The following is a 56297-nucleotide window of genomic DNA, read 5'->3' as shown; positions in this document are numbered from 1 at the left end:
CGGTTCGAACGACGACAGCGGAGCCTCGGGTTCGGCCGAGGCGGCGTCCGCGTCCGCGCAGGGGGGCGGCATCACGGTGTTCGCCGCGGCGTCGCTGAAGGGCACGTTCACGGAACTCGGCCAGATGTACGAGACCGCGAACCCCGGATCCCACGTGGAGTTCAGCTTCGCCGGATCCTCCGACCTCGCCGCTCAACTCGACCAGGGCGCCTCGGCCGACGTATTCGCGTCCGCCGACACCACCAACATGACGAAGGTGGTCGACGCCGGACTCGTCGAGGGCAGTCCCGTCGACTTCGCCGCCAACACGCTGACCATCGTGACGGCACCCGGAAACCCCAAGGGCATCACGTCCTTCACGGATCTGAACCGTGAGGGGACGCTGGTGGTCACGTGTGCCCCGCAGGTTCCGTGCGGTTCCGCTACGCAGAAGGTCGAGACCGCGTCGGGTGTCGACCTCACCCCGGTCAGCGAGGAGTCGTCGGTCACCGACGTGCTGAACAAGGTGACGGCCGGCCAGGCCGACGCCGGACTGGTGTACGTCACGGACGCGGCGAGCGCGGGTGAGAAGGTGACGGCCGTGGCGTTCCCCGAGGCCGCGCAGGCTGTGAACAACTATCCCATTGCGACGCTGTCCGCTTCGAAAACACCGGACGCGGCGCAGGGCTTCGTCGACCTCGTCACGGGACCCGACGGCCAGGCAGTGCTGGCGAAGGCAGGGTTCGCCCAGCCGTGATCCGGCCGACGCGCGTCAGAGTCCCGTCCGGGCTTCCGGGCTGGATCTTCGTTCCGGCGGCACTGGGCGGACTGTTCGTCGTCCTGCCACTGTTCGCGATGCTCGCGAGCGTCGACTGGTCGCGGTTCTTCCAGCTGGTCACGTCCGAATCCTCGCTCGCAGCGCTGGAACTGAGCCTGCGGACCGCAGCCCTGAGCACCGTGCTGTGCGTCCTGCTGGGTGTCCCGATGGCGGCCGTGCTGTCGCGCAGCAGTTTTCGCGGACTGCACGTGCTGCGGTCGCTGGTTCTCCTGCCGCTCGTGCTTCCACCGGTGGTCGGGGGTATCGCCCTGCTGTACACGTTCGGCCGGAAGGGCCTCATCGGGCAGCACCTCGAGGTCGCGGGCATCCACATCGCCTTCACCACCACGGCCGTGGTGCTCGCGCAGACGTTCGTCGCGCTGCCGTTCCTCGTGGTGAGCCTCGAGGGTTCGCTCCGCACCGCAGGCAGCCGGTACGAGCACGCCGCCGCGACGCTCGGTGCGAGCCCCACCACCGTCTTCCGGCGGGTGACGCTGCCGCTGGTGCTGCCCGGGCTGGTGTCCGGGGCCGTGTTGTCGTTCGCGCGGGCGCTCGGCGAGTTCGGGGCGACACTGACGTTCGCGGGCAGCCTGCAGGGCGTCACGAGAACCCTGCCGCTCGAGATCTACCTGCAGCGGGAGACCGATGCCGATGCGGCCGTGGCGTTGTCGCTGGTGCTCGTCGTGGTCGCGGTGCTCATCGTGGTGGGCTCGCGGGGCTGGGCGTCGAGGGCTGCCGTATGACCGGCCTGAGCGTCGAGGCGCGGGTGGATGCGCGTGGCGTCGACGTGGGGTTCGACCTCGGCGAGGGCGAGGTGCTGGCGGTGCTCGGGCCGAACGGTGCCGGCAAGTCGACGGCACTCTCGGTGGTCGCCGGCCTGGTTCGCCCAGACTTCGGACGCGTCGAACTGAACGGTCGCGTGCTCACCGACACCGCCCGGGGCGTCGCCGTGCCCCCACACCGGCGCGGCATCGCGCTGCTCGCACAGCAGGCGCTGTTGTTCCCGCATCTGACGGTGGCCGCCAACGTGGCATTCGCCCCGCGCAGTGCCGGCCGGGGACGTCGGGAGGCGCGGGCGATCGCCGAGAAATGGCTGGACGCAGTGGATGCGACGCAGTTTGCCGACCGCCGTCCGCACGAGCTGTCCGGGGGGCAGGCTCAGCGGGTCGCGGTGGCGCGGGCCCTCGCGGCCGAACCCCAGGCCCTCCTGCTCGACGAACCCATGTCAGCCCTCGACGTGGCCGCGGCGCCCGCCCTGCGCGTCCTGCTCCGACGGGTGCTGCGGGAGGGCGACCGGACCGCCGTCGTGGTCACCCACGACATCCTCGACGCGCTGGCGCTGGCCGACCGGGTGATCGTCGTCGAGGGCGGTCAGGTGGTCGAATTCGGTTCGGTGCGAGACGTGCTGACCCGCCCCCGGAGTGCGTTCGCCGCGCGGATCGCCGGGCTCAACCTCGTTCCCGTGTTCGGGGCGCAGGACGGCTTCGAGACCGAGACCGGTGTTCGGCTGCACGGTCTGCCCGACGCCGATTTCGTGCCGGGTGCGCCGGCGGTCGCGGTGTTCGCTCCCCACTCGGTGGCCGTCCACCGGCGCTCTCCGGAAGGCAGTCCGCGCAACGTCTTCCGGGTGTCCATCTCGGAGATCGAGGTGCGTGGGCCGACGGTCCGGGTGCGCGCCGCCGAAGCCGGAGGCAGGTTCGAACTCAGCGCCGACGTGACGGCGGCGTCCGTCGCGGAACTCGATCTGGTTCCGGGGCTGGACGTGTTCTTCGTCGTCAAGGCCACCGAGGTCGCCCTCCATGCCGTGCGTACTTGTTAACCACGGGCGGTTGACAAGTACTCACGGGTGCAGGGACGCGTGCATCAGGTAGACGTTGTAGCTGTCCCACTCCGAGATCGTGAAATACAGATCCTTGTCCGTCGACCACGGATGCATGAAGCCGCCGTACGCCATCGGGTAGTCGGCCGTGTCGACGAGCGTCGCGCCGTCCGACCACACACCCTGCGGGCTCGACGACTGCCGCAGGATGATCGAGCCGCCGACGGGCTCGAGGTAGCTCATCAGCCAGGTGCCCGCGGTCGCGTCGTAGCGGACGGACAGTTCGCTGGCCACCTCACCGACGATGGGGGTCGCGAGGTGCTGGGACACGGGGGTCCACGTGCCGTCCGACCAGTACTGGTACGACGTGGTGTTGAGGACCTGATCGACCGGCACCCGGGCCAGGCCGATGGTGCCGATCCGCCCGTTGGGGGTGCCGAACATGTACACGTAGTCGCCCTGCGGCACCATCGCGGACACCTGGAAGCGGGCGCCGAAGATGTTGTCCCACTTGGCGTGCTGGTCCTTGGTCCAGGTCTGCCCGTTGTCGTCGGAGTACGCGATGCCGCCGTAGTTCGTGTACCACATGCCGGGGACCATGCTCCAGCGCTTCACCGACATGTAGCTCAGGTACTGACGGTCACCGATCGCGAACCCCGACGTGGGGATGGTGGTGGTCTCGAAGTTGTTGATGTGCCTGCTGTCGATGATCTCGGCGGCATGGCACCGGCTGTCCTGGACCATGCTGTCGATGGTCATGCCGTCGGACAGGTCGGTGTCGGTGCTGTGGCCGAGAACGTTACTCCGCCAGTCCTCGCCGAACGCGCCGGGCGGAGCCCAGTCCTTGCCGAACGTGTCGCCGAACGCGACCGCGACCTCACCGGGTTTCGTCTCCCAGGTGATGCCGAGGTCGGTGCCGTCGACCTGCCAGCGCTTGTCCGTGCGGTTCTCCGAACCGCGGCCCGTCAGCTGCGACACCAACCGGACGTCGCCGACCTCCGGCTTCGCCACGGGTGCGGTGAGGGAACCACGTTCGGCGGGGTTGATCTCGACGGGAGGCGCCGGCTGCGGTTCGGGTCCGGGGCCGCCGGGAACCGGGATGGGAATGGTCTCGGGACGCGGATCGATCGAGATCTTCGGGATGGTCAGCGCACTCGAGCCCGACGACCCCGCAGAACCCGACGACCCCGCGGAACCGGAAGAGCCTGCAGAACCCGAGGACCCGGGCTCGGTCTCCGGTTCGTCGACCGGATCGGTGAGGTCGGGGCACGGGTCCGCACACGGGTCGGCGGGAAGGTCCTGGGCGACACGCGTCTGGTCGGCGGTCGGTCCGGGGACCGGCACCGGCACGAAGTCGGGGTACGGAATCGGGATGCTCACGGTCGGGGGAAGGGGCGGCAGCAGTGGGCCGCCGCCCGGACTCGGAGGCTCCTTTGCCGGGTTGAACCCGGTCTCGCCGCAGGCATTCACCGGCAGCCACGGAGTGGTCTCGGCCGCGGCGGGGGCGGCGGTGAAGCCGATCGTCGCGGCCACGACGGCCGCGACGCACAGCGGCACTCCGGCCACAGACCATGACTTCTCGACCACGGGACCCCTCCAGATCGGTGGTCGGAGTAACGGTGGACCGACCTGCACGTTCGGGTTGAAGATAACACCCGGCGACGGCATCCTCGGCGCACGAGCCCGGCCCGTCCGGTCACAGTGCGGTCTCACTGTCGCACAGGTGAATTTCATCGGGCGTAGGTGGAACCGGTACTACCGGACCATTGACGTCGGTGCCGAAGCCGGGCACAGTGGGTTGGGATTTCAAACTAACCGAGTGTTCGACGAGGAGAACGCATCATGACCGATCTGACCCGGGAGGCGGCGAGCGCCTTCGTCGCCGCTGCCGGCCTTGAACTCGACGAGGTGTCGGGGACGAAGGTCGTCGGCCACATCGACCTGTCCGCCGACCACCACACACCGTGGGGAGTCGTGCACGGCGGCGTCTACACGACGGCGGTCGAATCGGCCGCGAGCATCGGTGCGAGCACTGCCGTCGCCGACCGTGGTGAGTTCGCGGTGGGTGTGCACAACGGAACCGACTTCCTGCGGGCCCGCACCGAGGGACGGGTCGACGTGGTCGCGGTGCCCATCCAGCAGGGTCGGGTGCAGCAGTTGTGGTCGGTGGTGATCACCGCGACCGACACCGGCAAGGAGGTGGCCCGCGGTCAGGTGCGGCTGCAGAACGTGCCGATGCCGGGGTCGAAATAGCTCGGTTGTCAGGCGGGTTCGCGTCGGGAGTTGAACAGGACGTCGAGCAGTCCGAGTCCGTAGACCGCACCACCCGCCAGCACCAGCCCGAGTGACCGGCCGTCGGGGGCGATCACGAGGGAGGCTGCGGCGATCGACGCGATGAACGCCACGTTGAACACCGTGTCCTGCAGGGCGAACACCTGTCCGCGGCGGTCGTCCTCGATCTCGATCTGCATTGCCGCGTCACCGGTGAGTTTGATGGACTGCCCGGCGAATCCGAGGAGGAGCGCACCGCACAGCAGCGACGCCTGCGTGAGCGTCGCGACAAGCGTGCACTGCACGACGAGGGCGAGGATCAGGCCGCCGACGATGGTGCGGGACCGTCCGACGCGCGGAATCAGGAACGGCGTCGAGATCGCCGCCAGCAGCATGCCCGCGGCGGTGGCGCCGACGGCGACGCCGAAACCGGCCAGACCGCCGGGCAGGGCGCTGACGGTGGCGGTGTCCCGGAGCACCAGGACCATGATCAGCGTGTTGACACCGAAAACGATCCGGTGCGTGCCTATTCCGATCATCGCCGTCGTGACGCCCGGTGACTGCCACACGGCGACCGCCCCGTTGCGCAGTCCGGCCGCGACGGCGCGGACCGCCCCGTATTCGGGTTTCTCGTCGGCGTGCGGGCCGAGCAGCCGATGGTGGAAGCGCGACGCCGCGAACGCGGCCACCGCGGAACCGCAGGCGGCTGTCGCGACGGCGATTCCCGAGCCGCGGTCGCCGGCGCCCACGAGGGAGATGATGGCGACGGACGTCGCGGCTCCGAGTGCGGCGACGACGGAGCCGGCGGTGGCGAGCACCGAATTGGTGGCCACGAGCCAGGACCGGTGCACCACTCGCGGCAGCGCCGCCGAGACTCCCGCGAGAACGAACCGGCTCACGCCGATGGCGGCGAGGGCGAGGAGGAGCAGCGCGGACTCACCGGTCCCGGTCTCCAGCAACACGGCGGTCAGCAGAATCAGCAGTCCGCGCAGAACATTCGCCCACAGCAGCACGGCGCGGCGGTCCCAGCGGTCGAGGAGCGCGCCCGCGTACGGTCCGATCACCGAGTACGGGAGCAGCAGTACCGCGAAACCGGCGGCGATCGTGACGGGATCCGTTGCGCGCTCCGGGTTGAACAGAATCGCGCCGCCGAGTGCCGTCTGGAACATGCCGTCGCCCAGCTGACTGGCGAATCGCACCGTCGCGAGGCGGGCCAGCCCGGGCGACCGCCGGAGGGTGTACGCCGTTCTGCGCCACGCCTCGCGCCGGTTGCCGAGCTGTTTCGCCATTCACAGGACCCTATCCGGCGGCCGCGACCGACCTGTCCTGCCACCACCGGACGGTCTCCTCGGCGGCACGGTCCAGCGGGGTCGGGGTCAGCCCGAGCCGGGCCTCGCTCTCGGACGAGTCCATCACGAACGGCTCCTCGAACTGGTACAGCATTTCGGCCAGCTCGCGGCTCCCCTGGTGCACGAGCCCGCCGCCGCGGATCACCCAGCCGGGCAGGGTGCTCACCTTCGGGGCGGGAACCCCGGCGGCCTTCGCGTAGGCCTCGACCATCTGCCGCTGGGTGACGGCCGGGACCGTCGGTGCGTGCAGCACCGAGTTCCACAGCGCGGGGTCGTGGGCGGCGACGATCATCGCGGCCGCGAAGTCGGGAACGTACGTGAACGAGTGGGGCAGGTCGGCGGAACCGAGGACGCGCATCGTCTTGCCCGCGAGGACGACGGGCACCATGCGCTCGCCGGCGTGCGCGTTCAGCACCTGCGGTCCGAAGAAGTCGGACGCGACGACGCTCACGGTGGGGGTCGAGGACTCGGCGCGGGCCTTCAGCAACCGGGTCCGGATGCCGCGTTTGCCGGAGTCGGCCGACCGCGGCGTGTGCTCGGTCATCGGCTGGTGCGACGTGTCGTAGGAGTAGAGGCTCTCGGGGAACACTACGACGGCGCCGACGCGGCCTGCGGCCTCGAGCACGGTCTGCTCGGCGGCGGGGAGTTCGCGCTCCCACGCGTCCGCGCTGTAGGCGGCGTGGATGCAGTGGTAGACGGCGACTGCTCCGTCGAATGCCTCACGCAGTGCGTCGGCGTCGGAGACGTCGACCTTCCGCCGCTCGATCAGGGGATGGTCCGGGCCGCTGCCCGACCGCGTGAGGACCCGCACCTGGCGCCCTTGCTCGGCGAGCTGCAGGGCGACGGTCCAGCCGACGGGTCCTGCTCCGGTGACGATCTCGATGTTCGACATGTCCGCTCCTGCTGTGTGAGTCGATTTCGACGATTCGAGAGCACTGCTCTCTGTCTGATTCGAGAATGCTCCCCCTCGACCTCATTGTCAAGAGCACTGCTCTCCTTTGTTGACACCGCTCTCTGAAATTGCCACCCTGGACCCCATGCCAGGAACACCACGGGAGCGCGCCCGCGAACAGACGTTGCAGGACATCACGAGGATCGGACGCGAACAGCTGGCCGCGGTCGGCGCCGCGGCCCTGTCGCTGCGGGCCGTCGCGCGGGACCTCGGCGTCGTGTCCTCCGCCGTCTACCGGTACGTCAAGAGCCGCGACGAACTGCTGACGCTGCTCGTCGTCGACGGATACAACGAACTCGGCGACGCCGCGGAGGCAGCCGTCGCGTCCGCCGCCGAACCGCGGGAACAGTTCCTGGCACTCGGCCGGGCGGTGCGCGAGTGGGCGCTGCGTGAGCCCGCCCGCTACGGATTGCTGTTCGGCAGCCCGGTTCCCGGCTACCAGGCGCCCGGCGAGCAGACCACGACTCCGGGGACGCGGGTGATCTACGCACTCGTCGGGATCTTCGACAATGCGTTCCGGGTGGGCAGGCTCGAGGCGGCCGCGGCGGCGCCCATCGACGACGAGCTCGCGGCAGACCTCGACCGCATCCGCGCCGAACTCGGACTCACCACCCCCGACCCTCTGCTCGCCCGCGGCGTGCTGGTCTGGTCGGCGCTGTTCGGGGCGGTCAACTTCGAGGTGTTCGGGCAGTACGGAGCCGACACGTTCACCACACCGGGGGCACTGTTCGAGCACCACCTCGCGGTTCTGGCCGAGACGGCGGGGCTGCCCGCGGCGTAAAGCGGCGAACCGGACGCACGTCGCGTCCTCCGTCACATCGCGTCCGCCGCGGTGGGATGATGTTCAGGTGGCGCACGCAGAAGAACCCGAAGATCGAACGGCGTCGACGGAACCGGTGGTCCGGCCCGGCAGCCTGTTGGTCTCGTCCACAGATCTCGTCGAACCCGCATTCCGTCGCACCGTGATCTATGTGATCGAGCACAACGACGCCGGCAGCCTCGGCGTGGTCATCAACCGTCCCAGCGAAACCGCGGTGCACGACGTGCTGCCACAGTGGGCGCCGCTCGCCGCGCGCCCCTCCGCGCTGTACGTCGGCGGCCCCGTCAAACGGGACGCCGCACTGTGCCTGGCGACGCTGCGCACCGGTGCGCAGGCCGACGGTGTCGCGGGTCTGCGCCGGGTCCACGGCCGCGTGGTGATGGTGGATCTCGACTCCGACCCCGAGGTCATCGCCCCGCTGGTGGAGGGTGTCCGGATCTTCGCCGGCTACTCCGGCTGGACGTACGGCCAGCTCGACTCCGAACTCCAGCGCGACGACTGGATCGTGATCTCGGCGCTCGCGTCGGACGTGGTCGCTCCCGCCCGGGTCGACGTGTGGGCGCAGGTGCTGCGCCGGCAGCCGCTCCCCCTCGCCCTGCTCGCCACTCACCCGATCGACGTCGAGCGCAACTAGCCGACACACCCCGCGCACGTCCCTGGACTGTCGGGGACGGGTGGTATCAACAGAGGTGGGGAACGAAGTGAGGAGGACAGCACACGTGATCGACACCTGTCACGGAACACTGATCGTGCACGCGCTCTACGGAGCAGAGTGCACGGACGAGTCGTGCGTCGAGTTGTCCGAGGTCCGGCACGCACTGATCATCGACTGCGACGAATTCGGCGACTGCGTGTGCTCGGCGGAGTTCGCCGAGCAGCTGCGTCACGCATCCTGAGAATCCACCTCGAGCGTCACCCCGACCTCCGACAGGCGTCGGCGCAGCTTCGGAAGATGGCTGCCCGGCCAGTACAGCTGCGCACAGTCCCGGCACCGGCTGAACTCGTGTTCGTTGCCCGCGACGCCCGGTGGTGCCTCGGCGAGCGCCTCGGCACGGGGAACGGGCGCGAGAAGTCCGTTGCACCGCGCGCACCGCGTGAACGGTGAGATTCGCGACCGAAGGTCGAAGCGGTCCAGCACTTCCCGCAACTGCCTGCGGGGGTTCGTTTCGTGCAGGAACGCACCGTGGGTGAGCGCCGACCTCTTGAGTAGGCCGGTGTCCCGGGTCAGGACGATGCGATGCTCGGACAGGGAGATGTCCACCAGTTCCGGGTCGGCGAAGTCGTTGCGGTAGCGGGTGTCGAATCCCAGCAGGCGGAGGTAGCGGGCGAGTCGGCCGAGATGCACGTCGAGCACGAACGTCGGGTCCCGCAGCGGTCGGGGACGCAGTTTCGTGACTCCGGTCAGCTCGAGTCGCTCGAACATCGGGTACACGGCGACCCGTTCGCCGCCGCGCAGCAGGTGCGCGAAATCGACCGACACTTCGTCGACGAGGATCAGATCCACCTCGGTGTGCGGGACGCCCAGCGCCTCGATCCGGTCCTTCACCGACGGGGTGCCGTCGAATTCGTGCTCGAACGTGTGCTTGCGCCGTACCGGCGGCAGAAAGTCGTTCAGCTCCTCGTAGAAGCGGAACTCGCAGTGACGAAGCGGCCCGGGCATCGGCATTTCACATCCCTCATGCCACAGTACTGGCCGACTCCTCGCGGCTGCGCCTCGAATACTTCTGGATCAGCGGGAAGAGCACGAACGTCGCGGCGAACACGACGGAATGCAGCCGCCAGTGCTTCAGTCCCTTCAGCGCCTCCTGCGGCGACAGCCGCGCGCCGTACAGCAGGAACAGGACGCCGATCGCGATCCGGGTGGCCCACTCGAGCACGGTCTGACCGGTCCCCGACACGGGAAAACACTCCCCAGGATCGCCACGGCGACGATGCCGAGGACGAACCCGTCGAGGTGGAACCGGCTGCGAAATTTCACTGCATCAAGGGTAGAACGGCGTGGTCACGACCCTTCGTGCGGACGCTCAGCACCGCGAGGACGCCGCACAGGACGGCGCCGATGATCGCGAGTTCGATGATGGCGACGTGCATGCCCTGGACGGTGATGGCGATGCCCGCGCAGATGGACGGCACGGCGAGGCCGACGTAGCCGACGGTGAAGAACGCGGCGAGCGTCCCGCCCTGGGCGTCGGGGGCGTGCTCCGCGGCGGCGGCACCCACCGCGCGCATCGCTCCGGCGAACGAGAGTCCGTGCCCCACACCGACGATGACGGTCACGACGCACAGCAGGGCGAGGGACGGCACGAAGTCGACGACGAGCAACCCGATCATGCCTGCACCGACGGCACCGATGCCCAGGGTTCGGCAGAGCACGGTTCCGAGCCGGTTGGCCACGAGTTGCGCTGTCACCGAGCAGATCATGACCAGTGCGGCGGCACCGCCGGCGACCACGAGGTTGTCCACGCCGAGCAGGCCGATGATCCACGTCGGGACCACCGACTGGAACAGGCCCACGGCGCCCCACGCCAGGGCGACACCGAGGGAGGACAGCCAGAACACCTGGCGGATGGGTGCGGGGACGTGCGGGACCTGGAACAACTGGGTGGGGTGGGACTGCCCGCCGGTGGGTGCGGGGAGCAGCAGCACCATGATCAGCGCGGGCAGCAGCGCCAGCGCGAACAGCACGTACGGCAGGACCAGGGCGTGCGGGAGATACTGCGCGACGGCCCCGCCGAACAGCGGGCCCAGCGACGCACCGAGCGCGGTGGTGAGGGTGGCGGCGAGACCTGCGCGGCGGAGGTTCCGGGCCGGTTCGTGCTCGATGAGGGCGGCGGACCCGGCGGCCGAACACGCACCGACGGCGATGCCCTGGGCGATTCGGCCGAAGAACAGCCAGATGGTCGAGTCGGCGAACGCGAGGACCACGGCGCCCAGCAGGCTGAAGGAGATGGCGGCCAGCAACACGAAACGGCGTCCGAGTGCGTCGGACAGCGGGCCGAAGAACAGCAGCGAGGGAAGCAGTCCGGCGACGTAGACGGCGAATATCAGCGTCTGGACCAGCGGAGTGAATCCGAACTCGTGGCGGTAGAGCGAGTACAGCGCCGTGGGGATGTTGGCGCCGAGAAGCAGCACGACGAGGAGGTAGTTCAGGCCATGGAAGTGGCGGCTGGTGCGGGCGGTGGAGGTCGGGACGGTGTCGGCATGAGCGGTTGACGTGGACGTGTGGGGTCGCCTCCTCGGGCTGTCCGAATACATGGGACGTCCTACGTAGTTTAGGCGGGCCGGTCGTGAGTCGCGAGCCGGCGAGGTGTGAGGATGAGTACATGACAGTGGTTCGGCGCGAATCCGCGTATCAGCAGTCCCTGGACTGGATGCGTGGCCGGATCGCCCAGGGCGACTGGACGGTGGGCGAGCGCATCCCGACGGAACCCGAGCTGATGACGCTGCTCGGGGTCGGGCGCAACACCGTGCGCGAGGCCATCAAGACCCTGACGTCGACGGGCATCCTCGAGATCCGGCGCGGGTCCGGGACGTTCGTGCGGGCCCGCACCGACATCGGCGGGCTGCTCGGGCGGCAGGTCGCGGTCGCCGAGATGCTGAACGTCTTCGAGGTCCGGCGGGCGCTCGAGACGGAGGCCGTCCGGCTCGCGTGCGGTCGCCGCACCGACGACGACCTGCGGTCCCTGTCCGCGCTACTGGACGAGCGGCAGCGAACGACGGATCAGCCGTCCCGATTCGCGGACGCCGACCTCGCGTTCCACCTCGGGGTCGTGGAGGCCGCGCACAATCCGGTGCTGTCCGACCTGTTCGCCGGGATCCTCGAACCCACCCGCGCCACCTACGACTTCACCGAAGGCGTCCACCCCCCGTCGCTGACCACCGACGACCATCGCGCCGTCATCGACGCGATCGCCGCCCGCGACGAGGACGCCGCGGTCCGGGCCGCCCTCGGCTACCTCGACCGCGTGCTCGACGCGGTGCACCAGGCCTCCCGCCCGTGAGTGGTTAGCGAGTCCCTGCACTCCCGGGCCACTCACGGGTGGCGGAGCCGCCTGTCGGCGAACGTGTTGAGCGCACCGGCCAGCTCTTCGGCCCGTGCGCTGGTGACGGTCAGCCGGTCGCCGCACGCGGTCGTGACGATCACGGCGGGACCGGTCCTCGTCACGACGCCGTAGTTCCGTCGGCCCTTCACCTTGAGTCCCCAGCCGCCGAAGTCGTCGAACGGCTTGATCACGTCGACGCGGGCGCCCTCGATCTCGTCGATGCCGTACTGCAGGGCGGTCATGCCCATGTTCACCACCCGGATGCCGGACGGATCGACGATCACCCGAAAGCGGAGCAGGCTCACGATCAGCAGCCCGACGGGAAAGAACACCGCGAGCGGCCACCACCCGTCGACGAGCAGGCAGACGGCGACAGCGGGCGCGACACCGAGCAGCAGGAGCAGCACCAGCGAGCCGACGGTGCCGAAACCGACCGTGTCCGCGACCGTCGCCGGGTCGTCGGCGCGCGGCAACCGGGGGTCGGGAGGACTGGTGGCGGACACCCGGGGCCGGTAGTCGCGCAGCAGGGCGGCGCCGAGCAGGCCGACAATCGCGCCGATCACGACACCGACGCCGAGCGACCACAACGGAAGTTCGGTACTCGAGACGTCGGTGACGTCGAGTTGGACGTAGAGCAGCACCACCTGCACGGTCAGGATCAGACCGACCACGGACAGTCCGACGACGAGCATCGTGCGGCGCATCATCAGCATCGCCTGGGCCAGTGCGGCGATCGCGGCACATCCGCCACCGAACAGGACTGTCACCAGGGCAAAGGTCCAGGCACTGGACATCGGGGTGGAGAAGCCGTCGGGCGAGGTGGTGGTCCAGTGGGTGGCGATCTCCACCGGAAGCCGCGGTTCCCAGACCTTCGTCAGGATCACCCCGAACAGGGCGGCGACGACCGGCAGCAGGAGACCGAACACTGCGCCTGCGGGGTCGACGACGCGCGAGGACTTCAATGGACGGGCCGTCGGCAGCCGGTCAGGACGGCTGGCAGGCGCCCTTCAGCGTGCACGCACCGCAGGAACTGCCGCACTCGCCGGTGTCGGCGGCGGGCACCGCCGCGGCGGCACGGGCACCGAGCGATCCGCCCGTCGCCGCGGTGAGAGCGGCGGCCACGACGCTGACGAGGACGGCACCGATTCCGAAGACTCCACCGATCAGGATTGCGGCGATTCCGCCGATGACGAGGAGCCCGGCCGCGGCGAGCAGGGTGGGCCCTGCGACCTTGTTGGCCAGCGCAAACGTCTGATCGTCGCGCATCGTCTCGGGGGTGCGGACACCCGCCCACCGGTTGCGCGGGAGGCGCTCGGCGAGGCCTGCAACGGCGACACCGGAGACAGCGACGGCGAGCACGAACAGCACGACGGAGGCAATCAACACGAGACCAGGATACGGCGGACCCGGACGCGCAGGTGAGCCCGGGTGGGGTGAGGCTCTACCCTGGTTGACGGTATCCCCCTAATTCAGAATGTCAGCCAAGTAGATAGCGACCACAGTGACCGAGCACGTGCAGCCCGCCAACCCGTCCGACGCGACCCCGCAGCACCGCTACACCGCGGAGCTCGCCGGCCAGATCGAGCAGCGCTGGCAGGACCGGTGGAGCGAGGAGGGCACGTTCAACGCGCCCAACCCGGTCGGTCCCCTCGCCGGCGACGTTCCCGCGGACAAGTTGTTCGTGCAGGACATGTTCCCGTACCCGTCGGGGACGGGTCTGCACGTGGGTCACCCGCTCGGCTACATCGCCACCGACGTGTTCGCCCGCTATCACCGCATGCAGGGCCACAACGTGCTGCACACCCTCGGCTACGACGCGTTCGGTCTGCCTGCCGAGCAGTACGCGGTGCAGACGGGTACGCACCCGCGGACCACCACCGAGGCCAACATCGTCAACATGAAGCGGCAGCTGCGCCGCCTCGGGCTCGGCCACGACGAACGCCGCACATTCGCGACCACCGACACCGACTTCTACCACTGGACGCAGTGGATCTTCCTGCAGATCCACGACGCGTGGTTCGACAAGGAGGCGGGCAAGGCCCGGCGGATCTCGGAGCTCGAGGCCGAGTTCGTGTCGGGCGTGCGGTCGCTGGAGGACGGACGGGACTGGGCGTCGCTGTCCGTGTCCGAGAAGGAGGCCGTCCTCGACTCCTACCGCCTCGTCTACCACTCCGATTCGATGGTCAACTGGTGCCCCGGTCTGGGCACGGTGCTGGCGAACGAAGAGGTCACCGCGGACGGTCGCAGCGACCGCGGCAACTTCCCCGTGTTCCGTAAGCACCTGCAGCAGTGGATGATGCGCATCACCGCGTACTCGGACCGTCTGGTGGACGACCTGGAGTACCTGGACTGGCCCGAGAAGGTCAAGACCATGCAGCGCAACTGGATCGGGCGCTCGCACGGTGCGCAGGTGAAGTTCCAGGCGGACGGTCATGAGATCGAGGTGTTCACGACGCGTCCGGACACGCTGTTCGGCGCGACGTACGTGACGCTGGCGCCGGAGCACGAACTGGTGGACGACATCGTCGCGGCCCAGTGGCCCGAGGGTGTCGATTCGCGCTGGACCGGTGGTGCCGCTACGCCTGCCGAAGCGGTTGCGGCGTACCGGAAGTCGATCGCGGCCAAGTCGGATCTCGAGCGTCAGGAGTACAAGGAGAAGACGGGCGTCTTCCTCGGTACCTACGCGGTGAACCCGCTGAACGGGCTCGAGCTGCCGGTGTTCATCGCCGACTACGTCCTCACCGGCTACGGCACGGGCGCCATCATGGCTGTCCCGGGTCACGACCACCGCGACTACGAGTTCGCGACCGAGTTCGGTCTCGACATCGTCGAGGTCATCTCCGGCGGCGACCTCACCAAGGACGCGTACACCGGCGACGGCACGATCGTGAACTCCGATTTCCTGAACGGGATGAGCGTCGCCGACGCCAAGAAGGCGATCACCGACCGTCTGGAAGCGGACGGCACCGGCAAGGGCACCATCCAGTACAAACTGCGCGACTGGCTGTTCGCCCGCCAGCGGTACTGGGGCGAGCCGTTCCCGATCGTGTACGACGCCGAGGGCAACGCGCACGCCCTGCCGGAATCGTCTCTGCCGGTGGAGCTCCCGGAGGTCGAGGACTACGCACCCGTGTCGTTCGATCCGGACGACGCGTCCTCGGAGCCCTCTCCCCCGCTGGCCAAGGCCGTCGACTGGGTCAACGTCGAACTCGACCTCGGCGACGGACTGCAGACGTACCGCCGCGACACCAACGTGATGCCGCAGTGGGCCGGCAGCTCCTGGTACCAGCTGCGGTACATCGACCCCACCAACCCGGACGTGTTCTGCGACAAGGAGAACGAGCGGTACTGGACGGGTCCGCGCCCGGAGATCCACGGACCCAACGATCCCGGCGGCGTCGACCTGTACGTCGGCGGAGTCGAGCATGCGGTGCTGCACCTGCTGTACTCGCGGTTCTGGCACAAGGTGCTGTTCGACCTCGGCTACGTCAGCTCGAGCGAGCCGTACCGCCGCCTGTACAACCAGGGCTACATCCAGGCGTACGCGTACACCGATGCGCGCGGCGTGTACGTACCCGCGGACGAGGTGGAGGAGAAGGACGGCAAGTTCTTCCACCAGGGCATCGAGGTCAACCGCGAGTACGGGAAGATGGGCAAGAGCCTCAAGAACTCCGTGTCGCCGGACGAGATCTGCGAGGAGTACGGCGCCGACACGCTCCGCGTGTACGAGATGTCGATGGGTCCGCTGGACACGTCCCGCCCGTGGGCGACCAAGGACGTCGTCGGTGCGCAGCGCTTCCTGCAGCGTGCGTGGCGTGTGGTCGTCGACGAGGAGTCCGGTGCAGTGCGCGTCACCGACGACGCCCCGACGGAGGACACGCTGCGCGCGCTGAACAAGGCGATCGCCGGTGTGAGCGAGGACTACACGGCGCTGCGCGACAACACGGCCGCGGCCAAGCTGATCGAGTACACCAACCACCTCACCAAGGCGTACCCCGGCGGTGCCCCCCGCTCGGTGGTGGAGCCGCTTGTGCTGATGCTGGCACCGCTGGCCCCGCACCTCGCGGAGGAGTTGTGGTCGCGGCTCGGGCACGAGAAGTCCCTGGCCCACGGACCGTTCCCGGTGGCCGAGGAGAAGTGGCTGGTGGAAGACACCGTCGAGTACCCGATCCAGGTCAACGGCAAGGTCCGCAGCCGCGTGACCGTCGCCGCCGACGCCCCGCGCGAGGAGATCGAGAAGATCGCGCTGGCCGACGACAAGATCGTGGCGCTCCTCGACGGCCAGGATCCCCGCAAGGTGATCGTCGTTCCCGGCAGGATGGTCAACATAGTGCGCTGACGCGCCCGTGAGTACTTATTAACCACCGGCGGTTAACAAGTACTCACGGGTGGTTTGATACATGGGTGCAACTCGTGATCGAGGCAACCGACCTTCCCGGATCGTCGTGCCCGCCGGGAACCAATTTCCCCGGCTACGACAACATCCACGTGGCGGTGCAACGCCGCGGTGCACACGGCGACCTACTCGGTCTGCATCCGGGAGACGCGACCGCGGCGCGCTGGGTTCTCGACTGCACGGCGACCCCGACGCCGACGGGTCTCGACATCACCGGACCGTACGTGCAGGGCCGGCCGGGCGCGCGGTTCGTCTACCTGTCGTGGGGGACGCTCGATGCCGACGGCCGATTCGACATGTTCCGCCGGGCGAAGTTGATGTGGGACGCGGTGGATCCGGCGACTGCGGACGCGGCGTCGGCTGCCGGCCGCATCACGGCGCGTCTCGGGCTCACCGACGCCCGGGGAAACCCGCTGTGCGCGGCGGTGCGTCCGCCGTTGGTCGAGTGGTCGGCGTAGCCGATCGCCGTACCCCCTGCGCGTAGGGTGAGGGTATCGGCGGCACTTCGTACGCGAACGCCCGAGATCGCGTCGCCGCCGACAGAGATATCGGCCGCTTTGCGGCCGAGGCGGGAGCGTCGTCATGACGCTACAACAGGATCGCAACTTTCCCGGTCGTCTTCACGGCGCCCATACTCGTGGCGGCCCGGCGCAGTCGCCGCGGCTTCGGTTGAAGCCGGAAGCGCCCGGTGCCGGCACGGTGGACGGCGCCTGGTGGCCCCGGTCCCGTGACCTGACCGTGGAGATTGCGGATCTGGTTGCGCTGGTGGCGGTTCGGATGGGTGTGGTCGATCGAGTCGTGTACGACCTCAAGGCCTGGCTTCCTGCGCCGCGCCGGGTCATGGTCGCGGGACGATCGGTGCATCTCGACGGTTACGAGTACCAGCCGCTCAACACCCTGTACGTGAGCGGTCTGAAGCGGACGAGGTTGACGCTCCTGGTGGTGCCTCCCGAGGCCGATGCCCGCTATGCCGACTCGACGATGCATACGGCCGCCAACCCCAACAGTGCCCTGACCGCCGACGAGTTGCTGATGTCGGGCATCAGGGATGGCTTCGACCGCACTGCGAGCGCGAAGGGACGTGAACGATGACGCACGACGACAACATCACGCATTCCGGTCGTGGGCTGGGACTTTCTCGGCCGGCCGACGGTGGGCAGCCTTTCGACGCACCCACCCGGACCCCGAGGCTGCTCCTGCGCGCTCGCGGCGAGGTGTCGGAGGGCGTCGACGGGGCGTGGTGGCCCCGAACCACCAATCTGACCACCGAACTGCACGACCTGATCAGCGCGTTGACGGATCGAGTGGGAACGACCGAACGCGTCGCCTTCGATTGGAACTCGCTGAGCATCTCGCAACGCGGCATCGACCGGCGGGACGGCATCGAGGTGTCCGGCCCGGATCCGGATCAGCCGACCGACATCATGTACGTCTTCGGTACCGACGGACGTCGCCTCGACATCTTGATCGTCGGGCCCAATACCGACGCCGACAACGCTTTCGAGGCGATGAAGAGGGCTGTGGGTCTCGCTCCGGACCAGTAGTCGCTATCGACTCTCGGCGTCGTGGAGGGCCGGTGACCGATCGACGTGACGGGGACGCTTCTCCCGCATCCACGGCAGTGCTGCGGACGCGATCAGGACGACGGCCATTCCCGCCCACTGCACCGGCGACAGTTGCTCGCCCAGCAGAATCTGTGCGGCCAGCACCCCGACCACCGGTTCGAGCAGTCCGAGGAGGCTGACCGAGGCCGAGCCGAGCGCGCGCACCGCGATGAAGGAGCAGCCGATCCCGATGGGCATCAGCAGGAGCCCCTGGAACAGAATGGACCCCCACCCGCTGGGTGCGAACGTCCAGGACTGTCCGTCGACGACGGCGATCGTGCCGGTGGCGATTCCGGCGCCGAGTGACGCCAGTCCGCCGGCGGCGACGGGGCTGACCTGGTGCACCCATCGTTCCCCGACCACCAGATACACGGCGTACCCGGCGGCGCTGAGGAGGGCGAGTATCGCCCCGTTCAGGGCGACGGCGGAGCCGCCCGCGCCTGCGACGAGCGCGATGCCGCCGGACATCGCGAGGGCCAGCACCAACTGACCGCGGTGGATCCTGTTCCGGGTGAGCACCCAGACCAGTGCCATCACGAACAGTGGGTAGATGTGGACGATCACGACCGCGATCTGGGCACCGGTAACCCGCACTGCCGCAAAGAAACACAGAAGCTGGATTCCGAACAGTGGGCCGCAGACGACGCACAGCCCGACAGCGGACTTCCAGGTCACGCCCGTCAGTCTTCCGGTGGACCAGGCCAGGAGTAGCAGGAGTGCGGCACCGACGAGGCTGCGGAGGCAGACGAGGACGGCCGGCGACACTCCACCGGCGTAGCCGATCGCGGCGAACGTCGGGGTGAGTCCGTAGGCGACCGCGGAGGCCGCACCGCATCCCCAGGCGACGGCACTGCGGCCGCGGGTGGTGCTATCGCCCATGGACTCGAACGCGTCGAGCGGTCCGCGGTGGTCGGGTCACCATGTCCGCGGCGCGACGAGTTCGTCGTGAACGAACTGCACGAGAACCTCTTTCATGGCGGCGACGGTCATGTTGGGTGCGCCGGTGAGTACCTGGATGGCGGTTCCGTCGGTGAGCGCGGTCAGCCGCTGCGCGATGGTCTCCGGGTCGACGTCGGTGCGGAAGATCTCCTGGCGTTGTCCGCGCCGGACGATCTTGACGACGGTTTCGTGCCAGCGCGCGTAGTAGGTGTTGTGGAACGGGCGGAGTTCGGGTCGCAGCGTGGCCTCGGCCCAGAACTGCAGCCAAATGGACCACTCGTCGCGCAGCGGCCCGACGCGGGGCAACTGCATGTCGATCAAGCGGAGCAGCCGCTCGTGGGCGTTGTCGATCGCTTTGAGTTCGCGGCTCTGCCGGTCGAACGCGTTGTCGATGGCGTGGCGGAGGGCCGCCGTGAGGACGTCACTCTTGCCGGGGAAGTAGTAGTGCACCGCCCCGGTGCTGGTGCCGACGACCTGTGCGATATCGGAGATACGGACCGAGTGGTATCCGCGCTCGGCGATCAGCTGAGCCGCGGCATCGAGTATCGCCGTTCGGCGCGCGTCCTCGGTGAGTTGAGCGGTCACTGTCCCTCCTTCGATGGTCATCTGACTGATCCATCAAATCATACGCCTCAAACTGACGCATTAGTCAGACGCCGCGCTGCTTGGGCGGAAGGGGTCGGAGTCGGACGTTCTCAGGCATAACCGCAGCTCAAACAGCCTTAACAGGCACGGGGAACATTCGGACGTCGCGTCAGTTTTCGGCAAACTCTTGACATCTGTGGGCTGCGTCACGGTATAACTGATGCATCAGTCAGACCCCCGGGTCGGAACGGCAGCGACGAGAGGCGAACGCTCGATGGAATGTGAGAACCCAGGTGGAGGCGCCGGGCAGGTGCTGCGCCCCGACGTCCATCGCGGGCGGGTGGCACTGATCACCGGTGGAGGCACCGGGATCGGACGCGCGATCGCACTGGACATGGCGAGGTGTGGAGCCGACGTCGTCATCAGCGGCCGCCGGTCCGAGCCCCTCGAAAAGACCGCCGCCGAGATCGAGGCGCTGGGCGCCCGGGTGCTCGCAGTGCCCGCCGACATTCGCGAGGAAGAGCAGGTGACCGACCTGGTCGACCGCGCGCTCGACACGTTCGGCCGGATCGACATCCTCGTCAACAACGCGGGCGGCCAGTTCGCGGCGCCGGCCGAGGACATCACGAGCAAGGGATGGCGCGCCGTGCACCGCCTCGCCGTCGACGCCACCTGGGCGGTCACCCGGGAGGTCGCCGTTCGCGCGATGATTCCGCAGCGGTCGGGATGCATCTTCTTCATGGCGTTCTCCCCGCGTCGCGGAATCGCATCGATGGTCCATGCCACCTCCGCTCGCGCCGCCCTCGAGAACCTCGCCTCCGGACTGTCGCTGGAGTGGAGCCGGTACGGAATCCGGTCGATCTGCATCGCCCCCGGCACCATCGCGACGGAGGGCATGGAGGGCAACTACACCGAAGAGGCCCGCGCGCAGTGGACGTCCGCGGTTCCGCTCGGTCGCCTGGGTACGGCCGAGGACGTCTCCGGAGTGGTCACATTCCTCGCCTCCCCCGCTGGCAGTTACGTCACCGGCACCACGCTGGTGATCGACGGCGGCGCCGACGCCTGGGGTACGGGCCATCCCGCTCCGAAGGTCGAGGAGACGCGATGAGCGCGATCACCGACCGCGACCTCACGGCACTGTTCGACCCCCGGTCGGTCGCCGTCCTCGGTGCCAGCAACGACGAGACGAAGTACGGCAACTGGATCAGCGTTCAGGCCCTCCGCATGACGGGCAACCGGTCGGTCCACCTCGTCAACCGGCGCGGTGAGCGCATCCTGGGACACCCCTCGCTCCGCAGCCTGTCGGAACTCGACGAACGAGTCGATCTCGTCGTCATCACCGTTCCGGCACAGGGTTTCGAGGAGGCCGTGGACGACGCCCTCGCGGCGGGCGCCACCGCGATCGTCGGTGTCACCGCCGGTTTCGCCGAACTCGGTGCTGCCGGAAAGGCTGTGCAGGATCGGGTCGTGGAGCGGGTGCGAGCGGCCGGAGCCGTCCTGCTCGGGCCGAACTGCCTGGGTGTGCTGGACTCGAGCACCGCGCTGACGCTGGCCTCGAACCCGCTTCCGGCCGGACGGGTCGCGCTGCTCTCCCAGAGCGGCAACATGGCACTCGAACTCAGCCAATTCCTCGAGGCCCGCGGCCACGGGTTCTCCCGGTTCGCCTCGCTCGGGAACCAGGCAGACCTCGGCGCCGCCGACCTCATCCGCTCCTGCGTGGAGCACGATGACACCGATCTCATCGCCGTGTACTGCGAGGACTTCGGTGACGGGCGGGCGTTCGTCGACGCCGCCGCCCAGGCATCCCGGGCCGGGAAGCCGGTCTTATTGCTGACGGTGGGTGGCAGCGAGGCATCCATCCGCGGGGCACAGTCGCACACGGGATCGCTGACATCCGACAGCGCGGTCATCGACGCGGCCTGCCGGGCCGCCGGGGTGTACCGGGTGTCGAGTCCACGGCAGCTCGCGGACGTGGCGGCCTCACTCCTCGGTTACGGACCCGCGGAGGTGCGCCGGGTCGGCGTCATCGCGGACGGCGGCGGGCACGCGGGTGTCGCGTCCGACGTCGTGGAGGCTGCCGGACTCGCGGTGCCCGAGTTCGCGGCCGATGTCAGCAGCGCACTGCGCGCCCTGTTGCCGCCGTCCGCCGGGGTGACGAACCCCGTCGACCTCGCCGGCGCCGGGGAACAGGACATCACCTCGTTCGTCTCGGTCCTCGACACCATCCTGCAGAGTCCGGCCGTCGACTCCGTCCTGCTCACCGGATATTTCGGCGGCTACGGGAGTTACGGTGAGAACCTCGCGCGAGCGGAGGTCGACACCGCCCGTGCGATGGCGGAGACGGCGCGAAACCACGGCAAGCCGGTCGTCGTGCACACGATGCATCCCGACAGCGCCGCGGCCCGGGTCCTCGCCGACAGCGGAGTCCCGGTCTTCCGGGCGGTCGAGGATGCCGCGGGTGCGCTCGGGGTCATCGCGGAAACCGCTGCGCCGCAGCATCCTGCGGGCGGGGAGAGTGAGCCGGCCGAGCCGGTCACCAGCGACGCCTACTGGGACGCCCGCGAACTCTTCCGCGGTGCGGGCGTCGAGTTCCCGGAAGCGCAACTGGTGCGGACGTGCGCCGAGGCGGTGTCAGCGGCAGACAAGGTGGGATACCCCGTGGTTCTGAAGGCGATGGGGTTGCTGCACAAGTCCGACTCCGGCGGGGTCGCACTGGGTTTGGAAACCGCGCAGCAACTCACCGACGCGTTCACGCGGATGGACGACTCGCTCGCCGCGCCCGCCTACTGCGTGGAGGGAATGGCGGACCTCAGTGAGGGAGTCGAACTCATCGTGGGCGTCCAGACCGACCCGCGGTTCGGTCCCGTGGCGATGGTGGGTCTCGGCGGTATCTTCACCGAGGTCCTCGCCGACGTCGCCTTCGCGCTGGCGCCCGTCGATGCGGAGACCGCCCGTGGTCTGCTCGACAATCTGCGGGCGTCCGCTCTGCTCCGAGGGGTTCGCGGCAGGCTCCCGATCAACCTCGACGCGGCCGCGGACGCCATCGCCGCCGTCACGGCTGTGGCCACCGCACACCCCGAGATCGCGGAACTCGAGATCAACCCACTGTTCGTCACTCCGAAGCACGCCCTCGGGCTCGACGCACGCATAGTCCTCAGCTCATCGAACATCAACTGACACAAGGAAGTTCTTTCATCATGGAATTCGCATACAGCCCCCGCCTCGCCGACCTCAAGGAGCGCGCACGCGCCCTGACCGACACGATCATGCAGTTCGAGGACGAGTGCGAAAGAAACAACGGAATTTCCGACGAATCCCACGCCACCATCAAGGCGGCCGTCCTCGCATCGGGACTGCAGGCGATCAACACCCCCGTCGAGTACGGCGGTGCCGGACTGACGGTGCTCGAGCAGGCCGTCGTGCAGGACGAACTCGGTAAGCTCACCAACGCGCTGTGGGACACGGTGTGGCGGCCCGCGAACCCGCTGACCCACGCGACCCCCGAACAGCGGGAGCGCTACCTGATTCCCGGTGCCCGCGGCGACCGTCGCGACGCCGTCGCGATCTCCGAGGCCAACGCGGGCTCGGACTTCTCCGCGGCGAGCACCACCGCGACCCCCGACGGCAACGGCGGGTACATCATCAACGGCGAGAAGTGGTTCGTCACGGTCGGTGACGTCGCCGATTACCTCATCGTGCTGGCCAACGTCGAACCCGAGCACGCCGCAACGATCTTCCTGATCGACGTCGACACCCCGGGTGTGAAGATCAAGCACATCCCCCGCTACACGCACACCTTCGTCTACGAGCACCCCGAGTTCACGTTCGAGAACGTGCGCGTCGGAGCCGACGCCGTGCTCGGCGGCATCGGGCAGGGCCACGACCTCACCCGCGACTGGTTCACGGAGGAGCGGCTGATGATCGGCGCACGCACGATCGGTGCCGCCGAGCGGGCGCTGACCCTGGCCGTCGACTGGGCGCGGGAGCGGGTGCAGGGCGGCGAGCCGCTGATCAACCGTCAGCTGATCCAGGGCATGATCGCCGACTCCGTCGTGGACATCACCACCAACCGGGCGCTCACCCACCAGGTGGCGTGGGAATTCGACCAGGCCGACCCTGATGATGCCGATCTGCGAAAGACGCTGCACGCCAAGGCAGCGACCGTGAAGCTGGCCGCCTCCGAGGCGTCGAACCGGGTGGTCGACCGGGCCGTCCAGATCTTCGGTGGGCGCGGCTACATCCGCGACTACCCCGTCGAGCGGCTGTGGCGCGAACTGCGCGTCGACCGCATCTGGGAGGGCACGTCGGAGATCCAGCGCCTGGTCATCGCGAACGAGGCCAACAAGCGGGGTCTCGACAACCTGCTGTCGTTCCGCTACGAGGCCGGGGAGAAGTAGCACGATGTCGACCGAGAACGCCGGGACCGTCGATGTGCGCCGCGACGGCGACGTCGCCGTCGTCACCCTGAGGCGCGAACAGAAGCGGAACGCGCTGTCCACGCACATGGAAGCCGAACTGCTCGGCGCACTGGGGTCACCCGAGGTGAAGTCCAGTCGTGCGGTGGTCCTCACCGGGGGCGACTCGGTGTTCTCGGCCGGCGCGGACGTCACCGAACTGCGGGAGATGACGCCGGAGGCGATCGCCGAGTACTACCGGACCTCCGGGTCGGTGTACGAGGCGCTCGCGGCTCTCCCGCAACCCACCGTGTCCGCGATCACCGGCTACTGCCTCGGCGGCGGGCTCGAACTGGCTCTCGCCACCGACATCCGCGTCGCCGATCCGTCCGCGGTCTTCGGGTTCCCGGAGATCGGAATCGGGATCCTCCCCAGTTCCGGTGGGGTCACCCGCATCACCCGCATCGTCGGGGCGGGCCGTGCCCGCGACCTCGTCCTGCGCGGACGGCGCTTCGATCACACCGACGCCGAACGCTGGGGCGTCGTCAGTGAGATCGCCCCTTCCGCGGAGCACGTGAAGCAGGCGCTGAGCATCGCGCACGAACTCGCGGCGTATTCGCCACTGGCGCTGAGCATCACCAAGCAGGTGCTGGACGTCAGCGCCGACTCCCCGCATCATGCTTCGCTGCTGCTCGAGCAGCTCGCCTACTCGGCGCTGAACAAGACAACCTCTTAGCGGTACCGGCCGAGTGCGGCCGACTCGACCGCCACCCCCAGGGTGACGGCACCAATCTACGTAGTGGAGACGACATGAGTTCCTTCGACGTGATGGACAGACCCGCCAAACGCGGGTTTCACACCAAGCTCCTGGTCGCGTGCTGTGGCGGACCATTCCTGGACGGGTACGTCATGAGCATCATCGGCGTGGCCCTGCTCGGGGTGACCGAGCAACTTCACCCGACGACAGCCGAGGCAGGGTTGATCGGCGCGGCCTCGCTGATCGGTATCTTCTTCGGCGCCACCGTGTTCGGCTTCCTCACCGACCGGATCGGCCGGGAGAAGATGTACGCCCTCGACCTGGTGGTGCTGGTCGTCGCGTGTGCACTGTCGGTGTTCGTTCAATTGCCGTGGCAGCTCATCGTTCTGCGCTTCGTCATCGGTGCGGCCATCGGTGCCGACTACCCCATCGCCACCTCGCTGCTCACCGAGTTCACCCCCACCAAGAAGCGCGGCGCCATGGTCGGGATGTCGGCTGTCGCGTGGTCGGCGGGCGCGGTTTCCGCGTACGTGGTCGGTGCGCTCGTCGTCGGCATCTCCGGTGGCAACGACCATTGGCGCCTGCTCCTCGCGTCCAGTGCGGTGCTGGGTCTGATCGTGATCCTGGTACGCCGCGGAATCCCGGAGTCGCCGCGCTGGCTCCTGAAGAACGGCCGGGTGGCCGACGCCGAGGCCGTGGTCGAGAAGATCTACGGGGAGAAACTCGACCTGAGCAAGGTCACCGTCGAGGACACGGCGGACAAGCCGAAGGCCGACATCCGGATCTACTTCCGCGGCCAGTACCTGGCCCGGCTGATCATGTGCAGCGCTTTGTATCTGGCGGTCGTCACCCCGCTCTACGCGTTGCTGACCTTCCTGCCCACGATCCTGTCGGGCTTCTCGATCTCCGGTGACGGTTCCGCGGGGCTCATCGTCGAAACCGTCATCATCGGGCTCATCGTCGCCGGATCCATCCCCGCACTGTTCCTGGTCGAGAAGTGGGGCCGGCGTCCGATCGCCGTGGTCCCGTTGGCCCTGATGGTGATTCCGCTGGCAGGGCTGTGGTTGTGGGCGGACGGTCCCCTCTGGTTCATCGTCGCCGCCTTCTGCGCGTACGCGTTCATCTCCGGCGGTCCGAGCATCCTGGTGTGGATCTACCCCAATGAACTCTTCCCCACCGAGTTCCGGGCGACTGCGGTGGGAATCGCCACCGCGGTGAGCCGGTTCGGCGCCGCGACGGGCACGTACCTGCTGCCGCTGAGCATCTCGGCGCTGGGAACCGGCACCACGATGCTCTTCGGTGCGGTGCTGACGGCGGTCGCGTTCGTGATCTGCTTCTTCATGTCGCCGGAGACGAAGGGGAAGTCGCTGGAAGAGGTGTCCTCCGTGTCCGCTGCCCCGGTAATGGGGACGAGCGCTCCCCGGCTGGAGAAGTTGGAGGAGGCGTCCGCGCCGCGAACCTGAGGATCGTTCCCTCCCGCCCCTGCCGGCTTCCGACGTCGGCAGGGGCGGGCCCCTGTGCGAACATGTCCCGCTGCCTGGGAGAAGGGGCTCCCCACCGGGCCGGTGCTGCGTTACTCTCACCACTAGAACACGTTCTATTCGACTGAGGAGTTCGCATCATGGCACCGTCCGCAGAAGACATCCGCAAGACCGTCGAGAGGTACATCGAGGCGGTGGCCACCGGGACCGCCGACGACGTCGTCGCACTGTACGCCGAGGGCGCCACCGTGGAGGATCCGGTGGGAACCGAGCCGCGAACCACGGTGGAATCGCTGCGGGAGTTCTACGGGGTGATCGAACCGCTGAAGCAGACCGGCGAGCTCCTGACGCTGAAGATCGCCGGCAACTCGGCCGCGTTTCACTTCTCCCTCGTCACCGACCTGGGTGAGCAGAAGCTCGAGATCGCGCCGATCGACGTCATGACGTTCGACGACGACGGCAAGATCACGTCCATGCGCGCATTTTGGTCGCAGGAAGACATGATCACGAGCTGACCGACGCCGGGCCCGGCAACCACACCGCAATTCGGCCCGGCTGATCAGCGACTGTGCTTACCATGGCGTGGTGGCCACCGACGTCGCCGGGCAGGCCGCACGGCGTGCCCGACGCAGAGCAGTCGTTCGAGCCGGTACGCGCCCCGGGCGCGCACCGCGTAGCTGGCTGTCGGTCGCCGGGGCGCTGACCGCCACGGTGCTCGTGGCGTGCTCCTCGGGTTCCGAGGGCCACCCCGATCCGGTCGGCCTGGACCGGGCCACCGACAGCGGGCAGCTTCCGTGGACGGAAGTGCTGCTTCCACCGCAGACGCCGACGACGGTCCCGTTCGGTCCGCCGGGCACCGACCTGCCGAGCGAACCCCGCGCCGCCGGGATCCGGGTGATCGGCGACCGTGCCGGTCTCTACGGCGGAAGCCCCGACCGGGTGCTCTGCGACCGGCAACGCCTCGTCGACGACCTCGAGCAGGATCCCGCGATGCTGCAGGCCTGGTCGAGCGTGTTCCAGGTCGACGACGTGCGGAATTACGTCCGGACCCTGACACCTGTGCTGCTCCGTGCGGACACCCGCGTCACCAATCACGGCTTCGACGACGGGCATGCGAGCGCATTCCAGTCCGTCCTCGAGGCGGGGACCATCGTGTTGATCGACGACCACGGCGTCCCCCGCGTCCGATGTGTGCGCGGAAGCCCACTGCTCTCCCCGGTGGTAAACGAGAACGCGGACGTGCAGGGCGATCCGTGGCCGGGTTTCCAACAGGACAGGTTGTACGTCGTGCAGCCCTCCAACCTGGCGATGACCGAAGTGACCGTGGTGGATCTGATGACCGGTGGACTGACGCCGATGCCGATCGGTTCCGGCCCGCAGCAGCCGGCGGAGCGCCCGAATCCGGTGGCACCCGTGGAAGCCCAGGCGCCGGTAGTGGATTCGCCGCCCGCGGTGGTGCAGCAAGCCGCTCCCCGTCCCGCGCCGGCTCCCGCCCCGGAACCTGCGCCTCCGCCCGCTGCGGCTCCGCCCCCGCCCCCACCGCCGCCACCTCCCCCGCCGCCCGCACCCGAACCGCCGGTGAATTACCCGCCTCCCCCCGCGCCGGCGCCCGCACCGCCGCAGCAGATTCAGGTGCAGATACCGGGTCTGCCACCCATCGTCATCCCCATTCCCAACTGAGGGTCGGCCGCGGAGTACTCGGCTACAGGGTGACGAGCGCGGCGTTGATCACGATCGCCTGGGTGAAGAGCGTCCAGTCGTTGATGATGTGCGCGCCCGTCGAGACCCACAGGTTCTTGGTCCGGATGTAGGCGAGGGTGAGCACCAGCCGGGCCCCGCCGATCACGATGAAGGCCTGCGCGAAGTTCCAGTCGTAGGTTTGCAGGTGGGCGGCGCCGAACCACACCGCACTGAGGAGCCAGGCCAGGATGATCGCGGTCTTGCGGGACAGTTTCGCCTTGGCGAACAGGAAATACATCAGCGCGAGAAACGGGACGATGGTGAAGACTTCTTCGCCGACCAATTGGATCCCGGTTCCCACGTAGAACGCGGCCGTGTCGAGCGCACCGCCCTCGCCCGCACCGTCGATGGCCTCGTTGGACGCCACCCCGAACAGGGCGCGCACGATCAACGCCAGCACCGACGTGACAACGAGGTTGAGCACGGCGAAGCCGATCATCGTGAGGACGTCACGGCCGTGCACCTTCCGGAACAACGCTGTCCAGTGCTCGCGCGTCACCATCGCCAGCACGACGAGCGGGATACCGACGAACAGGATGCGCGGAATCAGCGCAACGACGTTGTCGGTCTGCGGGATGAGGACCAAGGCCGCGAAGCCGACTGCGACCGAGGCCCACGCCAGGACCCACTGCCGCACCGACAGCGTGGTCGGCGTCCCGTTGTAGAAGGGGAAGTCGACGTCGTCACGGCGCTCGATCAGGGGACCGAAGCGGTCGTGGGACGACGCCGGTTCGTGGACGGGAACGGCTCTCGGGCCGGAACCACTACTCATCGATCAGCCCCTCTGCAGGTGGGTGGACTCGGGCGGCAATTTTCGCAGCACCCCCCGACCGCGACCACCCGACGCGCCCGCCGGGTCGCACAACGGACGGTTAACGGAAAGCGACTTATATATACCTGCGGCAAATTTCTTGTACTTGTATTGACATGTTGTCCTGAGCGGGTCCACAGTGAGTCGCATGACAACTCAACGACGCTACGACGTGGTGGTCGTCGGTGCCGGAATCGTCGGCCTCGCGCACGCGTATCACGCGCGCAACCGAGGCCTGTCCGTGGCGGTGATCGACCACGCCGACCGCGTTGCGGGCGCGTCCGTCCAGAACTTCGGCCACGCCTGCATCACCGCCCAGTCGGGCGTCGCCCGCGACTACGCCCGAGCGGGCCGGGAGCACTGGCTCGACCTGGCACGCAAGGCCGGGTTCTGGTCCGCCGAATCCGGAACATACTGTGTGGCAAGACATGACGACGAGCTGGCAGTCATGACCGAGTTCGCGGCCGTACGCGGACCGGCCGAAGTGGAACTGCTGTCCCGAGACCGGATCCTCGGCGCGTTACCCATCGTCGGCGACCGCGTCGTCGGGGGCATGTACATGGCCGACGACCTCCAGGTGAACCCGCGGGAAGCGGCCCCCGCCATTGCGCAGTGGCTCGACGCGTCGGGTGTCGACTTCTTCTGGCGCACCGCCGCAACCGGATTCGAGACCGGCGTCGTTCATACCTCGCGGGGCGATCTGCAGGCGGCGACGGTGTTCGTCACCGTCAACTACGACATCGACCGCCTGTTCCCGGGGCCGGCCGAGCGCGGGGGGCTCCTGCGGTGCCGGCTCCACATGATGCGCGCGAGGATTCCGTTGTCCGCGCCGTTGCCCGCACCGCTGTTCACGGGCTGGTCGCTCGTGCGGTACAGCGGTTTCCAGAATCTTCCCGCGACGGCGGCACTCGCGGCGAGGCTGCGTGACGAGTACCCCGACTACGTCGACCTCGACCTCCACCAGATGTACACACCGCAGCCCGACGGATCGATCCTGCTGGGCGACACCCACATCCGTGAGATCTCGGCGGAGCCGTTCCAGTCGGAGAAGGGGTTCGAGGTGCTGATCCGTGAGGCCGCCGCCCTCTTCGGCGTCTCGGACGTCACCGTCACCGAACGCTGGCAGGGCGTGTACAGCTCGGCACCCGATTCCGACTTCCTGATCGAGGAGCCGATCGACGGCGTGCACGTCGTCACCGTGACCACCGGGATCGGCATGACCACCAGCATGGGTCTGGCGAAGGACCGCATCGACTCCGTCTTCGGCCGCGACACCCTGCCCGTAATGGCATAGCAGCACAACCACATTCACCGAACACCGAGAGGAATCAGACAATGGGAACACGTCACCGGGACATCAGCCTCGTCGTCTTCGACATGGCAGGCACCACCGTGGAGGACAGCGGGCTGGTACAGCAGTCCTTCCTCGCCGCGGACGCGCATGCCGGACTGTCCAAGACCGACGAGGACCGCAGGCGGATGCTCGACTACGTCTCCGACACCATGGGCCAGTCCAAGATCGTCGTCTTCCGCCATCTCAGCGGCGGTAACGAGGAGCAGGCGCAGGCCGCGAACAAGGAATTCGAACGCTGCTACTCGCAACTCGTCGACGACGGGCGGTGCAGCGCGATCCCCGGCGCGGTGGAACTCTTCGGCTCCCTGCGGGAGCAGGGCATCAAGACGGCGCTCACCACCGGCTTCGCGCACGAAACGCAGGTGGCGATCATTCGCGCCCTCGGCTGGCAGGACGTCGCCGACGTCGTGTTGTGCCCCGGAGACGGTGTCCGCGGCCGCCCCTTCCCGGACCTGGCGCTGACCGCGTTGATGCGCACCGGTGCCCCGTCCGTGCAGTCCATGGTGGTGCTCGGCGACACCACGTCGGACGTCACCACCGGCCTCCGCGCCGGAGCCCTTGCCTCCGTGGGCGTGCTCACCGGCGCCCACGACGCCACCCAGCTGTCCGAGGCCGGGGCCACCCACGTTCTCGACAGCGTCGCGGACCTGCCCGGTCTGCTCGCCGAACTGCGCAACACCTGATTTTCCGATCAGGCTCCGTTGCCGTCGTCCGACGGAAGCCTGGGGTCGATGGTGCGGGCGTTCACGATGCTGAAGGCGACGAGGTCGGGGCGGTACCGATCGTCCGCGTACTCGAACGTGTCGCCGTTCTGATCCCGCGACGTCCGACGTTCCCGAAGCAGCGGGCTGCCGGGGTCGATGCCGAGATTCTCGGCGTCGACCCCGGTCGCGGCGACGGCGTCGAGCACGTGCTCCATCGATTCGAAGCGGACGCCGCGGGAGGTGAGGTAATCGGTGATCGATCCGGTGTCGATGTCGAAATCGAACAGCAGGGAGCCGACGCGGTCGGTGAACGTGCTCCGCTCGATCATCGTCGGTTCGCCGTCCAGCAGCCGGACGCGGAGCACCTCGACGACGAAGTCGTCCGGGGCCGATCCCAATGCGCTGGCGGCAGGTTCGGACACCCGGCGACGTGAGATCTCGAGCGTGCGGCTGCCCGCCGCGCGGCCGGTGCGGCGCGCCCACTGCGAGAAGGGGGTGAACGTGTCCAGGGTCTGCGTGATGTCGTGACTGCGCACCACGGCCGGTTTGCCCTGGGACAGCTGGATGAGCCCCTCGTTCTTCAACGTTGCCAGGGCCTGGCGCACGGGACCGCGCGACACCTCGAACTCCGCGCACAGCATGCTCTCGCTGGGCAGCGACTCACCCACCGCGTACTGCCGCTGCATGATGCGCTGCCGGAGCTGGAGTGCGACGAACTCATGGCGGGAGCGTGCCTCCACCATTGCGCATCACTCCACTTCCCCGCCGGTCGACGGTCGCCACTGCGAGTCAGGTGCATTCTAATGGCGTCGTCGCTACGCTACAGTGCTGAAACACGTTCCAGCCGGTGGAGGGATGCGGAGCATGGCGTCGTCGACGGAGCGGGTGGTCACGGTCGACGGATTCCGTTGGCAGATTTCCGAACTGGGTGACGGGCCGCCCGTCGTCCTGTGCCACGGATTCCCGGGGCTCGGCTACAGCTACCGCCATCAGATGCGGGCTCTCGCGGCATCCGGGTACCGGGCGATCGCCCCGGACATGCCCGGCTACGGCGGCACCGACGTGCCCCGCGACATCGACGACTACACGAACGAGCGGGTGTCGGATGCGCTGATCGGCCTGCTCGACAGTCTCGGTCACGAGCGTGCGGTGTTCGTCGGCCACGACTTCGGCGCGCCGGTCGCCTGGACCGTCGCACTGCGTCACCGCGCACGCGTGTCCGGGCTGGTGCTACTGGCCGTCCCCTACGCGCCCGACCGGTTCCCGCTGCGACCGTCGGAGCTGTATGCGTCGATGGCGCGCAAGCACTTCCTGCACATCCACTACTTCCAGGAACCCGGTGTCGCCGACCGCGAACTCGACGCCGATCCCCGAGGATTCCTGCAGCGGCTGTTCTATGCGTTGTCGGGCGCCTACCGCTATCTGGACATCTGGCAGCACCCCTCGGAGGGCAACGGCTACCTGGACGTGCTGCCCGAAGCCCCACCCCTGCCGTGGTCGTGGCTGACGGAGGACGAGTTCGACCATTATGTGGAGGTCTTCACCCGGACGGGATTCACCGGCGGACTGAACTGGTACCGGGCGTACGACGCCAATTGGGAACGCTCCAGGAATCTCGCCGGAGCCGACATCGAGGTGCCGACGCTGTTCGTGGCCGGTGCGCACGATCCCGTCCTCACGATGAGTGGTGCGCAGGCCCTCGACCGGATGCGCGACACCGTCCCCGACTTGCGCGGACTCCATCTCGTCGAGGGCGCCGGGCACTTCGTCCAGCAGGAAAGACCGGAAGAGGTGAACGAGTTGCTGCTCACGTTCGTCGCGGGCGGTACAGGCGGCGACGACGGCGACTCGGCTCGGGCAGGTGACCGGTCGACTCGAGGTGCGCGGTGAACGCCACCGCGTCCGCGTGGGTGCTCACCTTCGGCCTGCCGTCGGCCCAGGCGGCGAACAGCGCGAAGAATCGGTCGCCGAGGGCCGCGCGGACGTGGGGAAGGTGACCGCCGACTTCCCAGGATCGCTTGCGGAGCAAGGCCTTCGATGCGGTGTCGAGCGCGTCGCGGTCGAATCCCGCGGGCAGCTCCCCCGCCGCGACGAGAGCCCGGACCAGTGCCGCCTGCCGCTCCGCCAGCCTCGTCACGGCAGACTCCACACGGCGTCCCCGGTGACCCGGTCGACGCCGGCCGCATCCGCGATCGCATCCAGCTCGGCGAACAACTCCCGGGCGGGCGGGTAGTTCCCGTCGCGCTCGAGCATCATCGCGGGGGCACCCGCGGATGCCCACTGCCGGACCAGGTCCAGCACCTCGCCGGGCACCGGGTCGGTGTGGGTGTCGTGGTACGCGCCGTCCCGTTCGGATCCCCCGGCGACGTGGCCGTACGCCACACGTTCGAGGGGAAGCCGCCGGAGTTCCTCACCGGCGTCGCGGCCGCGGTTGCGGGCGTTCGCGTAGACGTTGGCGACGTCCAGCAGCAGGTACACGCCGGTGCGTTCGACGAGTTCGGCCAGGAACTCGCCCTCGGAGTAGTCGTCGTCCGGCCAGTCGAACAGGGCCGCGATGTTCTCCACGGCAAGGGGCACCGGCAGGCACTCCTGCGTGCGCCGGATGTTGCGCACCAGCACGTCCAGGGCTTCCGCCGAGCGCGGCACCGGCAGCAGGTGCCCGGCCTCGATTCCGCCCGCCCGCACGAACGCGACGTGCTCGCTGACGAGCGGCGCACCGAGCGCGTCGGCGCACCGAGCGAGATGGTCGATCCGGTGCTGCTCGACGCCGTCCGCGCCACCCAGCGACAGCGAGATGCCGTGCGGGACGACGGGAACGCCCAGCGACCGAAGTTCGTCCGGAAACCCGACTCCGCGCCGGCGGGCGGGCAGCGATTCGGCGATCACCTCGCAGAACCGCAGGCCGTCGAGCCGGTCGATGATCCCGCAGATCTCCGGCCGCCAGCCGATGCCGAGGCCCGGCTCGATCAGGGTGGTCATCCCCCGCACCCCCCACCGCCGCCGCACCCTCCGCCGCCGCCGCAGGAGCTGTCGCCTCCACCGCTGCTGCCGCCGTCCCCGCTGCCGCTGTCGGTGATACCGGCCGCGCTCGCGAACCCCGGGGAAAACAGGCCGACGGCCCCCATCCCGAAGAGTGCCGTCGACAGCGCGATCGGCGTCGGACCGTATGCGGTGAGCGACGGGCGCATCCGCGGCGACAGGTACGAGTGGTCGCGGCGCAGGCGCTGCAGCTCCGCCGTGCCCTGGGGCGTCCTGCGACCGGTCCGGCGAACGAGCTCCCGCGCGGCCGAGAGCAGAACCACCGCGACCAGCAGGAAGCCGATCGGCTTGCCGCCGGCGAACCCGGCGACGAGGCGTGCGACGCCGACGGCCACGACGACGAGGATCGGGAGGCTCGCGCGGCGGTTCCACGCCTTCTGCGCGGGACCCGTGAGCAGCCCCTGCGCGACCAGGGTGGACCGCAGGTGGTCTAGCGGGGCCTGCAACCGGCCCGGGAGCCGCAGGTTGCCGAGGGCGCTGCGCCCGGAGGCGAGTTCCTCGTAGACGGCCCGCGTGAACGATCCGAGGGCGTTGTCGGCGACTCCCCACGCCCGCAGGACCGTCCCGTCGGCGGAGATGAGGTCAGCTCCCCGTAGCAGCGTCAGGGATGCGGCGATGGCGCGATCGTCGCTGGTCAGCATCCCGGCCTGCACCGGATCGAGGCGGACACCGGAGGTCGGGGTGGATGCGGTGCCCCGGGACCGGAGGAACACCGCCAGCCCGACCGCGAGCACGGCGGCGGCGACGTAGACCACCAGAAAGGTCTCGCTCGGTATCCCCCACGTAGCGGATTCGTTGTACATCACACACCACCCTTCAACCACGTTGTCCGACAGTCGATCTCAGTATCAGTACGATTGTCCGATTTGCACCCGCCGGATGCCGATCGTCACCGTTCCGTTATCGGGATCCTGGGGATTCGTCGTGAGGTGGCTGTGGGTGGCATCGCCTAGCATCGTCAGCATGACGTCGCCGAGTGCCGCACTGTCGTATGCCGAACTGCTCGACACGGTTGCCGAATCGCACCGGGCGGCGGAGGCGACGCTGGAGGGATTGACCGACGACCAGGCGCGGGAGCCGTCGTTGCTGCCGGGGTGGAGCCGGGGGCACGTCGTCACGCACCTCGCGAGGAATGCGGACGCGCTCAACCGGTTCGCGGTCGGGGTGATCACCGGGGAGGCCGCGCCCGAGATGTATCCGGGCGGTCCGGCCGCGCGGGCCGCGGCGATCGAGGAGGGGGCCGGGCGTCCGGCCGAACTACTGGTGGCCGATTTCCGCTTCGCGGGACGGCGGGTGCTCGAGTCGCTGCGGCGGATCACCGAAGATCTGTACGAGACGCCGGTGAACTGGCGTCAGCGGGTGCCTGCGCGGCAGGTGCCGGTGCTGCGGTGGCGTGAGCTCGAGATCCACCACGTCGACCTGGGGCTCGGCTACTCGGCGGCCGACTGGCCGGCGGCCTTCGTGGAGCACACGCTGGAATCGGAGCTGCCCGAGCTGGCGGCCAGGCATCCGGACGTCGGGGTGCCGGAACTTCCGCGCACCGAACTGCTGGCGTGGGTTATCGGGCGCCCCACGCGGGAGGGCTTGCCGCCCGTGCCCGCGTGGCCGTTCTGAGCGTCAGGCGTACTCGACGTTCTCGAACGTGTCGGCGTCGTCGAGCGCGTCCCAGATGATCGCGTAGCGCTTGTGGGTCATCTCGTCGGCATCGACGAGCAGGGCGTCGAACAACGACTTCGGGTTGTCCTGCCACGTCTGAACGAGGCCCGCGACCGCCTGCGGCGTGAACAGACCGGACCGCGCTGCCGCCTCGATCCACTCGTCGAAGTCGCCGCCGTGAATCCGCTCGACTGCTTCGCGATCGACCTCGCCGTCACCGAGATCGAGAGTGAACATCGTCGCGAAGACGTCGCCGTCGACGGCGACGACGGTGTCGCTGTACGTACGCTGGTCGGTGTTCATCGTGGGGATACCTCCTGGGAGTCAGCTCGTTGAACCTGACTCACGTTTGCGACCTCTGCTGATGAGAAGAACTGTAGGGCGACTAATTGTGAGCAGCTTAAAGCCTTTCTGTGAGATCAATCTGTGATCTATCTCACGCAGGTTTCTTCGCTGTCAGCGGACCCTCAGCACGATTTCTGTGGGGTGCGCATCACCCGGTGTCTCCACCGCGTTGCGCACGGCTTTTGCGACGGTCGACGGCTTCAGATACTTCTCCGGCCGGTACTCGTCGCCCTCGCCGGCCACGATGGCGCGCTGCATATCGGTGTCGATCCGGCCGGGGTGAATTGACGTGACGCGCAGTAACGGCTCCTCGAGCCGCAGTGCGTCACCGAACGCCCGCAGGGCGAATTTGCTCGCCGCATACGACGCCCAGCCGGCGTTCGCGCGGAGCCCGGCGCCCGAGTTGATCAGGACGACGTGCCCACCCGCGGCGCGGAGAGCGGGCAGCAGCAGCCGTGTCAGTTCGGCCACCGCGATGACGTTCGCCTCGAGCGTGTGCCGCCACTGGTCGACGGCCGACTCCGCGACGGTCGAGAGATCGGCAACGCCGGCGTTGTGGACGAGCACGTCGAGCCGCTCGATCGGGGCGCACGCCGCCGCCAGCGCGTCGTAGTCCGTCAGCTCGACCGGCCAGGGCGTTGCGTCCGGCAGTTCGTCGAGGATGTCGGTCAGCGACCCGGCCGACCGGGCGCCGAGCAGGAGGTCGTGGGTCGGTGCGAGTTCGCGGGCGATGGCGGCTCCGAGGCCACGGCTCGCGCCGGTGATCAGGGCTGTGGGCATGCTGTCGAGGCTAACGCCCGTGAGTACTTATTAACGTCGGGCGGTTAACAAGTACTCACAGGGCACTCCAGTGGTGCCACGTCAGGTCGTGTATCGCGATCACCGGTCCGTCGGGTCGGCGGTCGACGTACTGCGGGTACTTCGCGGCAAGAACGTCGATCGCGGCGCCGCCCGCCGGGGAGTCGGGGGCGAGCACCTCGGCCCGACCGTCGACCCGCACCCACCACAGGTGGTCCCAATTCTCGTCGTAGTGGTCCACGAGCAGGGTGACCGCGGGGTTGGCCGCGATGTTCGTGAGGCGTCGCAAGGCCGTGGTGCGCTTCGGTTTGTGGTCGACGCAGGAGTAGATCGTGTCGGAGTCGAGTGCGAAGACGAGCGGGACGAGGTGCGGCACCCCGTCCGCCCCGACCGTGGCGAGCCGCGCGATGCGGGCGGCCGCGAATCGCGCGACGACGTCCATCACGGTTCCATCAGGTAGTCGCCGCTCACCGGTTCCGGGAGGGCGGGAATGCCCAACGGGCGCTTGAAGTATGCCCACGGGAACCACAACGTCCCGACCTTCTGCCAGCCGTCGGCCTCGAGTTTCTGGCGGCTCGCCGGCGCCGACACGCGGGTGTGCTCCCACTGCTCCTCGGACTTGCGGACGGTGTGGAACAGGGTGCCGAATCCGACGGAGTGCCAGCCGTACGAGCCGGCGTGGTTGAGGATGCGCATCTCGTTGAACGCGGTGAGCGGGGTGAGCCGGCGGGTCCGGCCGTCCGGGTCCGTGTCGGGGGCGTCGCCGATCCGTTTGCCGAAGCGTTGTTGCGCCGCCTGCCGCGACATGCCGAGTGCGGCGCCGACCGTGTCCCAGCTGTGTCCGGCGGAGCGCGCGGCAGCGATCGCGGAGACGAGCAGTTCGTCGACCGACTCCCGTGCCTGCGAGGTGAGCCGGACGAGGGCCAGGTAAGCGGCGGGGTCGTGGTCCAGTCCGGGGTCGATCTCGGGGTCCGCCTTGGCGATCGCGTCCGACAGCAGTTGGGTGAGCGCGGCATCCGGCATGTGTCAAGTATTGGTTGACAAGAGTTCCGTTGTCAACAAAATGTTGACAAGCTGGCGACTAACTGGCGACGAGGGTGATGCCGAGGGTGAGCATCAGCGCGGCGATCCCGGCGTCGAGCACGCGCCACGCTCCGGGGCGGGCGAACACCCGGTGCAGGAACTGGGCGCCGTAGCCGAGCGCGAGGAACCAGACGACGCTCGAGGTGGCGGCACCGAGACCGAACAGCCATCGGCCCGACTCGCCCTGGTTGTTGGCCACCGAGCCGAGCATCAGCACCGTGTCGAGGTACACGTGCGGGTTGAGCCACGTGAGTGCGAGGCAGGTGAGGATCGACGTCGCGAGGGTCGCCGATCCTATTTCCTGCGTGGCGTCGAGCGTTCCGGGGCGGAGGGCGCGGCGAGCGGCGAGCACCGCGTAGGAGACGAGGAATGCCGCACCCGCCCAGCGGATCAGGGTGATGGCAGCCGGAGCGTGCGCGAGTACGGCGCCGATCCCGCTGATCCCGACCGCGATGAGCACGGCGTCCGACACCGCGCACAGCACGACCACCGGCAGGACGTGCCTGCGCGCGATCCCCTGTCGCAGGACGAACGCGTTCTGCGCGCCGATCGCGACGATCAGCGACAGGCCGGTACCGAAGCCGGCGGCCGCCGTGAGCAGGGCAGGGGTGAAGTGCATGAGAACCACGCTACGAACCCCGCGAGCATCAATCCAGCTAATTATCCTTCATTGCCATTAGCATCGCTTCATATGGATCTGGACCTTGCCTCTCTCCGCACGTTCGCGGCCGTGATCGACGAAGGCACCTTCGACGCCGCGGCCCGGGTACTGCACATCACGCCGTCCGCGGTGAGCCAGCGGATCAAGGCACTCGAGCAGCAGGTCGGGCGCGTCCTGGTGCAGCGGGCCAAGCCGGTCCGGGCCACCGAGTCCGGACACGTCGTGCTCACGCTCGCCCGCCAGATGGCCCACCTCGAGCGCGAGGCCATGTCGTCCCTCAACCCCGAGGAGGCGACGACGAGCACGCTGTCGCTGGTCGTCAACGCGGATTCGCTGTCCACGTGGATGATTCCGGCCCTCGCCCGCCTGGCGCCGGAGCATCGGGCGCTGTTCGATCTGCATCGGGAAGACGAATTCCACTCGACCACCCTGCTGAAGGAGGGCACGGTGATGGCCGCGGTGACGTCCGTCCCGGAGGCGGTGCAGGGCTGCACCGTGGAGAAGCTGGGGTCGATGCGGTACCGCGCGCTCTGCAGCCGCGACTACGCCGACCGCTGGCTCCCCGACGGTCCGACGGCGGACGCCCTCGCGGTGGCACCGATGCTCGACTTCGACCGCAAGGACGAACTGCAGGCCCGGTTCCTGCGCGGGTTCACGCGGCGCCGGCTCCAGCCGCCGCGGCACTTCGTTCCCGGGTCTTCGGCGTTCTCCGACGCCGTCCGCCACGGACTGGGCTGGGGACTGCTGCCGGAATTACACACCGGCGACGACCACGGGCTCGTCGAACTCGACCCGTCCCGCCCGATCGATGTCCCGCTGTACTGGCAGCGGTGGAAGCTGGATTCGCCGATCCTCGCGGCGCTCACCACCGCGGTCCGGGACGGGGCGCGCGAAGCGTTGCGGTGATGTCGGGGTGGGCGCAACACTGGAGTCATGGACGCCGACAGCCCGATGGACCCGGTGCAGGCCCTGCGAGAAACAGCGTTCTGGCTCGAACGGTCGCGTGCGGAGACGCACCGCGTGAAGGCGTACCGGCGTGCCGCCGACGTGGTGGCCGAACTGTCCGAGGAGCAACGGGACGTCCGCCGGCGCACCGACAGCTGGAAGGATCTGCCGGGCATCGGACCCAAGACGGCGACCGTGATCCGTGAGTCGCTCGACGGTGTGCCCGTCTATCTTGCGGAACTACGGGAGAACGCGGAGCCGATCGGCGGCGGCGCGCTGCGCGACGCGCTGAAAGGCGACCTGCACACGCACTCGGACTGGTCGGACGGCGGCAGCCCCATCGACGAGATGATGCGCAGCGCGGCCGCTCTGGGTCACGAATACTGCGCTCTCACAGACCATTCCCCACGCCTGACGGTCGCGAACGGGCTGTCGGCGGAGCGGCTGCGTTCTCAGCTGGAGGTGATCGCCGCGCTGAACGAGGAACTGGCACCGTTCCGCATCCTCACCGGCATCGAGGTCGACATCCTCGACGACGGTTCACTCGACCAGGATCCGGATCTGCTCGACGAACTCGACATCGTCGTCGCCAGCGTGCACTCCAAGTTGCGGGCGGAGCGCGGGGCGATGACCCGCAGGATGGTCCGGGCGGTGGAGAATCCGCTGGTGGACGTGCTGGGACACTGCACCGGCCGCCTCGTCGAAGGCGGGCGCGGGACCAGGCCGGAGTCGACGTTCGACGCGGAGCAGGTGTTCACCGCCTGCCGCGACCACGGCACGGCCGTCGAGATCAACAGCCGTCCCGAACGCCGCGACCCGCCGAGCCGTCTCATCGATCTGGCCATCGACGTGGGGTGCCTGTTCTCGATCGACACCGACGCGCATGCCCCCGGGCAACTCGCCTGGCAGGGGTACGGATGCGAGCGGGCGATGCGGTGCGGCGTCGAGGCCGACCGGGTCGTGAACACGTGGTCCGCCGACGACCTGCTGGAATGGGCAAAGTAGCGCTCGTGCGTGGTTGACGAGTGCAGGGACTCGTCAACCGCGCACGGGCCGAAGGCCTAGCCCCGCTCTCCGGCCAGTTCCTCGAACAGTGTCGGGTCGTGGGCGGAGAAGACGCGTACCCGCGGCGCCACCTGATTGTTCAGTTCCCGGAGCCGGCGATGATTGCCGCGGATCTTCGAACGATCCACCGCGATCAGCTCTTCCATCACCCGTAGGGCGCGACCCTCGGTTCCCGGCGACACCTGTCCGGGGGCGGCGACGGTGCTGCGGTGGTAGAACGCGTCGCCCGCGTGTAGCAGCCAGCCCTTCTCGCCGGTGTCGACGGCCACCGCCGCGTGACCGCGGGTGTGGCCGGGCATCGGGACGAGCACGATGCGGTCGGCGGCACCGGCGATCGGGTAGGTGTCGGAGAACCCGAGCACGGATTCGCCCGGCCCCGAATAGGTGTGCAGCGTGGGTTCGGGGGTGAGCTGGGCGGGACGGTAGCGAACCTTCTCCCGGAACGACGAACGTCCTTCTGACGCCGTTCGTTCCGCGGCGGTGGTGTGCAGGGTGGCGTTCGGGAAGTCGGCGACGCCGCCGATGTGGTCGAAGTCGAGATGGGTCGCGACGATGTGGGTCACGTCCGCGGGATTCAGGCCCAGCTTCTCGAGCCGGCGGACCGCCGTCTCCGACTCCCGGAACCGGGCGCCCATCAGGTTCGCGTACCGGCCGACGCGTCCGGTGGGATCGGCGACGTCCGCCAGCCCGAAGCCGGAGTCGACCAGCACGATGCCCGCGTCGGTTTCGCACGCCAGCACATGGCACACCAACCGTCCGATGAGCGCCGAGGAGAACGAGCCGCAATTGAGGTGGTGTACCCGCATGGGGGCTCACGCTAGCCGAGTCGGTGTTCGCGGGGCGCCGATTACACCGCGACAGGTGACGACGCCTGCGCCCAGAACCGTTTCGGTATCCGTCCGGCATTCCGGGCGAGGTGCCCGGCCGTGACCGCTGCGGCCATCGCCGCGGCCATCAGCGGAGGGTCCGACGCCCTCGTCACCGCCGTGGCGAGCAGTACGGCGTCGCAGCCGAGTTCCATCGCCAGTGCTGCGTCGCTGGCGGTGCCGATCCCGGCGTCGAGAATGACCGGGACGTCGGTGCGCGCGACGATCATCTCGATGTTGCGGGGGTTCGAGATACCGAGTCCGGTGCCGATCGGCGACCCGAGTGGCATCACGGCGGCGCACCCGGCGTCGACCAGGCGCTGCGCGAGCACGGGGTCGTCGTTGGTGTACGGCAGCACGACGAATCCGTCGTCCACGAGTTGTTCTGCGGCCGCGACGAGTTCGATCCCGTCGGGCAGGAGCGTGCGTTCGTCGGCGATCACTTCGAGCTTGACCCAGTTGGTGCCCAGGGCCTCACGGGCCAGGCGCGCGGTCAGCACCGCCTCCGTGGCGCCCCGGCAGCCGGCTGTGTTCGGCAACAACGCGATACCCAGTCGATCCAGCAGTTCGAGCAGCCCGGTTCTCCCTGCGGCGTCCACTCGGCGCATCGCCACCGTCGTCAGTTCGGTGCCCGAGGCGACGAGTGCCTCTTCCCGTACCGAGAGGTTGGCCGCACCGCCTGTGCCCATGAGGAGGCGGGACGAGAAGTCCCGGCCCGCGATCGTGAGTGCGTCGGTGTGGATGCGCATGGGTACCTCCGGTCGAGATTTCGGCGAGCACTCGAACCCTACGACCGAATCGTCTCCGACGTCAGAACCACTTGTGCGCTACGTCATAGGTCCAGATTGGACCCCTGTCTCGTTGTCTATCTGGATCTTCTGGACCCGTACCAGACGGCCCAGAGTTGTCGGTGCGAGGAGCCGAACGCCACGTCGTCACGATCGGAGTAGAGATGAACACCATGGTCGCGCGCAGAAACCGCACCGCGAGGTCGAGGGAGGAGGAGCGCCTGGCAACGGAACTGGAGGACGCCCGCCGCCGCATCATCGAACTCATGGGCCAGCTGGCCGAAACGGTCCGCAGCCGTGATGCTTTGAGCGACCGCATGCAGGTGATGGCGTGGAATGCCCGGTGGGGCCGCGAGCACACCGGATTCGGGGTGCGGTGACCCGAGTCCGGGAGTCACAGCCACGTGGTCGGGCGGATCAGGTTGGCGAGATCCACCAGGGTGTACCGATGCCTGCGCTCGGGTGCCTTGCGGGCGAGGGCCCGGAGCGCCGACTCCGCCCCGGTACGCAGACCGCGTTCGGTGAACGGCACGCTGAGGATCCTCGTCGTCTCGGGGATGCCGCCGGCGTGCAGCCAGTCGACGGCCACGCCGAGAACGAGCACCCGGGTCTGGAGTGCGCGGCGCTCGTCGTGGGCGAGCAGTTCGACTCGCCGGGCGGCCTCCTGCAGATCCCGTTCGCTCACCTCGGCGAGCGGCCGATCGTGGACGAGCATCAGCACACTCGTCAACCGGGCCTCGGCATAGTGCCGGGATGTCGGTGGCACCTCGTCGAGCGCCTCCACCGCGGCCGCCCGGTCGTCGCGGTGCTCCAGTTGCCGCGACAGACCGAACGCCGCACTCACCGCGCCGTGATCCGTGCGCCACACTGTGCAGTAGTACTTTTCGGCGGTCCGGCGCCACCGCCCGATGTCCTCGCCGGAGCGGTATTCGCACCACATCTCGGCCGTCGCCGCGAGGGCGAGCTTCGGGGCCTCCTCGCCCGGTAGCGCGGTCAGGACGGAATCGAACCGGGTGAACGCCGCCTCGAAGTCGCCGCCCACCAGCGCACACAGTCCGGTGTGCCAGTCGACGCGCCACGTGTCCTCACGCTGGTGGTCGAGGGATTCGAGAATGGTGGCGGCATCACGGGGCTGCCCCAGGTCGAGGTGCGCGCGTACCTCGGCGAGCGGGATCTCGATGCTCGTGGACGCCACGCCGTCGTCCGCCGACTCCTTCGCCCTGCGCAGTGAATCGAGGAGCTCCCTCGGTCGGCTGTGGACGACGGAGAGCAACGGGGCGGCCGGGTCGTCCGGGTCCACCAACGGAATCGGCAGTGCTCGAACGATACTCATCGCACTGATCCGCTCGTCCCGGCGGTGCCCGTCGACGTAGACGTCGGTGCGGCTGATCGTGAGGTCGGTCCCGAACGTCGTGCGCTGCGGGCTGAACCGGTGGGACAGTCCCGGCTGCGGGTGGCCGGTCTGCTGGGCCCGCACCTCGCGCAGGACACCCTCGAGCTGCGTCGACATCTCCTCGGCCGACGCGAACCGGCGGGCCGGGTCGGGGTGGATGGCCCGGAGCAGCAGCCGGTGGTAGAACTCGTACTCCGCCAGCAGCGGCGCCTCCTCGGGTGTCGGCAGGCCGTCGACGTAACAGCCGCCGACGGTGGGCATGTCGAGGGTCAGCACGGCCAGCGTCCGCCCGACGGTGTAGATGTCGGAGGCGACGGTCGGACCGGTGGTGGCGATCTCGGGGGCTTGGTAACCCTGTGTGCCGTAGATGTATCCGTGGTCCCCGATCCTGGCGACCGCGCCCATGTCGATGAGCTTGAGCTGGTCGTAGTCGTCGCCGATCATGATGTTCTCGGGCTTGAGGTCGTTGTACACCAACCCCATCGAGTGCAGGTATCCGAGCGCGGGCGTGACCTCGAGGAGGTAGCGGATGGCGTGCTCCACCGGCAGCATCGGCTTCGGGTCGTCGGGTCCGGCGTCCTCCTTCAGTTCGGTGAGCAGGTCGCGCAGGGTTCTGCCCCGGACGTACTCCATGACGATGTACCCGATGGGATTGCCGTCCATCCCGGGGTGTTCGACGAAGTTGTAGATCTTCACGATGCTCGGATGCGTCACCTCGGCGAGGAACCGGCGCTCGGCGAGAGCCACCTCCTGGGCCACGGGGTCGCCCGAGTGCAGCAGGCCCTTGAGCACCACCCAGCGGTCGCTGACGTTGTGGTCGAGCGCGAGGTAGATCCAGCCGACACCGCCGTGGGCGAGGCACCCCAGGACCTCGTACTGGCCCGCGACCAGTTCACCCGCCTCGAGTTGCGGGGCGAACGAGAAGACGGTGCCGCAGTGGGTGCACACCCCCTCCGTGTCGCCCGGCCGCGCGGCGGTGGATCGTCCGACGGGACGCTTGCATCGGTCGCAGTAACGTTTGTGCTCCGCCAGAACGGGATTGGTCAGGAGCATCGAGAGGTCGGAGGTGTGGGCGGCGTCCGGCACCGTGCGTGAGGAGGGGACGTCGTCATCGTCGTCGTCCGCGAACGGATCGAACCGCACACCCCTGGTGGATTGCGGGTCGTCCATCGGTGTTCGCCTGGTTTCGTCGCTCACTCGGTGTCACCTCAGTCCCGGTACGTGGGGGCGGGTGGTCCGGCGGAAGGACCGAGAACCGTCAGCCAGTTGTCGTAGAGCCTCGTCCAGGTTCCGTCCGCACGCATCCGATCCAGTGTGCCGTTCACGAAACGCACCAGATCGTCGTGGTTCTTGTTGACCCCGATGCCGTACGGCTCCGATTCGAGCGGCGGGCCGACGATCTCCAGGTTCGGGTCCTGGGCGGCGAGCCCGGCGAGGATGGAGTCGTCGGTGCTCGCGGCGTCGGCCTGCCGTTGCTGGAGGACCACGAGGCAGTCGTCCCAGTCGGGTACCGCCACGATCGTGGCCTCGGGCTGCACGCGGCGAACGGTGTCCAGTGAGGTGGTGTCGCCGGCGGTGCAGACGCGCTTGCCCGCCAGATCCTCCGGGCCGGAGATACCGGACCCCTTCGGCACCAGCAGACGTTGATAGGCCTGGAAGTACACGGTGGAGAAGGCGACACGCTCGGACCGTTCGCACGTGATCGACGTGCTCTTGACCACGAGATCCACGTCCTCGTTCTGGAGGGCGTCGAAACGGTCGCCGGACGTGAGCAGGCGGAATTCGACCCGGGAGGGGTCACCGAACAGGTCCCGCGCCATCTCTCCCGCGACGTCGACGTCGAATCCCATCAGCATGCCGGTGGTCGGATCCCGGAAGCTGAAGAGGTTGGTGTTCTGATCGATTCCGACGATCAGCCGGCCGCGGGCGGTGATCTCGGCCAGGGAGCTTCCCGGCGCCCGGACGTCCGGTGCGGCGGCGGGGCGGAGACTCGCGATCGCACCGCAGGAGTCGGGTGCGGGTGGCTCCTCGGGCACGTCGCTGGTGGGCAGAAGGATCTCGGCCCCACTCGTCAACGGCACCTGTGCGTAGTCGCCGCTGACGGTGGGCGTGAGGGGTTGCGGGGTGGCGCATCCGGCGGCGAGGACGGCGACCGCGGCAGCGGAGCGGAGGAGGGCGCGTTGGCGCGTCCGCCGTCTCGGTCGAATCACCCGCGTCATCAGTGGTACTCGTTCAGTCTGGGCCAGATCCCCCCACCGACGGCGAACCCGCAGAGGACGCCGATCACCATGCTACCCACCGCGAGCAGCGACAACGAGCGATATGCGTCGGCCATCCCGTCGAGTTCCTCGCTGCGGAATCGGTCGATGCCGTCCTGCAACGACTGGTCGAGCGCCGCGAACGTGGCGGGGGACGCCGAGTCCGCGGGGCCGATCGCGATGGCCTTCGCACCCGGGTAGTCCCCCACGTCGAGCTTCTCCTGCAGCATGGTGTGCGCGCGCCGCCAGTCGCCGAGTGCGGTGACGGCGGCGTCGATCGGCGGTGTCGTGGCCGGACCGTGATCGCCGTCCTGCAGCCCCCCGAGGATGTCGGCGAGTTCGGCCGACCGCCGGGCGTAGTCGACCTCGGACTGTTCGTCGGAGCCGCGCTGCAGCAGCGCGAGGGTCTCGTCCGCCCGGGCCTGCTGGGCGAGGATCCGCGCCTGGGTGATCGTGCCGAGTGGTTGCGCCCCTTCGGTTCTCGCCCGGTCCGTGGCCGCGGTGGAGACCAGGGTGGCGGCGGCCAGCCAGATCAGGAGGGTGGCGGCGAGGAGGGAGGCGAGGACGAGGCCGGGATTGACGCGGCGTTTGCTCTTGCGCGCCAGGTACACCTGCGCGAGGACGAGCGCGACGAGCAGGGCGACGGCGACGGCGGATGCGGCTCTCGGGAGCCGCGCGGTGAGGACCTGGGTGTCGGCGACGGTCCTCGACTGCTCCGAGTAGAGGCTCTCGGCTGCGGGCAGGATCGTGTCCTGCATCATCGTGGAGGCGTCGCTGAGATAGGCGACGCCGACCGGGTTGCCCGACCGATTGTTGGCGCGGGCCGTGGCGATCAGGCTGGTGTAGTCGGCGAGGTCCCGCGATATTTCGGACAGCAGCGCGAGGGCCGCGGCGTCTGTCGAGGCTACGCCGTTCGACGCGGTGACCAGCGCGTTCGATGCGTCCCCGATCGCCTGGTTGTACCGATTGCGGACGGCGATCGGCTCGACACCGCCCGAGATGAAGGATGTGGCGGCCGCGGCGTCGGCGATGGACAGCGAACTGTAGAGCCGTTCGGCCGCGTAGGTGAGGGGTTCGGTGTGTGTTCGCAGGGTCTCGATGCGCTGTTGCCGGGCACCGATCGCCGCCGACGTGATCGCCCCGGTCGCCAGCGCGGCGGTCACGAGGGCGATCCCCAGCACGGACAGTCGTCCCGGGGTCGAGACGAGGAATTCCCGCCACGGCCGGCTCCGGGATTCGGGCTCGACGAGCAGGGACTCGTCCAGCGAGTGTTCTTCGGTGACGGCGTCGTCTCCGCGGTGGAACACGGTGCCCTCCTCCGCCGAGGTCTTCTGCAAGTGTGCCCCGATTCCCGGCGGGTCGTGCCGGAAAAGCCGATGTCGCATCGGACGCACAGAGAAGGACAGGGACCGCTGGTGCGGTCCCTGTCCTTCGGTACGGCGGGTGCGTCAGGGCTGCTCGCGGGTGACGACTCCGACGAGTTGTTCCGCGTCGGATCCGTCGGCGGGCGAGGCCGCGGGCGGTGTGACGGTGTCGAGGCGTTCGGCGTTGGTCCGGCTGCGTCGGCGGAACTCGTACCCGATCAGGATGAAGGCGAGAGTCACCACACTCAGCCAGAACTGCGAACGGGTGGTGGGGAGCACGGCCATGGCGGCGATCACGGCTCCCATCAGGGCGATGGTCGCGTAGCTGAGCCAGGGGAACAGCCACATCTTCAGGCTGAGGGCCTCGGGATCTCGCGCCTCCAGCTTCTTGCGGAGCGCGACCTGGGAGATCGCGATCATGAGGTACACGAAGAGCGCCACGGCGCCGTACGAGTTGACCAGGAACGAGAACACGAGGTCCGGGGAGACGAACGCCGCGATCACCGACGCGTAGCCGATCACCGTTCCGGCGAGGATGGCGCGCCGGGGCACGCCGCCGCCGGACAGGCGGGTGAACATGTGCGGGGCGTCGCCGTTGCGGGTGAGGGCGAAGAGCATCCGCGAGGAGGTGTACAGCGCGGAGTTCAGGCAGGACAGCACCGCGGTGAGGATGACGACGTTCATGATCGTGGCGACACCGGGAATGTGCAGGGCGGAGAGGGCTGCCGCGTAGGGGCTGACGCCGACGGCCTCCGTGCTCCACGGCACCACCGCGACGACCACGAAGATGGAACCGACGTAGAAGGTGATGATCCGGACCACGATGGAGCGCATCGCCCGGGCGACCGCTTTCTTGGGTTCCGCGGACTCGGCGGCCGCGATGGTCACGATCTCGGCGCCGGTGAAGAAGGCCACGCAGGGGACGACCGCGGCGAGCACCGCGCCCCAGCCGAGCGGAGCGAATCCGCCGTGGCTGACGAGATTCGCCACTCCGGGGGTCGAGTCCGGCCACAGTCCGGTGATCCACAGTGCGCCCAATCCGAGGAAGAGGACGATCGCGATCACCTTGATCGACGAGAACCAGTATTCGAATTCGCCGAACGACCGCGCTGACACGAGATTGGTGCAGGTCAGGATGACGAGGAGGCCGAGGCTGAGGATCCACAGCGGCGCGGACGGGAGGTAGAGCTGGAGTATTCGGCCGCCGGCGATGGCTTCGACGGCGACGACGATGACGAAGAAGTACCAGTACATCCAGCCGACGGAGAAGCCGGCGCGATTGCCGAGCGCTTCCCTGGCGTACACGTAGAACGATCCGACCACCGGCCGGGCCACCGCCATCTCGGCCAGCATCCGCATGATCAGGAGTGTGATGACCCCCGCGATGAGAAACGACACGATCGCCGCCGGGCCTGCGCTCTCGATGACGACGCCGCTGCCGACGAACAGTCCGGCACCGATCACGCCGCCCAGGGCGATGAGGTTCATGTGCCGTTTCTTCAGGCCCTTTCCGAGGCCGGAGTCCTGGGATTGGACCGGGGGTGGTGTTGAAGTCACGTTTTCCTCCACTGTGCGCTGACCGGAATCGTCAGGTCGCCATCGCGATCCGGGGCCGGATCGTCGGGCGGTTGGAACGGAGAACAGTGCCGGCGGAGATACGGGAGACGATCCACCGCGAACTGAACTGTTGATGTGATGCACAACACTGTATGGAGGGTCTGGTGGGCAGCACAGTGCCAGTTCGACGGCACGTCTGAGGACCAGTTCGTTACCACTGGTCACAGGGTAAGGGCGTGTGCACGGCCTCGTGGATGAGCGCCGGCGCCGGGGGATCCAGATGTGCCGGGAACCCGTGCCGCCGGGCCGTGTGAACACGCACCTCCCGGTGGCGATCGCTGTCCGCCCAGTTCAGGGGCGTTCTCCGTCGGTGGTTCCGCGGTCGAACTGGTCCCATCGCTTGCGTGGCAACTGGCTCTGGGCGAGTTCTGGCGCCAGTCGTAGTGTGAGGTGAACACTGAAATAAGTGATGTGGATCACACATACGATTGGGTCGCTGAACCGGTGGGTGCCCGCATCGACGTACGACCGACGAGGTCGTGTCGGTCGAGGGTCCCGGCAGCGCCTTCTGGAGGAAAATGTGGACAGTACCGTTCCCGGACACACCGACAGTTCAGGTCTCGGCAAGGGCCTGAAACGCAGGCACATGAACCTCATCGCCCTGGGCGGGGTGATCGGCGCCGGTCTCTTCGTGGGCAGCGGTGTCGTCATCGGCGGGGCCGGCCCCGGCGCGATCATCTCCTTCCTCATCGCCGGCATCATCACGTTGCTGATCATGCGGATGCTCGCGGAGATGGCGGTGGCCCGGCCGGTGGTCGGATCGTTCTACGTCTACGCCCGCCAGGCCCTGGGGCGTCGCGCCGGGTTCGCGACGGGGTGGATGTACTGGTACTTCTTCGTGATCGTGGTCGCCGTCGAGGCGATCGCCGGTGGCCGGATCCTGCAGCTCTGGCTGCCGATGATCCCGCTGTGGCTCCTCAGCCTGGGGCTGATGCTCCTGCTCACGGCCACCAACATGGTGTCCGCCCGCTCCTACGGCGAGTTCGAGTACTGGTTCTCGTCGATCAAGGTCGTGGCGATCGTTCTGTTTCTCGGGATGGGCGCCCTCTGGATCACCGGACTGTGGCCCGATTCGACGCCCGGGCTCGGCAACCTCGTGAACCACGGCGGCTTCACCCCGCTCGGCTGGGGCGCGGTGCTCGCCGCGGTCGTCCCCTGCGTCGCCTTCTACACCGGAGCCGAGATCGTGACGATCGCGGCCGCCGAGTCGGAGGAGCCGAAGCGTGCTGTCGCCCACGCCATGCGGTCGATCGTGGTGCGGATCGTGACGTTCTACGTCGGTTCGATTCTCGTGGTCGTCACGATCCAGCCGTGGAACACCGAGAGCGTCGGGGTGAGTCCGTACGCCGCGGTGCTCGAGGTCCTCGGAATTCCCGGTGTCGCGACGATCATGAACTTCATCGTCCTCACCGCAGTTCTCTCCTGCCTGAACTCGGCGCTGTACACCACGTCCCGAATGCTGTTCGCGCTCACCCGCAACGGCGACGCCCCGAAGTTCTTCACGACGCTGTCCCGCAACGGCGTGCCCCGTCGTGCGATCCTGCTCGGCACCACCGTCGGATACGTCTCCGTCGCCTGCACCTACGTGTGGGGCGACGTCGTCTTCGGCTTCCTCGTCAACTCGTACGGCGCTGTCGCGCTCTTCGTCTACCTCCTCATAGCCATCTCGCAGGTGGTGCTCCGGCGTCGACTCGAGCGCGAAGACCCGGCCGCACTGCAACTGCGGATGTGGTTGTTCCCGTGGCTGAGCTACGCCACCATCGCCCTGATGGCCACCGTCATCCTCGCGATGGCGTTCCTGCCGACCACCCGCTCCCAGTTCCTCATGAGCGGTCTGACGTTGATCGTCATCCTGATCAGCTACGAGGTGCGGAAGTTGCTCGGCAAGGGCGGTCGCGACGACGAATCACTATCCGGTGCTCCCCCGATCGGTTCCGCGGACGAGTCGGTAGCGGAGGCCGAGAAGCGCATCGAGTCCGTGGAGACGCTCGGCGGCTCGGACATCGAACTGCTGGCGGCTGCGCAACAGAAGCCGCATACCCATCGTCATCAGAGGAGACAGTCGTGAACAGTTCCGCCGTCGGTACGGCACGCGTCAAGCGTGGCATGGCCGAGATGTTGAAGGGCGGGGTCATCATGGACGTCGTCACCCCCGATCAGGCGAAGATCGCCGAGGATGCCGGTGCGGTCGCGGTGATGGCGCTCGAGCGGGTGCCCGCGGACATCCGGGCGCAGGGTGGGGTGTCCCGGATGAGTGATCCGGACATGATCGACGGCATCATCTCCGCGGTGTCGATCCCGGTGATGGCCAAGGCCCGGATCGGGCACTTCGTGGAGGCGCAGATTCTGCAGTCCCTCGGGGTCGACTACGTCGACGAGTCGGAGGTGCTGACCCCGGCCGACTACGCCAATCACATCGACAAGTGGCAGTTCACCGTCCCGTTCGTGTGTGGTGCCACCAATCTGGGTGAGGCGCTGCGGCGGATCACCGAGGGTGCGGCGATGATCCGGTCCAAGGGTGAGGCCGGTACCGGTGACGTGTCGAACGCGACCACGCACATGCGGACGATCGGTGGGGAGATCCGCCGGTTGACCTCGCTGAGCGAGGACGAGCTGTATGTGGCGGCGAAGGAGTTGCAGGCCCCGTACGATCTGGTCGTCGAGGTCGCCAAGGCCGGGAAGTTGCCGGTCACGATGTTCACCGCCGGTGGCATCGCCACCCCGGCGGATGCGGCGATGATGATGCAGCTCGGTGCGGAGGGTGTGTTCGTCGGGTCGGGGATCTTCAAGTCGGGTAACCCGGCGGAGCGGGCCGCGGCGATCGTGAAGGCGACCACGTTCTTCGACGACCCGGACGTGCTGGCGAAGGTCTCCCGTGGGCTGGGTGAGGCGATGGTCGGGATCAACGTCGACGACATCCCCCTCCCGCACCGGCTCGCCGAACGCGGCTGGTGACGTAGGTAATCCCGCTCTTCCGGAACCACTGTGGGCCGGTTCCGCTGTCGTGCAGCAGAACCGGCCCACAGTCGTCGTTCAGCCCAGCAGTTCGGGGATCTTCGCTGCGCTCTCCAGGATGTGCGTGTGGGGCTCCGGACGCAGCGTCGCCGCGTCGTGCGCGCCGGTCAGGACACCCACCACGTACCGCGCCCCGGCGTTCGTCCCCGCCCGGAGGTCGTTCGGGGTGTCACCACCCACCAGCACCTCGTCGACGCTCTGCACTCCGGTGAGCTCCATGGCGCGGAAGATGAGATAGGGCGACGGTCTGCTCATCCGCACCTGGTCGCTCGTGATCACACCGTCGATGTCCCGCCCGATCTCCCACCCGACCTGCTCCAGTAGCGGTTCCGCGATCTGGCGTGAATAGCCGGTCTGGAGAACGATCTTGATGCCGTTCTGCCGCAACGCACCGAAGGCGTCGTGAACCCCGGGCAGTGCGGTGGGCGGTGTCTTCCGGTACGCAGCCAGAAGCATTGCGGTGAAATCGGATTCGACGGAATCCAGAACATTCTTCCCGGCCGGCACGCCGCTCTCCCGCAGCAGTCCCTCGATGGCCTGCCGCTTGCCGGTGCCCTTCCACCGGTCGAACCGATCGTCCGGAATCGGCTCGCCGAGGTGCTTCTCGACGGTGTCGCGCAACGCGACGTACACGGCGCCGCCTTCGTCGACGCTCGTTCCGGCAATGTCCAAGGTGACCAGGGAAACCCCGTGTGCGGTCATGGGTATGACTCCTCACTGTTGAGCCACTGGCAGGTGATGGCTGTCAGTGGCCGATCATCGACAGCACGTCGGCAATGACGTCGCTGTTGGTACCGCGCGACAGATCGAGTGTCCGGCAGCGGTCGTAGTACGGACTCAGATCCAGCCCGACTCCCAGTCCGTACACCTCGACGGCCCGCTCGTCCTCGTGTCGCTCGACCACGTCCTGCAGGTGGTGGTCCAGGTAGAACTCGTCATTGGCCAGGGCGGTGGCGCCGTCCAGTGGGCTTCCGTCCGAGATCACGAACAGGAGCCTGCGGCCCTGGGGGTCCCGCATCCGGGAGCACGCCCAGTCGACGGCCTCACCGTCGACGCCCTCTTTGAACAGGTCGTTCTTCAGCAGTCCCGCGATCGCGGGACGGGCTCGGCGCCAGGTAGTCTCGGCGTCCTTGAACACCAGCTGCCGGACCTCGTTGAGGCGTCCCGGGTTGCGCGGACGGCCGGACCGGAGCCAGTCTCGGCGGGCCCGTCCCCCGTTCCAAGCGGCGGTCGTGAAACCCAGGATCTCGCACCGGGCGTCGGCCAGTTCGAGTGCCCGGGCGAACACGTCGACCAGGACCGCAACCGGTTCGCCGAACTCCTTCATCGAACCCGAGCAGTCGATGAGGAAGGTCACCGTCGTGTCGGTGTGCGGCTCGGTGCGTTCGGCCCGGAAGAGTCTGCGCTCGGTGGGCGAGGTGACCAGCTGGGCGAGCCGGCGACCGTCGAGGTATCCCTCTTCCCGGCCGCCTTCCCATCCGTCGGGGACCGGTTCCGCGAGCAGCGCCTTCAGCTGCCGTCCGAGTCTCCGGACGTTGAGATGCTGCGTGTCGATGATGACGTCGAGTCGCCGGCGGTAGTCCTGGAGCAACTCGGGCCGGACGAGGGACGTGATCTGCCGGGTCTCGTCGTAGGCGCGGGTGAACACCCGGTATCCGTCTCCGCCCTCCCCCAGTGCGCGACTGCGTCCCGACACCGCGGTCGTGAAGGTCTCGTCGTCGTCGGGGTCGAAGTCGAACAGGAGGGAGAACGCCGCCCGGCCGTCGCTCCCGTCGTCGGCCGAGACGTCCGTGCCGGCGGGTGACTCCAGGTGACGGCCGATCAGCTCGGCGACGTCCTGTGCGTGGACCCCGAAGTCTTTTTGCGAGAAACGGGTTCGACGCAGCCACGGGAGGTGGTCGCCGAGAACGGAGGCGAGAGCGAACCGCGTCGATTCGATCAGGTCCTCGGTGGCCTCGGGTATCGGCTCGGCGGTGATCCGGGCCCGGCACATCTGCGTCACCGTGAACAGCAGCATCCCGTGCACGGTCTCGGTCAGCCCGGACGCCACGTAGTCCTGCGACCACTGCGTGAAGCGGTGGGAGAGGTTGGCGCGCACGCCACCCCACGCGTCGGCGGCCAGCGACTCGACGCGGAACTGTTCCAGGATCTCGAAGATCAGCCGACCCGCCGTGGCGTCCGGGCACAGGCTGCGATGCAGGACGGGGTCGGTGTGGAGGAGGCGCGACGCCATGCCGTCCGCCGCACCGCGGAAGGACGCGAAGTCGGCGCCGTCGAACGACGGGTGCAGATGTGGGGCGGGCATCGGCACGCGCCGATGTCCGCGGTGGAGTTCCGGTCCGCGAAAGTGCAACCCGCCCTGGCCCGCGAGGGCACGGATCGTGCCGGCACAGAGTTCGTGCACCTCCTGCTGACGGCGGACCGCCGCGGGGCGCACAGGCAGTTCTGTCATGACCGCCCGCTCAGGCCGTGCTCGTCGCGAGCATCGCCGACCGCTCCAGTTCCGAATCGAAGCATCGCTGGAAGTACTCGGCGACGACGGGGCGCTCGGCCTCGTCGCACTTGTTGACGAACGACAACCGGAATGCCAGCGCCGGGTCGTGGAAGATCTCGATGTTCTCGGCCCAGGTGATCACCGTGCGCGGCGACATCAGCGTCGACAGGTCGCCGACCCGAAAACCGCTCCGGGTCAGGTTGGCCACGGCCACCATCGACCCGATCAGCTCCCGGCTCAGTGACGGCACCCGCGCGGACACGATCTCGATTTCCTGTTCCGCGGGGAGGTGATCGAGCGTCGCGACGATGTTCCAGCGATCGATCTGCGCGTGATTGAGCCGCTGCACACCGTGATACAGCCCGTTGAGATTGCCCAGGCCGACGGTGTTGGCGGTGGCGAACAACCGGAAGGCCGGATGCGGAGTCAGGACCCTGTTCTGGTCGAGCAGGGTGAGTTTCCCGTCGCGTTCGAGGAGACGCTGGATGACGAACATGACATCGGGGCGGCCGGCGTCGTATTCGTCGAGGATGAGGGCGACGGGTCGCTGCAATGCCCAGGGCAGGATGCCTTCCTGGAATTCGGTGACCTGCTTGCCGTCTCGCAGCACCACCGCGTCCCGGCCTATCAGGTCCAGCCGGCTGAGATGTCCGTCTAGGTTGACCCGCACACACGGCCAGTTGAGCCGCGCCGCGACCTGTTCGATGTGTGTGGACTTGCCGGTACCGTGCAGACCCTGCACCATCACCCGGCGGTTGCGGTCGAACCCGGCGAGCAGGGCCGTGGTCACCGCGTGATCGAACCGGTACGCGGGGTCGACGTCGGGGACGTGGTCGGCGGGTTCGCGGAAGGCGCGCACCGTCAGGTCGGTGTCGAGTCCGAACAGCTCGCGTGCGGACAGCACGTGGCTGGGTGTCGCAGTGGTCTTTTCGGGCATGCGCCCTCCTTCAGTTCAGGTCTGGCGAACCGTCGTCCGTGACCTTGTTCTCGATCTCACCGATGGCGTCGGCCGCCCGCCGCAACGCGGGCAGAAGCTTGAGCGCCTTGTCGGGGGTGAGTCGCATGACCGGGGCCTGGACTGCGATGCAGAGGTTGGAATTGCCTGTGGCACAGGGGACGAGTACCGCAGCGCACACGAGGCCGGGAAGGAACTCTTCGTCGTCGATGGCGTAACCGTCGCGGCGGACCTGCTTGAGTTCGGTCTCGATCAGCTCGACGTCGGTGACCGTCTTGTTGGTGTACCTCTCGAGCGGCATCCGCCCGAGAAGTCGCCGGCGCTGGGCGGGGCTGAGCTGCGACAGGATCATCTTGCCGCTGGCCGAGCAGTGCGCGGGCACCCGCGATCCCGCATGGAGTGTAAAGCGAAGGGGCTCGGAGGTTTCCACGCGGTCGAGATACACCACTTCGCTACCCGACAGGGTGGTCACGTTGCAGCTTTCGCCGAGTTCCGCGACGAGGTTCCGGAGGATGGCGTGTCGTGCGCCGTGGTGGGTGTCGTTGAGCAGCAGATTTTCGGCGAAGCGTCGCAGGCGCACGCCGGTGCCGTAGTGCCTGCCGTTGTTCTGCCGGGTGAGGAGTCCGGCGCCCTCGAGTTGCTGGAGCATGCGGTGCAGGGTCGGCTTGGCCATGCCCGTCTCTTCGACGAGCCCCTGCAACGTGAACAGCTGGTCCTTGGACGCGATCATCTCGAGCAGTGCGAACAGGCGGAGCGTCGGTGTGTCTCCGGGTAGCTCCGTAGTCGGGTGTCCGTTCGACTCGTCGATCCGGTGAATCTCACCCACGGTTCCTCCTTGGCCGAAACGGCGACGCATTCGCATCGTGTATCGAAAAATCATACATCCCGTTCCAGTTTTAGGAACATTCATTGACGAAGTGTGTGACGTGGCCTACTGTCGTTGCAGATCACAAAATCACGAACGAAACGTTCCGATTTTTGACATTCTCTGCCGGTTCCGGCGCGCCCTTGAAGGAGGATCACACATGAGCAAGAAGAAGAACGGTGCCGATCGCACCGCTGTCTCCGGTGTACAGAAGATGACACCGTCGGAGGCGTTCGTCGAGACGATGGTCGCCAACGGCGTCACCGACATGTTCG

General features: G+C 68.3%; 58 protein-coding genes and 1 pseudogene (2 of these 59 only partly in view). 29 read left to right on the top strand and 30 right to left on the bottom strand.

Annotated elements, in window-relative coordinates; genetic code table 11:
* The 3 genes in view from modA to QM841_RS28905 are tightly spaced (each overlapping or abutting the next) and all read left to right on the top strand, a layout consistent with a single transcriptional unit that may run on beyond the window.
* A protein-coding gene (gene modA / locus QM841_RS28915) for a molybdate ABC transporter substrate-binding protein (RefSeq protein WP_283334680.1) crosses the window boundary here: on the top strand, positions 1–736 show its 3' portion. It extends 74 nt beyond the left edge of the window; 736 of the gene's 810 nt are visible here — the last part of the coding sequence; its start codon lies off the left edge, out of view; its stop codon occupies positions 734–736.
* Positions 733–1539 (top strand): ABC transporter permease, encoded by an 807-nt coding sequence (locus QM841_RS28910; protein ID WP_283334679.1) that lies wholly within the window; start codon positions 733–735, stop codon positions 1537–1539. Before modA ends, QM841_RS28910 begins: the two co-directional genes overlap by 4 nt.
* The gene (locus QM841_RS28905) at positions 1536–2615 is read left to right on the top strand and encodes a sulfate/molybdate ABC transporter ATP-binding protein (RefSeq protein WP_280783045.1); all 1080 of its coding nucleotides are present in this window, start codon (positions 1536–1538) and stop codon (positions 2613–2615) included. Before QM841_RS28910 ends, QM841_RS28905 begins: the two co-directional genes overlap by 4 nt.
* A 21-nt stretch (positions 2616–2636) precedes the next feature.
* Here QM841_RS28905 and QM841_RS28900 read toward each other — a convergent pair whose 3' ends face one another.
* Positions 2637–4181, bottom strand: a complete 1545-nt coding sequence (locus tag QM841_RS28900; RefSeq protein ID WP_283334737.1) for a glycoside hydrolase family 183 protein — start codon at positions 4179–4181, stop codon at positions 2637–2639.
* 276 nt (positions 4182–4457) lie between these two features.
* On the opposite strand from QM841_RS28900, the gene QM841_RS28895 reads away from it, so the two are divergent.
* Positions 4458–4868, top strand: a complete 411-nt coding sequence (locus QM841_RS28895; RefSeq protein ID WP_009476716.1) for a PaaI family thioesterase — start codon at positions 4458–4460, stop codon at positions 4866–4868.
* Between the two features lie 8 nt (positions 4869–4876).
* Here QM841_RS28895 and QM841_RS28890 read toward each other — a convergent pair whose 3' ends face one another.
* Both QM841_RS28890 and QM841_RS28885 read right to left on the bottom strand, forming a co-directional pair.
* Entirely contained in the window at positions 4877–6175 is a 1299-nt protein-coding gene (locus QM841_RS28890) for an MFS transporter (protein WP_283334678.1), read from the bottom strand.
* 10 nt (positions 6176–6185) lie between these two features.
* Positions 6186–7127 (bottom strand): NAD-dependent epimerase/dehydratase family protein, encoded by a 942-nt coding sequence (locus QM841_RS28885; protein ID WP_283334677.1) that lies wholly within the window; start codon positions 7125–7127, stop codon positions 6186–6188.
* A 145-nt stretch (positions 7128–7272) separates the two neighbouring features.
* On the opposite strand from QM841_RS28885, the gene QM841_RS28880 reads away from it, so the two are divergent.
* The 3 genes from QM841_RS28880 to QM841_RS28870 all read left to right on the top strand — a co-directional run bounded on the left by QM841_RS28880 (position 7273) and on the right by QM841_RS28870 (position 8903).
* Positions 7273–7968 (top strand): TetR/AcrR family transcriptional regulator, encoded by a 696-nt coding sequence (locus QM841_RS28880; RefSeq protein ID WP_283334676.1) that lies wholly within the window; start codon positions 7273–7275, stop codon positions 7966–7968.
* A 67-nt stretch (positions 7969–8035) separates the two neighbouring features.
* A complete protein-coding gene (locus tag QM841_RS28875; RefSeq protein ID WP_009476712.1) occupies positions 8036–8641 on the top strand; it encodes a YqgE/AlgH family protein in 606 nt (201 codons plus the stop codon).
* An 85-nt stretch (positions 8642–8726) separates the two neighbouring features.
* A complete protein-coding gene (locus QM841_RS28870; protein ID WP_174233816.1) occupies positions 8727–8903 on the top strand; it encodes a hypothetical protein in 177 nt (58 codons plus the stop codon).
* Here the strand turns inward: QM841_RS28870 and QM841_RS28865 are convergent.
* From QM841_RS28865 to QM841_RS28855, 3 genes and pseudogenes are all read right to left on the bottom strand, one after another.
* Positions 8891–9673, bottom strand: coding sequence for a Mut7-C RNAse domain-containing protein (locus QM841_RS28865; protein ID WP_283334675.1), 783 nt, complete (start codon positions 9671–9673; stop codon positions 8891–8893). The genes QM841_RS28870 and QM841_RS28865 overlap by 13 nt on opposite strands.
* A 61-nt stretch (positions 9674–9734) precedes the next feature.
* Positions 9735–9985: pseudogene (locus QM841_RS28860) on the bottom strand (bile acid:sodium symporter); the annotation flags it as partial.
* Positions 9982–11262: an MFS transporter gene (locus QM841_RS28855; protein ID WP_283334674.1), complete on the bottom strand. Its 1281-nt coding sequence runs from the start codon at positions 11260–11262 to the stop codon at positions 9982–9984. The gene QM841_RS28855 and the pseudogene QM841_RS28860, both read right to left, overlap by 4 nt.
* Positions 11263–11330: 68 nt before the next feature.
* Here QM841_RS28855 and QM841_RS28850 point away from each other — a divergent pair, with 68 nt between their 5' ends.
* Positions 11331–12008, top strand: coding sequence for a FadR/GntR family transcriptional regulator (locus QM841_RS28850; protein WP_283334673.1), 678 nt, complete (start codon positions 11331–11333; stop codon positions 12006–12008).
* A gap of 32 nt (positions 12009–12040) precedes the next feature.
* Here QM841_RS28850 and QM841_RS28845 read toward each other — a convergent pair whose 3' ends face one another.
* Together QM841_RS28845 and QM841_RS28840 are read right to left on the bottom strand one after the other, a co-directional pair.
* Positions 12041–13012 (bottom strand): DUF1648 domain-containing protein, encoded by a 972-nt coding sequence (locus QM841_RS28845; RefSeq protein WP_283334672.1) that lies wholly within the window; start codon positions 13010–13012, stop codon positions 12041–12043.
* Between the two features lie 22 nt (positions 13013–13034).
* Complete coding sequence (locus tag QM841_RS28840; protein ID WP_283334671.1) at positions 13035–13436, bottom strand: SdpI family protein; 402 nt, start codon at positions 13434–13436, stop codon at positions 13035–13037.
* Positions 13437–13551: 115 nt separating this feature from the next.
* Between QM841_RS28840 and leuS the strand changes: the two genes are divergently transcribed.
* The 4 genes from leuS to QM841_RS28820 all read left to right on the top strand — a co-directional run bounded on the left by leuS (position 13552) and on the right by QM841_RS28820 (position 17990).
* Complete coding sequence (leuS, locus tag QM841_RS28835) at positions 13552–16389, top strand: leucine--tRNA ligase (protein ID WP_283334670.1); 2838 nt, start codon at positions 13552–13554, stop codon at positions 16387–16389.
* A gap of 65 nt (positions 16390–16454) precedes the next feature.
* Positions 16455–16904, top strand: a complete 450-nt coding sequence (locus QM841_RS28830; protein WP_283334669.1) for a DUF5990 family protein — start codon at positions 16455–16457, stop codon at positions 16902–16904.
* A gap of 124 nt (positions 16905–17028) precedes the next feature.
* A complete protein-coding gene (locus tag QM841_RS28825; RefSeq protein ID WP_280783033.1) occupies positions 17029–17538 on the top strand; it encodes a DUF5994 family protein in 510 nt (169 codons plus the stop codon).
* Positions 17535–17990, top strand: coding sequence for a DUF5994 family protein (locus QM841_RS28820; protein ID WP_283334668.1), 456 nt, complete (start codon positions 17535–17537; stop codon positions 17988–17990). Before QM841_RS28825 ends, QM841_RS28820 begins: the two co-directional genes overlap by 4 nt.
* Positions 17991–17993: 3 nt before the next feature.
* Here the strand turns inward: QM841_RS28820 and QM841_RS28815 are convergent, their stop codons facing one another.
* Both QM841_RS28815 and QM841_RS28810 read right to left on the bottom strand, forming a co-directional pair.
* Entirely contained in the window at positions 17994–18929 is a 936-nt protein-coding gene (locus tag QM841_RS28815; RefSeq protein ID WP_280783031.1) for a DMT family transporter, read from the bottom strand.
* 36 nt (positions 18930–18965) lie between these two features.
* Positions 18966–19595, bottom strand: a complete 630-nt coding sequence (locus tag QM841_RS28810) for a TetR/AcrR family transcriptional regulator (RefSeq protein ID WP_005249163.1) — start codon at positions 19593–19595, stop codon at positions 18966–18968.
* A 253-nt stretch (positions 19596–19848) separates the two neighbouring features.
* Between QM841_RS28810 and QM841_RS28805 the strand changes: the two genes are divergently transcribed.
* From QM841_RS28805 to QM841_RS28775, 7 genes are all read left to right on the top strand, one after another.
* The gene (locus QM841_RS28805) at positions 19849–20682 is read left to right on the top strand and encodes an SDR family NAD(P)-dependent oxidoreductase (RefSeq protein WP_011596223.1); all 834 of its coding nucleotides are present in this window, start codon (positions 19849–19851) and stop codon (positions 20680–20682) included.
* Positions 20679–22751: an acetate--CoA ligase family protein gene (locus QM841_RS28800; protein WP_283334667.1), complete on the top strand. Its 2073-nt coding sequence runs from the start codon at positions 20679–20681 to the stop codon at positions 22749–22751. The genes QM841_RS28805 and QM841_RS28800 overlap by 4 nt, the downstream gene beginning before the upstream one ends.
* Positions 22752–22771: 20 nt before the next feature.
* Positions 22772–23971: an acyl-CoA dehydrogenase family protein gene (locus tag QM841_RS28795; RefSeq protein WP_283334666.1), complete on the top strand. Its 1200-nt coding sequence runs from the start codon at positions 22772–22774 to the stop codon at positions 23969–23971.
* Positions 23972–23975: 4 nt separating this feature from the next.
* The gene (locus QM841_RS28790) at positions 23976–24704 is read left to right on the top strand and encodes an enoyl-CoA hydratase/isomerase family protein (RefSeq protein WP_283334665.1); all 729 of its coding nucleotides are present in this window, start codon (positions 23976–23978) and stop codon (positions 24702–24704) included.
* A 74-nt stretch (positions 24705–24778) separates the two neighbouring features.
* On the top strand, positions 24779–26188 hold the full coding sequence (locus QM841_RS28785) for an MFS transporter (RefSeq protein ID WP_283334664.1): 1410 nt from the start codon (positions 24779–24781) through the stop codon (positions 26186–26188).
* A gap of 158 nt (positions 26189–26346) precedes the next feature.
* Entirely contained in the window at positions 26347–26721 is a 375-nt protein-coding gene (locus QM841_RS28780) for a nuclear transport factor 2 family protein (protein WP_005262400.1), read from the top strand.
* Positions 26722–26788: 67 nt separating this feature from the next.
* On the top strand, positions 26789–27886 hold the full coding sequence (locus QM841_RS28775; protein ID WP_349307426.1) for a DUF6777 domain-containing protein: 1098 nt from the start codon (positions 26789–26791) through the stop codon (positions 27884–27886).
* A gap of 22 nt (positions 27887–27908) precedes the next feature.
* Here QM841_RS28775 and QM841_RS28770 read toward each other — a convergent pair whose 3' ends face one another.
* The gene (locus QM841_RS28770) at positions 27909–28718 is read right to left on the bottom strand and encodes a CPBP family intramembrane glutamic endopeptidase (RefSeq protein WP_283334662.1); all 810 of its coding nucleotides are present in this window, start codon (positions 28716–28718) and stop codon (positions 27909–27911) included.
* A gap of 187 nt (positions 28719–28905) precedes the next feature.
* Between QM841_RS28770 and QM841_RS28765 the strand changes: the two genes are divergently transcribed.
* Both QM841_RS28765 and QM841_RS28760 read left to right on the top strand, forming a co-directional pair.
* The gene (locus tag QM841_RS28765; protein ID WP_283334661.1) at positions 28906–30051 is read left to right on the top strand and encodes a TIGR03364 family FAD-dependent oxidoreductase; all 1146 of its coding nucleotides are present in this window, start codon (positions 28906–28908) and stop codon (positions 30049–30051) included.
* 41 nt (positions 30052–30092) lie between these two features.
* Entirely contained in the window at positions 30093–30794 is a 702-nt protein-coding gene (locus QM841_RS28760; RefSeq protein ID WP_283334660.1) for a phosphonatase-like hydrolase, read from the top strand.
* Positions 30795–30802: 8 nt separating this feature from the next.
* Here QM841_RS28760 and QM841_RS28755 read toward each other — a convergent pair whose 3' ends face one another.
* Entirely contained in the window at positions 30803–31558 is a 756-nt protein-coding gene (locus tag QM841_RS28755) for a GntR family transcriptional regulator (RefSeq protein ID WP_105423050.1), read from the bottom strand.
* A gap of 121 nt (positions 31559–31679) precedes the next feature.
* On the opposite strand from QM841_RS28755, the gene QM841_RS28750 reads away from it, so the two are divergent.
* Positions 31680–32705, top strand: a complete 1026-nt coding sequence (locus QM841_RS28750) for an alpha/beta fold hydrolase (protein ID WP_283334659.1) — start codon at positions 31680–31682, stop codon at positions 32703–32705.
* Here the strand turns inward: QM841_RS28750 and QM841_RS28745 are convergent.
* The 3 genes from QM841_RS28745 to QM841_RS28735 are packed head-to-tail and all read right to left on the bottom strand — an operon-like array spanning position 32623 to position 34657.
* Positions 32623–32952 carry an SCO6045 C-terminal-like domain-containing protein gene (locus QM841_RS28745; protein WP_283334658.1) on the bottom strand — a complete coding sequence of 110 codons (330 nt, stop codon included), beginning with the start codon at positions 32950–32952 and terminating at the stop codon, positions 32623–32625. The genes QM841_RS28750 and QM841_RS28745 overlap by 83 nt on opposite strands.
* Complete coding sequence (locus tag QM841_RS28740; RefSeq protein WP_283334657.1) at positions 32949–33794, bottom strand: MbnB/TglH/ChrH family RiPP precursor modification enzyme; 846 nt, start codon at positions 33792–33794, stop codon at positions 32949–32951. The genes QM841_RS28745 and QM841_RS28740 overlap by 4 nt, the downstream gene beginning before the upstream one ends.
* Positions 33791–34657 (bottom strand): TIGR04222 domain-containing membrane protein, encoded by an 867-nt coding sequence (locus QM841_RS28735; RefSeq protein WP_280783018.1) that lies wholly within the window; start codon positions 34655–34657, stop codon positions 33791–33793. The genes QM841_RS28740 and QM841_RS28735 overlap by 4 nt, the downstream gene beginning before the upstream one ends.
* 160 nt (positions 34658–34817) lie before the next feature.
* On the opposite strand from QM841_RS28735, the gene QM841_RS28730 reads away from it, so the two are divergent.
* Positions 34818–35468 carry a maleylpyruvate isomerase family mycothiol-dependent enzyme gene (locus tag QM841_RS28730; RefSeq protein ID WP_280783017.1) on the top strand — a complete coding sequence of 217 codons (651 nt, stop codon included), beginning with the start codon at positions 34818–34820 and terminating at the stop codon, positions 35466–35468.
* Positions 35469–35471: 3 nt separating this feature from the next.
* On the opposite strand, the gene QM841_RS28725 is transcribed toward QM841_RS28730, so the two are convergent.
* The 5 genes from QM841_RS28725 to QM841_RS28705 form a co-directional block, all read right to left on the bottom strand.
* Entirely contained in the window at positions 35472–35813 is a 342-nt protein-coding gene (locus QM841_RS28725; RefSeq protein WP_280783016.1) for a hypothetical protein, read from the bottom strand.
* Positions 35814–35966: 153 nt separating this feature from the next.
* A complete protein-coding gene (locus QM841_RS28720; RefSeq protein WP_283334656.1) occupies positions 35967–36635 on the bottom strand; it encodes an SDR family oxidoreductase in 669 nt (222 codons plus the stop codon).
* A gap of 55 nt (positions 36636–36690) precedes the next feature.
* The gene (locus QM841_RS28715) at positions 36691–37095 is read right to left on the bottom strand and encodes a TIGR03668 family PPOX class F420-dependent oxidoreductase (RefSeq protein WP_280783014.1); all 405 of its coding nucleotides are present in this window, start codon (positions 37093–37095) and stop codon (positions 36691–36693) included.
* Complete coding sequence (locus tag QM841_RS28710; protein ID WP_064080315.1) at positions 37095–37676, bottom strand: hypothetical protein; 582 nt, start codon at positions 37674–37676, stop codon at positions 37095–37097. The genes QM841_RS28715 and QM841_RS28710 overlap by 1 nt, the downstream gene beginning before the upstream one ends.
* A gap of 58 nt (positions 37677–37734) precedes the next feature.
* Complete coding sequence (locus tag QM841_RS28705; protein WP_280783012.1) at positions 37735–38355, bottom strand: LysE/ArgO family amino acid transporter; 621 nt, start codon at positions 38353–38355, stop codon at positions 37735–37737.
* 72 nt (positions 38356–38427) lie between these two features.
* On the opposite strand from QM841_RS28705, the gene QM841_RS28700 reads away from it, so the two are divergent.
* Together QM841_RS28700 and QM841_RS28695 are read left to right on the top strand one after the other, a co-directional pair.
* A complete protein-coding gene (locus QM841_RS28700; protein WP_283334655.1) occupies positions 38428–39303 on the top strand; it encodes a LysR family transcriptional regulator ArgP in 876 nt (291 codons plus the stop codon).
* Between the two features lie 45 nt (positions 39304–39348).
* Entirely contained in the window at positions 39349–40347 is a 999-nt protein-coding gene (locus QM841_RS28695) for a PHP domain-containing protein (RefSeq protein WP_283334736.1), read from the top strand.
* A 56-nt stretch (positions 40348–40403) separates the two neighbouring features.
* Here the strand turns inward: QM841_RS28695 and QM841_RS28690 are convergent, their stop codons facing one another.
* Together QM841_RS28690 and QM841_RS28685 are read right to left on the bottom strand one after the other, a co-directional pair.
* Positions 40404–41213 (bottom strand): MBL fold metallo-hydrolase, encoded by an 810-nt coding sequence (locus QM841_RS28690; protein WP_283334654.1) that lies wholly within the window; start codon positions 41211–41213, stop codon positions 40404–40406.
* A 41-nt stretch (positions 41214–41254) separates the two neighbouring features.
* Complete coding sequence (locus QM841_RS28685; RefSeq protein WP_283334653.1) at positions 41255–42022, bottom strand: thiazole synthase; 768 nt, start codon at positions 42020–42022, stop codon at positions 41255–41257.
* A 203-nt stretch (positions 42023–42225) separates the two neighbouring features.
* Between QM841_RS28685 and QM841_RS28680 the strand changes: the two genes are divergently transcribed.
* On the top strand, positions 42226–42441 hold the full coding sequence (locus QM841_RS28680) for a hypothetical protein (protein ID WP_105423030.1): 216 nt from the start codon (positions 42226–42228) through the stop codon (positions 42439–42441).
* Positions 42442–42455: 14 nt separating this feature from the next.
* Here QM841_RS28680 and QM841_RS28675 read toward each other — a convergent pair whose 3' ends face one another.
* The 4 genes from QM841_RS28675 to QM841_RS28660 form a co-directional block, all read right to left on the bottom strand.
* Entirely contained in the window at positions 42456–44624 is a 2169-nt protein-coding gene (locus tag QM841_RS28675) for a serine/threonine-protein kinase (RefSeq protein ID WP_280783133.1), read from the bottom strand.
* 38 nt (positions 44625–44662) lie between these two features.
* A complete protein-coding gene (locus tag QM841_RS28670) occupies positions 44663–45673 on the bottom strand; it encodes a glutamate ABC transporter substrate-binding protein (protein WP_283334652.1) in 1011 nt (336 codons plus the stop codon).
* A complete protein-coding gene (locus QM841_RS28665; RefSeq protein ID WP_283334735.1) occupies positions 45673–47019 on the bottom strand; it encodes a GlnX family signal transduction membrane protein in 1347 nt (448 codons plus the stop codon). The genes QM841_RS28670 and QM841_RS28665 overlap by 1 nt, the downstream gene beginning before the upstream one ends.
* A gap of 141 nt (positions 47020–47160) precedes the next feature.
* Positions 47161–48564 (bottom strand): amino acid permease, encoded by a 1404-nt coding sequence (locus tag QM841_RS28660; protein ID WP_283334734.1) that lies wholly within the window; start codon positions 48562–48564, stop codon positions 47161–47163.
* Between the two features lie 649 nt (positions 48565–49213).
* On the opposite strand from QM841_RS28660, the gene QM841_RS28655 reads away from it, so the two are divergent.
* Together QM841_RS28655 and pdxS are read left to right on the top strand one after the other, a co-directional pair.
* A complete protein-coding gene (locus QM841_RS28655; protein WP_283334651.1) occupies positions 49214–50761 on the top strand; it encodes an amino acid permease in 1548 nt (515 codons plus the stop codon).
* On the top strand, positions 50758–51648 hold the full coding sequence (gene pdxS / locus QM841_RS28650) for a pyridoxal 5'-phosphate synthase lyase subunit PdxS (protein ID WP_283334650.1): 891 nt from the start codon (positions 50758–50760) through the stop codon (positions 51646–51648). Before QM841_RS28655 ends, pdxS begins: the two co-directional genes overlap by 4 nt.
* Before the next feature lie 78 nt (positions 51649–51726).
* On the opposite strand, the gene QM841_RS28645 is transcribed toward pdxS, so the two are convergent.
* Genes QM841_RS28645 through QM841_RS28630 form a run of 4 tightly spaced genes read right to left on the bottom strand, consistent with a single transcriptional unit; the run spans position 51727 to position 55983 of the window.
* The gene (locus QM841_RS28645) at positions 51727–52410 is read right to left on the bottom strand and encodes a phosphonatase-like hydrolase (RefSeq protein ID WP_283334649.1); all 684 of its coding nucleotides are present in this window, start codon (positions 52408–52410) and stop codon (positions 51727–51729) included.
* A gap of 43 nt (positions 52411–52453) precedes the next feature.
* The gene (locus tag QM841_RS28640) at positions 52454–54160 is read right to left on the bottom strand and encodes a cobaltochelatase CobT-related protein (RefSeq protein WP_283334648.1); all 1707 of its coding nucleotides are present in this window, start codon (positions 54158–54160) and stop codon (positions 52454–52456) included.
* A 10-nt stretch (positions 54161–54170) separates the two neighbouring features.
* The gene (locus QM841_RS28635) at positions 54171–55139 is read right to left on the bottom strand and encodes an AAA family ATPase (protein WP_283334647.1); all 969 of its coding nucleotides are present in this window, start codon (positions 55137–55139) and stop codon (positions 54171–54173) included.
* 10 nt (positions 55140–55149) lie between these two features.
* Complete coding sequence (locus QM841_RS28630) at positions 55150–55983, bottom strand: IclR family transcriptional regulator (RefSeq protein WP_283334646.1); 834 nt, start codon at positions 55981–55983, stop codon at positions 55150–55152.
* A 199-nt stretch (positions 55984–56182) separates the two neighbouring features.
* On the opposite strand from QM841_RS28630, the gene xsc reads away from it, so the two are divergent.
* Positions 56183–56297: the 5' end (the start) of a sulfoacetaldehyde acetyltransferase gene (gene xsc, locus QM841_RS28625; RefSeq protein ID WP_280779192.1), read on the top strand. Its footprint extends 1694 nt past the window's final position; only the first 115 of its 1809 coding nucleotides appear in the window; it begins with the start codon at positions 56183–56185; its stop codon lies off the right edge, out of view.

The sequence above is a fragment of the Rhodococcus sp. IEGM 1307 genome, from assembly GCF_030056915.1.
Lineage (GTDB): Bacteria > Actinomycetota > Actinomycetes > Mycobacteriales > Mycobacteriaceae > Rhodococcus_F > Rhodococcus_F opacus_D.
The sequence above is the reverse complement of the archived record's forward strand: the minus strand, read 5'-3'. Positions and strand labels throughout refer to the sequence as shown.

Coding starts and splice junctions, on each gene's coding strand:
- QM841_RS28905 (WP_280783045.1), top strand. CDS start 1,536: ATGACCGGCCTGAGCGTCGAGGCGCGGGTGGATGCGCGTGGCGTCGAC.
- QM841_RS28895 (WP_009476716.1), top strand. CDS start 4,458: ATGACCGATCTGACCCGGGAGGCGGCGAGCGCCTTCGTCGCCGCTGCC.
- QM841_RS28890 (WP_283334678.1), bottom strand. CDS start 6,175: ATGGCGAAACAGCTCGGCAACCGGCGCGAGGCGTGGCGCAGAACGGCG.
- QM841_RS28885 (WP_283334677.1), bottom strand. CDS start 7,127: ATGTCGAACATCGAGATCGTCACCGGAGCAGGACCCGTCGGCTGGACC.
- QM841_RS28880 (WP_283334676.1), top strand. CDS start 7,273: ATGCCAGGAACACCACGGGAGCGCGCCCGCGAACAGACGTTGCAGGAC.
- QM841_RS28865 (WP_283334675.1), bottom strand. CDS start 9,673: ATGCCGATGCCCGGGCCGCTTCGTCACTGCGAGTTCCGCTTCTACGAG.
- QM841_RS28855 (WP_283334674.1), bottom strand. CDS start 11,262: ATGTATTCGGACAGCCCGAGGAGGCGACCCCACACGTCCACGTCAACC.
- QM841_RS28850 (WP_283334673.1), top strand. CDS start 11,331: ATGACAGTGGTTCGGCGCGAATCCGCGTATCAGCAGTCCCTGGACTGG.
- QM841_RS28825 (WP_280783033.1), top strand. CDS start 17,029: ATGACGCTACAACAGGATCGCAACTTTCCCGGTCGTCTTCACGGCGCC.
- QM841_RS28820 (WP_283334668.1), top strand. CDS start 17,535: ATGACGCACGACGACAACATCACGCATTCCGGTCGTGGGCTGGGACTT.
- QM841_RS28815 (WP_280783031.1), bottom strand. CDS start 18,929: ATGGGCGATAGCACCACCCGCGGCCGCAGTGCCGTCGCCTGGGGATGC.
- QM841_RS28810 (WP_005249163.1), bottom strand. CDS start 19,595: ATGACCATCGAAGGAGGGACAGTGACCGCTCAACTCACCGAGGACGCG.
- QM841_RS28805 (WP_011596223.1), top strand. CDS start 19,849: ATGGAATGTGAGAACCCAGGTGGAGGCGCCGGGCAGGTGCTGCGCCCC.
- QM841_RS28800 (WP_283334667.1), top strand. CDS start 20,679: ATGAGCGCGATCACCGACCGCGACCTCACGGCACTGTTCGACCCCCGG.
- QM841_RS28795 (WP_283334666.1), top strand. CDS start 22,772: ATGGAATTCGCATACAGCCCCCGCCTCGCCGACCTCAAGGAGCGCGCA.
- QM841_RS28790 (WP_283334665.1), top strand. CDS start 23,976: ATGTCGACCGAGAACGCCGGGACCGTCGATGTGCGCCGCGACGGCGAC.
- QM841_RS28785 (WP_283334664.1), top strand. CDS start 24,779: ATGAGTTCCTTCGACGTGATGGACAGACCCGCCAAACGCGGGTTTCAC.
- QM841_RS28780 (WP_005262400.1), top strand. CDS start 26,347: ATGGCACCGTCCGCAGAAGACATCCGCAAGACCGTCGAGAGGTACATC.
- QM841_RS28770 (WP_283334662.1), bottom strand. CDS start 28,718: ATGAGTAGTGGTTCCGGCCCGAGAGCCGTTCCCGTCCACGAACCGGCG.
- QM841_RS28765 (WP_283334661.1), top strand. CDS start 28,906: ATGACAACTCAACGACGCTACGACGTGGTGGTCGTCGGTGCCGGAATC.
- QM841_RS28760 (WP_283334660.1), top strand. CDS start 30,093: ATGGGAACACGTCACCGGGACATCAGCCTCGTCGTCTTCGACATGGCA.
- QM841_RS28755 (WP_105423050.1), bottom strand. CDS start 31,558: ATGGTGGAGGCACGCTCCCGCCATGAGTTCGTCGCACTCCAGCTCCGG.
- QM841_RS28750 (WP_283334659.1), top strand. CDS start 31,680: ATGGCGTCGTCGACGGAGCGGGTGGTCACGGTCGACGGATTCCGTTGG.
- QM841_RS28740 (WP_283334657.1), bottom strand. CDS start 33,794: ATGACCACCCTGATCGAGCCGGGCCTCGGCATCGGCTGGCGGCCGGAG.
- QM841_RS28735 (WP_280783018.1), bottom strand. CDS start 34,657: ATGTACAACGAATCCGCTACGTGGGGGATACCGAGCGAGACCTTTCTG.
- QM841_RS28730 (WP_280783017.1), top strand. CDS start 34,818: ATGACGTCGCCGAGTGCCGCACTGTCGTATGCCGAACTGCTCGACACG.
- QM841_RS28725 (WP_280783016.1), bottom strand. CDS start 35,813: ATGAACACCGACCAGCGTACGTACAGCGACACCGTCGTCGCCGTCGAC.
- QM841_RS28720 (WP_283334656.1), bottom strand. CDS start 36,635: ATGCCCACAGCCCTGATCACCGGCGCGAGCCGTGGCCTCGGAGCCGCC.
- QM841_RS28715 (WP_280783014.1), bottom strand. CDS start 37,095: ATGGACGTCGTCGCGCGATTCGCGGCCGCCCGCATCGCGCGGCTCGCC.
- QM841_RS28710 (WP_064080315.1), bottom strand. CDS start 37,676: ATGCCGGATGCCGCGCTCACCCAACTGCTGTCGGACGCGATCGCCAAG.
- QM841_RS28705 (WP_280783012.1), bottom strand. CDS start 38,355: ATGCACTTCACCCCTGCCCTGCTCACGGCGGCCGCCGGCTTCGGTACC.
- QM841_RS28700 (WP_283334655.1), top strand. CDS start 38,428: ATGGATCTGGACCTTGCCTCTCTCCGCACGTTCGCGGCCGTGATCGAC.
- QM841_RS28695 (WP_283334736.1), top strand. CDS start 39,349: ATGGACCCGGTGCAGGCCCTGCGAGAAACAGCGTTCTGGCTCGAACGG.
- QM841_RS28690 (WP_283334654.1), bottom strand. CDS start 41,213: ATGCGGGTACACCACCTCAATTGCGGCTCGTTCTCCTCGGCGCTCATC.
- QM841_RS28685 (WP_283334653.1), bottom strand. CDS start 42,022: ATGCGCATCCACACCGACGCACTCACGATCGCGGGCCGGGACTTCTCG.
- QM841_RS28680 (WP_105423030.1), top strand. CDS start 42,226: ATGAACACCATGGTCGCGCGCAGAAACCGCACCGCGAGGTCGAGGGAG.
- QM841_RS28675 (WP_280783133.1), bottom strand. CDS start 44,624: ATGGACGACCCGCAATCCACCAGGGGTGTGCGGTTCGATCCGTTCGCG.
- QM841_RS28670 (WP_283334652.1), bottom strand. CDS start 45,673: ATGACGCGGGTGATTCGACCGAGACGGCGGACGCGCCAACGCGCCCTC.
- QM841_RS28660 (WP_283334734.1), bottom strand. CDS start 48,564: ATGAACCTCATCGCCCTGGGCGGCGTGATCGGTGCCGGACTGTTCGTC.
- QM841_RS28645 (WP_283334649.1), bottom strand. CDS start 52,410: ATGACCGCACACGGGGTTTCCCTGGTCACCTTGGACATTGCCGGAACG.
- QM841_RS28640 (WP_283334648.1), bottom strand. CDS start 54,160: ATGACAGAACTGCCTGTGCGCCCCGCGGCGGTCCGCCGTCAGCAGGAG.
- QM841_RS28635 (WP_283334647.1), bottom strand. CDS start 55,139: ATGCCCGAAAAGACCACTGCGACACCCAGCCACGTGCTGTCCGCACGC.